The sequence below is a fragment of the Roseateles sp. genome, from assembly GCF_965262435.1.
Classification (GTDB): domain Bacteria; phylum Pseudomonadota; class Gammaproteobacteria; order Burkholderiales; family Burkholderiaceae_C; genus Paucibacter_A.
Genome location: NZ_OZ253537.1, coordinates 5,182,042 through 5,237,858 on the forward strand (window position 1 = coordinate 5,182,042; position 55,817 = coordinate 5,237,858).

Below are 55,817 nucleotides of genomic sequence, written 5' to 3' on the forward strand. Positions count from 1 at the left end.
AGCCAGCCACGCAGCACACGATAGAGGAACCAGATCGACACCAAGGCCCAGGCGATCCAGCCGGGGACCAGAAACAAAGTCCAGAGCGGTGCCGTCAGCAGATACAAAAAGCCGGCCCAGCCGACCGAGCGCAAGCGCCAGCTGAAGTGACTGGCCTGCCAGCTGCCGGCGGCATCGCCGCGCTTGAGCAGGTCGATCACCACAGCAATCAGCAGCAGCAAGACACTGGCCTGCACGCCCGGCAGCACCGCCCCGACCGCCACCACGGTGTGCAAGAGATAGCTGATCAGACCCACGGTGCGCAGGCTCTGCTCCTGCTGCGCGTCCAGCAACACGGTGTTCGTGCTATCAGTCATTGGGCTCCTCCTCGCCTTTGGCTTTCTGGCCACGGGCGGCGAATTCCTGCAAGCCGGACAAGCCTTCGCGGCGCGCCAGCTCGTTCAAAACATCGGCCGGCTTCAAGCCGAAAGCCGAGAGCGCAATGATGGAGTGGAACCAGAGATCGGCCACCTCATAGACGACCTTCTGCGGGTCGCCATCCTTGGCGGCCATGACGGTTTCGGTGGCTTCCTCGCCGACCTTCTTCAAGATCGCGTCCAGGCCCTTGTCGAAGAGCTTGGCCACATAGCTGGTGGCCGGGTCGCCGCCGTTGGCGGGCTTGCGCGACTCGATCACGGCGGCCAGTTTGGCCAGGGTGTCATTGCCTTGCGTGGAGGGGTTCATTTGTAAATCCGCTCCGGGTCCTTGAGCACAGCGTCCGCCGCCACCCAGGCTCCGTTGTCAAAACGTTGGAAGAAACAGCTGTGGCGTCCGGTGTGGCAAGCGATGCCGGGCTCGTGCCCGTTCTGCGTGATCTTGAGCAGCAGCACATCGTTGTCACAGTCCAGGCGCATCTCATGCACGGTCTGGGTGTGGCCGGATTCCTCGCCCTTGTGCCAGAACTTCTGGCGCGAACGGCTCCAGTACACCGCCTCGCCCTGGGCGGCCGTGCGGCGCAAGGCCTCGCGGTTCATCCAGGCGAACATCAGCACATCGCCGCTGTCGCGCTCCTGCGCGATCACGGGCAGCAGCCCGTCGGCATCCCATTTGATTTGATCCAGCCAGTCGTCATTCATGCGCAGCAGTGTAGTGGCGGGCCGGCTCAGACCTGGTGCGTGGGGCCGGTGTGCGAACGCTCGGCGGCAAACCAGTCCAGCACCGGAATCGTGCCCGGCAGCACCGGCCGCACCTCGACCGGCAGCGCCTGCCAGGCCATGGTCTGCTGCTCGCGCATCTGGAACTCGCCCTGCCAGTCGAAGACCTTGCAGAAATGCAGGCGCACGCGGGCATGGGGGTAGTCCATCACCAGCTCTTGCCAAGGATGAGCAGCACCGATGGTGATGCCCAATTCTTCTTGCAACTCGCGGCGCAGGGCTTGCTCCACCGTCTCGCCGGCCTCGAGCTTGCCGCCCGGGAATTCCCAGTAGCCGGCGTAGACCTTGCCCTCGGGGCGCGAGGTCAGCAGAAAGCGCCCTTCCCGACCCTGCGCATCGCGCTCGACCAACACGCCCACGGCCACCTCGACCGGCACGCGGTCGGTGGGCGCCATTCCGGTCAAGGACTCAGACATGATCGAGGCCCTCCGGTGCCTGGCCCGCAATCACGGCCGGCGCCTCCTGCACCGGCGCGCCGCGCCCGGCCAGATCGCGCGCAAACTGCGCCGCCACCCGGCCCGAGCGAGAGCCGCGCTCCAAGGCCCAGACCAAGGCCGGCTGGCGCGCCGCGGCGATCTGTGCCTCGTCCAGGCCGTGATAACGCAACCATTGCGCGGCAATCGCCAGGTACTCGTCCTGGCTGAAGGGGTAGAAGCTCAGCCACAGGCCGAAACGCTCGGACAGAGAAATCTTTTCCTCCACCGCTTCGCCCGGGTGGACCTCGCCGTCCTCGGTGTGGCGGTAGCCCAGGTTGTCACGCATCTGCTCGGGCAGCAGGTGGCGGCGGTTGCTGGTGGCATAGATCAGCACGTTATCGCTGGCCGCGGCGATGGAGCCGTCCAGCATGGACTTGAGCGCCTTGTAGCCCAGCTCGCCTTCGTCGAAGCTGAGGTCGTCGCAGAAGATCACAAAACGCTCGGGCCGCTCAGCGACCAGGTCGACGAGATCCGGCAGGTCGACGAGGTCGTTCTTGTCCACCTCGATCAGGCGCAAGCCCTGCGGCGCGTACTCGTTGAGCACGGCCTTGATCAGCGAACTTTTACCTGTGCCGCGCGCGCCAGTCAGCAGCACATTGTTGGCCGGGCGGCCTTGAACAAACTGTTCGGTGTTCTGACGCAGGCGGGCTTTTTGCGGCTCGACCTCCAGCAAATCATCGAGTCGGATGCTGGCCGCATGGCGAACCGCTTCCAGCACCGGCGCGCCGCGGCGACGGCGGTAGCGGAAGGCAGCGCCAGCCTGCCAGTCGGGGGCGACCAGGGCCTGGGGCAATACGGCCTCCAGTCGCCCCAGCAGCGCCTCGGCGCGGCTGAGAAAGCTGTTCAAAGGGCTGGCGGGGGAAAGCGAATCGAGCAGTGACATTCGGGCAGTTTAAAGGCGCGTAGCGACCGCCCATCGGGCAAGCGACTCAGCGTGCCAGCATGCGCAGGGCCGCTTCCATCTGCTCGATCGGGCTGCGCTTGAAGCCCGAGCGGGCATAGCGCTGCAGTCGGCCGATGACGAAGCTGACCAGCACCGAAGCTTGCGCATTGGCCTCCACCGTCGGCGTGCTGCTGCCGTTCGCCTCAGCGGCGGCGCGCAAGACCTGGCGCAGGGAGCTTTCGATGCGGTCAAAAAACTGGTTCATGCGCGCGACCAGGCGTTCGTTCTCGTAAACCAGGGCGTCACCCACCATCACCCGGGTCATGCCGGGGTTGCGTTCGCCGAACTGCAAGAGCACGGCGACGATCTTCTGCGCCTGCACCGTGCCTGAACCTTCGCGCTCGATGATCTGGTTGACCAGGGAAAAGACGCTGCCCTCGATGAACTCGATCAGGCCCTCGAACATCTGCGCCTTGCTGGCGAAATGGCGGTACAGCGCCGCTTCGCTGACCTCGAGCTTGGCCGCCAGAGCGGCGGTGGTGACGCGGTCGGCACCGGGCTGCTCCAGCATGCCGGCCAGGGTCTGCAGGATCTGCACGCGGCGCTCGCCCGGGCGGGGCCGCTTGCGCGCAGGTGGCGCAGTGCTGACAGTTTCGGCGGACTCAGCCGATGGCGCCTCGACGGGCACGGCAGTGGATTCGGGCACGGAGGCTGACATCGGTCGGTCGGTTGAAAAAGTGGCCGACCACGCGGGCCGGAAACGCGACTCAGCAGGCGAGGCTCAGCCCACTGCGCGGCCGATTCTGGCACAGCCGAACCCCGCTCCCGATGTCAATCGGACCTTCAGTCGCGCAACCAACCCAGACGACGTGCTTCGTAGATGGCCTCCACCTTGGAGCGCACATGGAGCTTGCGATACACCCGCTTCACATAGGTCATCACCGTGTGCGGGGAGACCTGCATGAACTTGGCGATCTCATCGAAGGTGAAGCCCTTGGCGGCCAGGTGCAGCACACGTGATTCCTGCTCGGACAGGGCCACGGCGTCTTCGTCCGTGGCCAAAGCATGCGCAACCGCCGCACCAGAGCCGGACGCCGCCGTATGTTGCGGCAGCGCCGGTGCCAGACGCAGCAACAGGCGGCGCGCAATCACCGGGCTGATCGGGCTGCCGCCGGCGCGCAAGCAGCGCAGTTGCTCGGGCAGATCAAGGGCCAGGCTGTCCTTCAGCAAATAGCCGGTAGCCCCGGCCTCGATGCTGGACAGCACATGCTGCTCATCGCCGAACACCGAGATCACCATGACCTCGCATTGCGGCCGCGTCTGCGCGGCATGACGGATCAGCTCGATGCCGCTGCCGCCCGGCAGATCAAGGTCGACCAGGAGCACGTCCGGGTTCAGGCGGTCAAACAGCTGCCGGCCTTGGGCCAGATCGGTGGCCATGCCGAGCAGGCGGATGTCGGTCACCGAGGCCAGGGAACGGCTGAAGGCGTCGCGGAAACTGAGCTGGTCTTCGACGATCAGAACGGAGAAAGCGGACATGGAGGCCCCGGGTTGAAGCGGCCGATTCTGCACGGCCGCTGCGGGCGCGGCAAACTCAAATCACTGACTGAGCCTTCTTTGACCCAAACACCACGCTCCGCAGCCCTCAGATCAGCAATTCAGCCACAAGAACCTGACGTCGGATCCCCACGGCACGCCGTCTCCGCCGACTTCAATTGGGCCAGGCTGCGCACCCGCTGATCGACATAGACCGGCCGACGGCGCAAACGCGCCCCCACCTCGGGGCCCATGGTGGCGCGCTGGAGCCAGCGCTGCATCCAGACCGTGGACATACCGACGCGGCGCGCCGACTTCTGGTGCACCAGGGTGTCCTCCACCAGCGTGCACTGGCCGGGCTGCAGGCGCAGGCGGGCCAGCAGATGGCGGAACATGCGCGCATCGGGCTTGGGTCGCAGCTGGCCGAACATGCGCATCTGTTCCATGGCGACCACGCCTTCGAAGTCACGCGACATGCCCAGCGCGGCCAGCACCCGCAAGGCATAGGCCAGCGGCGCATTGGTCAGCAGGAACTTGCGCCCAGGCAGGCGGCGCAAGGCCGCCAGATCATGGGCATGGCTGTGCAGATGGTCTTCCAGACCCGGCAAGGCATGGGTCTGCGCCAGGAAATGGGCGGCCGACACGCCATGGTGCCGCTCCAGCCCGAGCAAGGTGGCGCCGTAGCGATGCCAGTAGCGGGCGCGCAGCTCACTGGCCTCGTCACGCGGCAAGTCCAGATGCTCGGCGATGTAGTCGGTCATCGCCACATTGAGCGCCCCGAACACATGGCCGGAGGCCTTGTGCAGGGTGTTGTCGAGGTCGAAGAACCAGACCCGGGAACTGCGCCGATCAGCCATGGGGCGGTCTCAGTGAGACCGAATCATGGCAAGTCCTCACGGCGTTCAGACACGGAACAATGATCCGGTCTCAGTGCGACCGGATCATTGTTCCGTAAGCCTGATCCGACAGGATCTCCAGCAGCATCGCATGAGGCACGCGGCCGTCGATGATGTGGACCGCGTTGACGCCACTCTTGGCTGCGTCAATGGCGCCGGCGATCTTGGGGATCATGCCGCCGCTGATGGTGCCGTCTGCCACCAACTCGTCGATGCGGCGCGGAGTCAGTTCGGTCAGCAGCTGGCCTTCCTTGTCCAGCACGCCGCGGATGTTCGTGAGCATCAGCAGCTTCTCGGCCTTCAGCACCGTGGCCAGCTTGGCCGCCACCACATCGGCGTTGATGTTGTAGCTCTCGTTGTTCTCGCCAAAGCCGATCGGGCTGACCACGGGAATGAACTGGTCGTCCTGCAAGGCTTTGACCACGCTGGGGTCGATGGACACGATGTCGCCGACCTGGCCGATGTCGTGCTCCTTGCTCGGATCGTCCTTGTCTTGAATCATGAGCTTCTTGGCGCGGATCATGCCGCCGTCGCGGCCAGTCAGGCCCACGGCCTTGCCGCCGGCGGCATTGATCAGGCCCACCACATCCTGCTGCACCTCGCCGGCCAGCACCCACTCGACCACATCCATGGTCTCCTGGTCGGTGACGCGCATGCCCTGGATGAAATGTCCTTGCTTGCCCAGTTTGCTCAGCAGGCCTTCAATCTGAGGGCCGCCGCCGTGCACCACCACCGGGTTCAGGCCCACCAGTTTGAGCAGCACCACGTCCTCGGCGAAGTCTTTCTGCAGCTCCGGGTCGGTCATGGCATTGCCACCGTACTTGATGACGATGGTCTTGCCGTGGTACTTGCGGATGTAGGGCAGAGCCTGGGACAGGATCTCGGCCTTTTCACGCGGGCTGATGTGGCCGATGTCGGTGGCGTTGGTGGCGGGCTCGGATTTCATGGTGGACAGCGTCGCTCGGCTATGGGTTCAAGAGGGCAGGTTCTGACGCAGATTGTAGGGTGGCCCTGCATCTGATCCCGCCGCTGCGTCGGTCTGTCGCGGCGCGCCCAGGCCCAGGCGCGAGTCGGTACAGAATCGCGCCTCGCCCCCGAGAGGGCGACCCTGACATCGAAATCCGAGGAGCCTGAAACCATGTCCAAGCTGACCGCCTTTCTGAGCGGATGCACCACCACCGCGACCGCCATCATCGCCATCACCCTGCTGACCGGCGCCAAGGCGCCTCCGACCAAGTTCGAGGAGATCGACGTTGGCCGCATCAATGTGCGCGAACCGGACGGCACCTTGCGCCTGGTGATCTCCAATCGCACGCAGTTCCCTGGCGCGCCCTGGAAAGGCCAGGAGATCCCGCGCCCGGACCGGCGCAGCTTTGCCGGCATGCTCTTCGTCAACGACGAGGGAACGGAAAGCGGTGGCTTGATCCAGAAAGGCAGCGTCGGCGCCACCGGCAAGGCCGATGCCGGCCTGAGCCTGACCTTCGACCGTTTCCGCCAGGATCAGGTGCTGCAGTTGCTGCATGCCGAACAGGGCGGCCAGGCGATGACCCACCTCTTGATCAATGACGAGCCCTCGCATGAACTGATGGACGTCAAGCAGCGCATGGAGCGCTTTGACGAAATCGACAAGATGAAGGCGCCCGAGCGCCGCCAGGCCATGCAGGAGATGCGCGACAAGGGCGTGATGCCGGCCAACCGCGTGCGCCTGGGCACCACGCGGGACAAGGCCTCGGCCCTGTCCCTGTCGGATGCCCAGGGTCGCACCCGCATGCTGCTGATCGTCAGCGCCGATGGCAAGCCCAGCATCCAGATGCTCGACGAGCAAGGCAAGGTGGCCAAGACCATTGGCCTGGACACGCCCTAAGCATCTGAGGTGGAGGTGACAATGCCGCCATGCAAGTCGCCTCCTACCTGAAACTGTCCATCGCCGTCGCCCTGGTGACCATCGCCTTGAAAACCGGCGCCTGGTGGTGGACCGACTCGGTCAGCCTGGCCGCCGACGCGCTGGAATCCCTGGTCAACCTGGCCGGCGCCATCTTCGCCCTGGCCATGGTCACGGTAGCGGCCAAGCCGCCAGACGCCGAACACCCGTTTGGCCACCACAAGGCCGAATACTTCTCCAGCGGCTTCGAAGGCGTGCTCATCATCGCCGCGGGCCTGGGCATCATCTGGGCCTCGGTCCACCGCCTGCTGGACCCGCAGCCGGTCGAGGGCCTGGGCCTGGGCGTTGCCCTGGCCATCATCAGCTCGGCCCTGAACGGCGGCCTGGCCTGGGCCATGCTCAAGAAGGCGCGCGAGCACCGCTCCATGGCCCTGGAGGCCGATGCCCGCCACCTGTTCACCGATGTCTGGACCTCGGCCGGCGTGGTGCTGGGCTTGGTCGGGGTCATGCTGACCGGCTGGCAATGGCTGGACCCGCTGCTGGCCGCCGTCGTGGCCCTGAACATCTTGCGCGAGGGTGTGCACCTGGTCCGGAAGTCCAGCCACGGCCTGATGGATCAAGCCCTGGACCCCGAAGAACTGCAATCGGTGCAGCAGGTGCTGGACCGATTCGCCCAGGCCCAGCACATCCGCTTCGACCACATCGCCAGCCGCAGCGCCGGCCAGCGCCGCTATCTCGACCTGCACATGCACATGCCCGCCAGCTGGAGCCTGGGCCAGGCCGCGGCCGAGCGCAATGCGCTGGAACGTGCGCTGATGGACGCCGTGCCCGGCTTGCGTGCCAGCATCCAACTGCTGCCCAGCGATGTGGAGGCGCATTTCGATGACCCACAAGATGAACCGATCCTGGAGAAGCAAGCATGATCGCCGTGCTGCAACGGGTGCAACACGCCCAGGTTGAAGTAGATGGCCGCATCACCGGCGCCATCGGGCCAGGCCTCTTGATGCTGGTCTGCGCCGAGCCCGGCGACAGCGAGGCGCAGGCCGACAAGCTGATCGCCAAGGTGCTCAAGCTGCGCATCTTCAGCGACGCGGCTGGCAAGATGAACCTCAGCGTGCAAGACATCGCCGGCGGCTTGCTGATCGTCTCGCAGTTCACCCTGGCCGCCGACTGCAGCAGCGGGAATCGTCCCAGCTTCACCGGCGCGGCAGGAGCCGAGCAAGGCCGCCGCCTCTACGACTACTGCCTGGCCGCGGCAAGGCGCCAGCACCCCCAGGTGGAAGCCGGTGAGTTCGGCGCCGACATGAAGGTCAGCCTGCTGAACGACGGGCCGGTGACGATTCCGCTGCAGATTCGCTGAGGCGCAGGATGGGCCGAGGGGCCGTGGCAGCGGCGGGAGTCAACGGCGCTGCTGCCGCACGCGTCGTGTAGCGCTTGAGATCGGGTCGGGCGGCGCCACTGCTGATGCGATTTGCAGGCAACGACCCGCTTGCCATTCGGCATGCAGGTCTCGCATCAGCGACTCCAGTTCCAGCCTTTGGGCCGCCAAAACGGCCTGCATGGCATCGATCTCGGCCAGCCGGGCCTGCATGCTCTGCAAGATCTGATCATGCGGCAGCCCTTCCCCTTGGGCGGGAAAGAGGCTGCGCAAGGATTCCAGCGAAAAGCCCAGGCCTTGCGCGGTCTGAATCAACAAGAGGCGCTGAACGCTCGCCTCGTCATAGACCCGATAGCCATTGGGGCCGCGACTGGCCGGCGGCAGCAAGCCGCTCGACTCATAGAAACGAATGGCGGAAGCCGCCAAGCCGCTGCGCTTTGCCAAATCGCCGATCTTCATCCGCTCGCACCCACGCTTTGCCCTTGCGACCGAGAAAATTCAGCCGGGCACTTGACCTTAAAGCCAGCTTGAAGCTTAGCATCGGCGCCAAGCCAGCCCGGCCCCCACACTTTTTCTGATGAGCCCCGCATGAGCACACAGTTGACCGTCAATGGCCAAGGCCACAGCCTCGATGTCGAAGCCGACACCCCCTTGCTCTGGGTGCTGCGAGACGAACTGGGGCTGACCGGCACCAAGTTTGGCTGCGGTGTGGCCAGCTGCGGTGCCTGCACGGTAGACATCGACGGCACGGCCACCCGGTCCTGCGTGATGCCCGTCGGCGCCTTGCAGGGCAAGCACATCCGCACCATCGAGGCCGAGCCCGACCGCATCACCGCCGCCCTGCAGGCAGCCTGGATCCAGCTGCAAGTGCCGCAATGCGGCTACTGCCAGAGCGGCATGATCATGGCCGCGGCCGCGCTCTTGCGCAGCACGCCCAAGCCCAGCGACGCCGACATCGACGCAGGCATCAGCAACCTCTGCCGCTGCGGCACCTACCAGCGCATTCGCGCGGGCATCCATGCGGCCGCAGCACAAGTGGGCGGGAGCGCTGCATGAAGCGCCGCGGCTTTCTGATTGCCGGCGGCTTGCTGGGCGGCGGCGTGCTGCTGGGTGTGGGTTTGAGCACCCCGCCCTCGGCCAGATCCAGGCTGGGTGACAAGACCACGCTGCCGACCGAGGGCGGGCAGATTGCCCTGAACGGCTGGGTCAAGCTCATGCCGGACGGCCGCGTCATCGTCGCCACACCGCGGGCCGAGATGGGCCAGGGCGTGCACACGGCATTGGCCATGCTGGTGGCCGAAGAGCTCGATGCCGATTGGAGCCAGGTCAGCACCGAACAGGCGCCGCTGGCCCAGGTCTATGCCAACACCGCCCTGCTGCTCAATGTGCTGCCCTTCAGCTCGGACGATGACAGCCTGCTGGCGCGCCTGGCCCGGCGCTCGGTGCAGCGCGTCGGCTATCTGCTGAGTTTGCAAGTCACGGGCGGCTCCTCCAGCGTTCGTGACGCCTGGGAGCCCATGCGCCTGGCCGGCGCCACGGCCCGCGCCCTGCTGGTCGACGCTGCGGCTCAGCGCTGGAACGTGGCGCCCGAGAGCTGCCAGGTGCAGGCCGGCGTGGTGCGCCACCCGGCCAGCGGACGCCAGGCCGGCTTTGGCGAGCTGGCCGCCGATACCGTGAACATCGCCCCGCGCCGGGACGTCGCACTGAAAGACCCGAGCCAGTTCCGCCTGATCGGCAAACCCATGCCGCGCACAGACATTCCGGCCAAGGTCAACGGCCGCGCGCAGTTCGGCATCGACGTGCAGCCCGAAGGCCTGCTCTACGCCGCCATCCGCCATTGCCCGGTGCTGGGCGGCAAGGTGCGCCAGGTCGACAGCCCGGCCGCCAAGGCCCGCCGCGGCGTGGCCGATGTGCGGGTCTTGCAGGAGCGTTCGGTGGTGGTGCTGGCTGACCGCTACTGGCGCGCCAAGTCGGCACTTGACGCGCTCAACATCGATTGGGACGAAGGCCCCAATGCCCAGCTGGATTCCAGTCTGATCCGCGCCCAGCTGCAGGTCGCAGTGGATGGCGGCGCCAAAGGCAGTGGTTTTCGCCAGCAAGGCGATGCCGAAGCTGTCTTGAGCACAGCCGGCCGCAAACTGGAAGCGAGCTACTACGCCCCCTTTCTGGCCCATGCAGCCCTGGAGCCCATCAACTGCACGGCCCAATTCAAGGATGGCCATCTGACGGTCTGGTGCGGCACCCAGGCCGCCTCGCTGGCGCGCTGGAAAGCGGCGCAGGTGGCTGGCATCGATAGCGAGCAGGTGACGCTGCACGTGCCCCTGCTCGGTGGCGGCTTCGGCCGCCGCCTGGAGCTGGACATGATCGAGGAGGCGGTGCTGCTGGCCTTGCAAACCCAGGGTCGGCCGGTCAAGCTGCTCTGGTCGCGCGAGGAAGACATGCAGCACGATATGTACCGCCCCGCCGCCATGGCCCGCTTTGTCGCGGCGCTCGATGAGCAAGGGCGGCCGCAGGCCTGGCTGAACCGTGTGGCGGCGCCCTCCATCGGCCTGTCCACCACCGAACGCCTGCTGCCCTCGATGGCGGCAGACTCCCCCGACAAGAACCAGATCGAAGGCGCTTTCGACCTGCCCTATGCCATTCCCAACCTGAGCGTGCGCCAGCTGCGGGTCAAGACGCCCGTGCCGGTGGGCTCCTGGCGCAGCGTCGGCCATTCCTACAACGCCTTCTTCACCGAAGGCTTCATCGACGAGCTGGCCCATGCGGCCAGGCAAGACCCTTTCGAATACCGCCGCTCGCTGCTGGCCGACAAGCCGCGCCACCGCGCGGTGCTGGAACTGGCCGCCGCCAAGTCCGGATGGGCTCAGCCCTTGCCGGCCGGAAGGGCCCGCGGCATCGCCTTGCACGAGAGCTTCGGTTCCTGGTGCGCCCAGGTGGCCGAGGTCTCACTGCAGAACGGCCAAGTCCGGGTGCACCGTGTGGTCTGCGCCATTGACTGCGGTGTGGTGGTCAACCCCGACACGGTCGAGGCGCAGATGCAAAGCGCCATCGTCTACGGCCTGTCCGCCGCCTTGTACGGCGAGATCACGCTGAAAAACGGCCGCGTCGAGCAGAGCAATTTCCCCGACTACGAGGCCATCCGCCTGGCGCAGATGCCGCAGATCGACGTGCACATCATGCCCAGCAGCGCGGCACCCGGCGGCGTGGGTGAGCCGGGCACGCCGCCGATCGCGCCGGCCGTGGCGAACGCCTTGTTTGCGCTGACCGGCCGGCGGATTCGCGATCTGCCGCTGCGGGCCGAGATGTTCGCCTGAGGGCGCTTTCCCCTTCAGGCTGCGCTGGCCTGGGCTTCGAGTTCGGCCTTCAGGCCTTGGGGCAGTTGCAGCTGGCGCGCCAGCTCGTCGAGATAGGCGCGCTCCATGAAGCTGGTTTCGTCAGCCACCAGCAGGCTGGCCAAATACATCTCGGCGGCCAGCGCCGGGCTGCTGGCGGCTTGCGCCACCTGAGCCGGGTCCAAGGGGCGAGTCAGTTCGGCCTCCATCCACTGGCGCAGGGCCGGCTCGGCCTGCAGGCGCTGCAGCTCGGTCTCCAGCAGGCCGCGCTCGCGGGCGTCCAGGTGGCCATCGGCTTTCGCCGCCCCGATCATGGCCTGTAGCAAGGCGCGGCCATGCTGTTCAGCGGGCGGCGCGCTCAGCTGAGGAGCGGCAAGGGCCGCAGGCTGCGGAGCGTACGCTTGTTGCTGCTGTTGTTGCTGCTGCAGCTCTTGCCAGGACTGGTAGGCCTTGTAGGCCACCGCGCCCAGTGCAGCGAGGCTGCCGTACTTGAGCGCCTTGCCGCCGAAACTGCGACCGCGCTTGCTGCCCAGCAGCAGGCCCAGTGCACCGCCCGCCGCGGCGCCACCGCCGATCTGACCCCAATCCGGCGCACGCGCGCCGCCGCTCTTGCCGTCCAGCAGGCCCAGGCCCGACTTGAACAGCTGCTCCAACATATTCTGTGCACTCATGGAATAGGTCTCCTGATTCGTTCTTCAAGCGGTCTGCTGCAGACGTGCGATGCGCTCTTCCATCGGCGGGTGGCTGGAGAACAGCGCCATCATGCCGCCGGGGCGTGAGCTGATGCCCATGGACTGCATGGCCTTGGGCATTTCGCCCGGGTCCAGGCCGCCCAGACGTGCCAGGGCATTGACCATGGGCTGCTTGCGCCCCATCAGCTGGGCGGCGCCGGCATCGGCACGGAACTCGCGCTGGCGCGAGAACCAGGCCACGATCATGGCCGCGACCACACCGAGCAGCAGGTCCATGACGATGGTGGTCACGTAGTAGCCGATGCCAGGGCCGTCGTTCTGGTTGCGCAGCACGATCTTGTCGACGAAGTAGCCGACGATGCGCGAGAGGAAGACCACAAAGGTGTTCATGACGCCCTGGATCAGCGCCATGGTCACCATATCGCCATTGGCCACATGGGCCACCTCATGGCCGATCACCGCCTCCACCTCTTCGCGCGACATGGACTGCAGCAGGCCGGTGGAAACTGCCACCAGGGCCGAGTTCTTGAACGCACCGGTGGCAAAAGCATTGGGCGCACCTTCATAGATCCCGACCTCGGGCGTGGCAATGCCGGCCTTCTCGGCGAAGCGCTCCACCGTGGTCACCAGCCAGATGTGGGTGGTGTCGTTCGACTGGTTGATGATCTGCACGCCCGTGGTCCATTTGGCCATGGGCTTGCTGATCAAGAGCGAGATGAAGGCGCCGCCAAAGCCCATCACCAGGGCAAAGCCCAGCAGCGATGTCAGGTTCAGACCATTGGCCGTGAGGAAGCGATTCAGGCCGAGCAGATGGACCGCCAAGCCCAGCACCAGCATGACGCCGAGGTTGGTCATCAGGAACAGAAATATTCGTTTCATGGTGTCAGCACTCCAAGATTCAATAAAAGCTCAGCGCAGGCTTCAAGCCGAGGGCAGTGAGCGCGGCGGCACCAGCGTCGCCGCCTTGCTTTGCATCAGTTTGAGCAAGAGGCTCAGGCCAGCGCCCAAGAGCAAGAGCAGGAAGATGCCCAGCCCCCAAATCAGCCAGACCAAGGGCGAGAGCCAGTCGCCCAGCACCGGCATGGTCTCCAGCACACCCTTGAGCAGGGGCGCGAACAGGTCCACGAACTCGGCCAGGCCTTGCAGCAAGCCCTCGGGCACCCAAGGCGCCAGCCAGCTCGGCAGTTGCAGATCGGACAGGCGCGCGCCCAAGGTGGGCAGCCCTTCGGCTTGCGAGCCCAGGGCCGCCACGGTCCACAGGGCCAGGCTGTGGAAGGCCCAGCTCGCCAGCGACCACAGCGCCGCCAGCAATCCGAGCACCAGCCAGGTCAGCAGGTAATAGGCCATTGTCTTTCCCCTTTTTCAGAAATCGAGATGCCAACATTCTCTGCCTGTCGACACTTCCAAACAAGCAACGCTGGCTTACTATTAACTTCTGTTTTTAAGAAGTTAACGTCATGTGCTCGGAGCCTCCATGCTGAATTTCAGACATCTGCATTACTTCTGGGTTGTGGCCCAGGAAGGCGGTTTCGCACGCGCGGCGGAGCGGCTGGACATGGCCATCCAGACCATCAGCACCCAGGTGCGCGAGCTGGAAAAGTCACTCGGCCACCAATTGCTCAAGCCGGCCGGCCGCGGCGTGGCGCTGACTGAGGCAGGCCAGGCCGCATTTGCACGCGCCGAGGAGATTTTCCGCCTCGGCAGCCTGATCACAGAGGAAGTCCGGCAGGCTGCGCAAGGCCCGGCGGCGCGACTGGCGGTGGGCCTGACCGACGGCATTTCCAAGTTGGCCGCCCATGCCCTGCTGGCGCCGGTCTTGGGCACCGAGTCTCTGCGCCTGCTCTGCCACGAAGGCGAGGTGGACCCTCTGCTGGCCGAGCTGGCCATGCACAAGCTGGACCTGGTGCTGGCCGGGCGACCGGCGCCGCACAAACCCGGCCTGCGCCTGAGCAGCGAGCTGCTGGCGCAGGCACCGGTGGACTGGTACGGGCCAAAGATCCTGGTACACGCGGCTGAGTTGCGCGACTTCCCGCACAGCCTGAACCGCCTGCCTGTGCTCTTGCCCACCGCCCACTCGGCCTTGCGCGCCACGCTCGATCACTGGTTTGCCGAACAGGGGCTGCAGCCGCGCATCGTCGGTGAATTCGAGGACAGCGCCCTGTTGGCCGTCTTCGCCTCACGCGGCCTGGGCGTGTTCCCGGTCAGCCGTCTCGGTGCCGAGGACCTGGAGCGCATGCACGGCCTGCGCCTGCTGGGCCGCTGCGAAGACGTGAAGGAAGAGATCCATGCCATCCGTTCGCGGCGCGGCCAGCATCATCCGCTGGTGCTGCAGCTGCTGGCAGCGGCACGCGCGGACTCGTGAGCGTGCGCAGGCCGAGCCGGCTGTGGACAACACGAGCCTGGAGAGGGACTGACTGTGCTGGAATGGAGTCAGCAAGCGTGCGGATTCAGGCTGCCGCCTCCCGCATTCCATGTTCTGACGACTGTTGAATAACGATGAAGACCCCGGCGACTCTGCGCACCCTGGCATCGACCGATGCCGCCGCGCTGCTGCACTTCGAACTGCACAACCGTGATTGGTTCGAGCATCACGTAGAAGCCCGAGCGGCCGATTTCTACACGCTGGGCGGCGTGCAAGCGCATATGGCCGAACTGCTAGCCCTGCTCGATCGCGGCGAGGCGCATCCCCTACTGATCGTGAGCGCGCAGGGCGAGATCCTGGGCCGCGCCAATCTCAAGGCCATGGATGCCAAGCGCGGCAGCGGCGAACTGGGCTACCGCATCGCTCAAGCCCATGCCGGGCAAGGTCTGGCAAGCTTGGCCGTTCGTGAACTGATGCTTCTGGCGCATCAGCATTGGGGCCTGCATCACTTGGAAGCCTACGTTGCCGTGGACAACCCGGCCTCGGCGCGTGTCTTGCTGAAGAACGGCTTTGAGCGGGCCGAATGCCACCCCGGCATGGCCCGTGTGCAGGGAAGGCAGATCGACTGCCACCGCTACGAGTGCGCGCTGGGTGGCGCGGGGCCTCTGTAGGGCGAGAAAGCCCGAGCTTTGGGCTTTCTGTCCTCAGCCTGGCCGCTTGCAAGCGGCCAGTCCTTCGGCAGGCGTCAGGCAAGACGCAGGTCTTGCCCTCGGTCCTGCCTCAGTCAGCATACTGCCCTGCTGCCTTGATGACGGTGCCCCATTTGGCGATTTCGGCTTCGACGAACTTCTTGTGCTCGGCACCGTTGACCCGGGCATCGGTGACGATGACGGCACCCAGGGCTTCCTGGCGCTTGTGGAAGTCGGCGTCGGCCAAGGCGGCCTTCAGGGCGGCGGTCAGCTTGTCCAGCACCGGCTTGGGCGTGCCCTTGGGGGCGTAGACGCCGTGCCAGATGTTGACGCTGAAGCCTTTGAGGCCCATTTCATCCAGGGTCGGCAACTTGGCCAGAGCAGGCGACGTCAGGCGCTTGCTGCTGGTGACGGCATAGGCCTTGACCTTGCCGCCTTCGATCTGGCTGGTGGTGTTGGTGGTCTGGTCGCACATCAGGTCGATCTGGCCGCCGAGCAGGTCGGTCATGGCCGGGCCGGTGCCCTTGTAGGGCACGGTGGTCATGTCGATCTTGATGGTGCTCTGGTACAGCAGGCCGCACAGATGCGAAGCCGAGCCCAGGCCGGCATTGCCGAGGTTGACCTTGCCCTTGTTGGCCTCCAGCCACTTGGCCAGCTCGGCATAGCTGTTCGCCGGCATCGAGGGCTTGGCGATCAGGGTCATGGGCACTTCGTTGATCAGGCCCAGGTACTCAAAATCGTCCAGGGTCTTGTACTGCATATTGCGGTACAGCGAGGGCGAGGTGGCCATGCCGATGTGATGCAGCAGCAGGGTGTAACCATCGGGCGCAGCTTTGGCGACCTTGGTGGCCCCCAGCGTGCCACCGGCACCGCCGACGTTCTCGATCACGATGGTCGCGCCCAGTGGCTTGCGCAGGGCCTCGGCCAGATCACGGGCGACCTTGTCCGTGGGGCCGCCGGCCGAGAAGGGCACGACGATATTGACGGGCTTCTCCGGGTAGCTGGCGAGGGCGGCGCCCGAAGCCAGGGTCAGCAGACTCAGGGTCAGCAGGGGCAATGCGGTCTTGTTCATGTCAACAGTCCTCGAATGGCGAGTGGGAGGACTGTCATCCTAGGCGGCAGGTCGGGCCTCGCGACAGCGGGAACTACGTAATCCGCGAACGACCGCGCTCAATCGAGCCGGCGCGCGTCTTCAATCACCCGCCCGTCATTCGGCAAGCTACCCGGGGGCAGCAGCTGCACTTCGGCGCGCAGCTTGGTGATGTCACGCAGGGCTGCGGCCAGCTGCTCGGCCAGGCCTTCGCGGGGCTCACCCTCGGGCAGCTCGAGCTTCAAGGTCAGGCGGTCCTGCGCCATCTCGCCCTCGACCACCAGGCGCGCCCGGCCGGCCTGCGGAAAACGACGCTGCAGCTCGGCCAGCTGCGAGGCGTGGATGAACATGCCTCGCACCTTGGCCGACTGGTCGGCCCGGCCCAGCCAGCCGCGGATGCGCTGGTTGCTGCGGCCCGTCGGGCACGGGCCAGGCAAGATGGCGGAAAGGTCGCCGGTGCCGAAGCGGATCAGCGGGTAGTCGGGGTTGAGCGTGGTCACGACCAGCTCACCGACCTCGCCCTCGGCCACCGGCTCGCTGCCACCGGGCCGCACGATCTCGACGATGATGCCTTCGGCCAGCACCAGGCCTTCGCGCGCCGCCGTCTCGTAAGCAACCAGGCCCAGGTCGGCCGTGGCATAGCACTGGTAGCCGGCCACGCCGCGCTCGGCCAGCCAGTCGCGCAAGCTGTTGGGAAAGGCCTCACCGCTGAGCAAGGCGCGCTGCAGGGATTCGAGGCGCAGACCGCTCTCGGCCGCCTTGTCGAGCAGGATTTTCAGAAAGCTGGGCGTGCCGACGTAGGCCTGCGGGCGCAGGTCACGCATGGCCTGCAGCTGCAGCTCGGTGTTGCCGACGCCGCCGGGAAACACGGTACAGCCCAGGGCATGGGCGCCACCTTCCATCATGGCGCCAGCCGGGGTCAGGTGGTAGCTGAAGCTGTTGTGCACTAGGTCACCGGCACGCAGGCCGGCGGCGAACAGGGCGCGCGCCACGCGCCAGTAATCGGCGGCCCGGCCCTCGGGCTCGTAGATGCCGCCGGGTGACTGAAACACGCGAGCCGCGCCACCGCTGCGCACACAACCGCGCCAGCCGATGGCGGAGAACCCACCCAGCGCATCGTAGGGATCCGCCCCTTCAAGGCCTTGCCGTTCGCGCAAGGCCTGCTGGCGCGCCGCCAGTTCGGGCTTGCGGGTCACCGGCAGACGCGCCAGGGCGGCACGGTTGCACACATCGGCCGGGTCCACGCCGGCCAGCAAGCCGGCGTAAGCGGAGGTCTGCGCCTTGGCATGGCTGAGCTGCAGGCGCAGGGCCGCCATCAGCTGAGCCTCGCGCTCGGCCGGCTCGCGGGTTTCCAACGCGTCGAAAAACTCGCCGCGCTCGTGAGAGAGGGCCGTCAAACTCATGGCGTTTCGTCCGTCCAGCGGCTGAGCCGGCGTTTGATCTCGTCCAGCAGACTGCGCACCTCGGCGGCGCTCTTGCATTGGCGGGTTTCCCACTCAGGGCTGCGCCCCGGGCGCTTGACCAGCCGGGCCAGCAGCAGGCCGGTCTGGGCGCTCAGTTCCAGCACCGGCTGGCCTTGCAGGCTGAAGGCATCGCCGCGCGCCTCCAGCGAGCGCAGGTCACGCAGATTGCGCTTGAGCGTCAGCAAGGCCTCCTCGGCCTTGAAGGGCGGAAGGGCGAAGAAGGCGTCTTCATTCATGGCCGGACTTCTGAATTGAAAGGAAACAGGCGTGGCCATGGTTCAGGCCAGCCAGCGCTTGCGGCGCTTGTAGCTCTTGACATCCTTGAAGCTCTTGCGATCACCGCCACCGGTGCCGAGGTAGAACTCCTTGACGTCTTCGTTCTCGCGCAAGGCCTGCGCGGCGCCGTCCATGACCACGCGGCCACTTTCCAGGATGTAGCCGTAGTCGGCATAACGCAGCGCCATATTGGTGTTCTGCTCGGCCAGCAAAAAGGTCACGCCTTCCTTGCTGTTGAGGTCTTTGACGATTTCGAACACCTCTTCGACGATTTGCGGCGCCAAGCCCATAGAAGGCTCATCCAGCAGCACCATGCGCGGGTTGGCCATCAGGGCGCGGCCGATGGCGCACATCTGCTGCTCGCCGCCCGAGGTGTAGGCGGCCTGCGAGCTGCGCCGGGTCTTGAGGCGGGGGAAGTAGTTGTAGACCTTCTCCAGCGTCTCGGCCACGGCGGCGCGGCCGTCGCGCCGGGTGTAGGCGCCGGTCATCAGGTTGTCCTCGATGCTCAGGTGGGCGAAGCAGTGGCGCCCCTCCATCACCTGCACCACACCGCGGTTGACCATCTCGGCGGTGGACAGCTTTTCGATGCGCTCCCCGCGCAGCTCGATACTGCCCTTGCTGACCTCGCCGCGCTCGCCGGCCAGCAGATTGGACACCGCCCGCAGCGTGGTGGTCTTGCCCGCGCCATTGCCACCGAGCAAGGCCACGATGCGGCCTTCCTGAACCTGCAAGGACACGCCCTTGAGCACCAGGATCACGTGGTTGTAAATGACCTCGATGCCGTTGACGTTGAGGAATGGGGTGGACATGGTGGGTTGGGTGGGAGTGAACGGGTGAACGGGTGAACGGGTGAACGGGTGAAGGGGTGAAGGGGTGAGCGGGTGAAGCGACGGCGTTTTGACTCACCTGTTCACTTGTTCACCCGTTCACTCAGCGACTCACCCATTCACCTCACTCCGTCACGATTGGCAGTCCGCCGGAGTCCGCCGCTCCAGCTTCTTCTCCGCCGCGTACTTGTCGGCGGCCTGCTTGACCATGGGCTTCAAGATCTGCTCATCGGCCTGCATCCAGTCGGAGCTGAAGTTCCACTTGGTGCCGTCCCAGGTGTGCACGCGGGCCCAGGTGGAGCCCATGTGGTCGGCGCAGGAGGTGGACAGCGGACGCAGCACGCCGGCCAGGCCCAAGGCGTCGAGCTTCTTCTGGTCCAGGGCCAGATTCTCCAGACCCCAACGCACCTGTTCACCCGTCATGACCTTGCCCTTGCCGTAGCGCTCTTGGGCGCGGCGTACCGCCTCGATGCCCAGGGCCTGGATGATCACGCCCCGGGTGTAGAGCACCGAGCCGACTTCGTCCTTGGGGCCTGCGCCCTGACCCTTGTCATGGACATGCTTGAGGATGTCCTGGATGACTTTGGGTTGCGTGCCCGAGGTGTTCAGCGCCAGCGCGTTGTAGCCCTTGGCGCCCTCGCCCACGTCCTTGACATCGGGCTCGGCACCGGCCCACCAGACGCCGTACATCTTCTCGCGCGGGTAGCCGGTGGCCTGAGCTTCCTTGAGCGCGGTCGAGTTCATCACGCCCCAGCCCCACAGCAGCACATAGTCAGGCCGCTGCTGGCGCACTTGCAACCAAGCCGACTTCTGCTCGACACCGGGTGCTGTCACCGGGAACTTGAGCAGATCGAAGCCGTGCATCTTCTGGCGCTCTTCGAGCAAGGGAATGGGTTCCTTGCCGAAGGGCGAGTCGTGATAGACCAGGGCGATCTTCTTGCCCTTGAGCTTGTCGAAACCGCCCTCTTTCTTGGCCAGGTGCTGGATCAGCATGTCGGCCGCGGTCCAGTAGCTGCCCATCAGCGGGAAGTTCCACTTGAAGACATTGCCGTCCTGCGAGGCGGCCAGGCCGTAGCCCAGGGTGATCAGGGGGATCTTGTCCTTGATGACCTTGTCGGTCAGCGCGAAAGTGATGCCGGTGGCCTGCGGATCGAAAAGCGTGGCGCCCTTGCCTTTCAGGCGCTCGTAGCACTCGACACCCTTGTCGGTGGCGTAGCCGGTTTCGCATTCCTCAAACGTCAGCTTGACGCCGTTCACACCGCCGTCGCGGGCGTTGATCATCTTCAGATAGTCCTGCTTGCCATTGGCCCAGGGCGTGCCGTTGGGGGCATAAGGCCCGGTGCGGTAGACCAGCAAGGGGAAGAACTGCTCCTTGGCCTCAGGCGCGGCCTGGGCCGGGCTCAACAAGCCCGAAGCAGCGACAGCCAAAGCAAGAACGATGGACGGCTTCAGTTTCATGCGTGTCTCCAGTAGATGCGCACTCAAGCGGTGCGTTATGGGTTGAACAAAAAGCAGGCGCGAAAAATCAGTGCGGAAAGAATCAGTGCGGGAAGGATCAATGTGGGAAGGGCCAGAGCCGCAGCTTTTCCTTGCCCGTGGACCACAGCCGAGCCAGGCCATGCGGCTCCTTGATCAGGAAGAACACGATCAGGGCGCCGAACACCATCAGTTCCAGATGCGAGGCGGTCTCGGTGCCCATGGGGATGCCCAGCCAGTGCGGAATCTGGTTCAGCAGCAGCGGCAAAAAGATGATGAAGGCCGCGCCAAAGAAGCTGCCCATGATGGAACCCAGGCCGCCGAGGATGACCATAAAGAGCAGCTGGAAGCTGCGGTCGATGGAAAAGGCCGCCGGCTCCCAGGAACCCAGATGCACAAAGCCCCAGAGCGCGCCGGCCACACCGACGATGAAGCTGCTGACGGCAAAGGCGCTGAGCTTGGCGTAGACCGGGCGGATGCCGATGACGGCCGCAGCCACATCCATATCGCGCATGGCCATCCACTCACGGCCGATGGCGCCGCGCACCAGGTTCTTGGTCAGCAGGGCGAACACGCAGACAAAGCTCAGGCAGAACAGGTACTTCTGGGCCGGCGACTCGATGGCCAGGCCGAAGACGCTGAGATCCGACACCGAGACATTGCCCGAGGACGAGTTGTTGGTGAACCACTTGATGCGCAGAAAGGCCCAGTCGCAAAAGAACTGCGCCGCCAGCGTCGCCACCGCCAAATAGAGGCCCTTGATGCGCAGCGAGGGTATGCCGAACAGCACGCCCACCACCGTCGAACAGGCGCCGCCCAGCAGCAAGGAGAGGATCAGCGGCATGCCCTCGATGCGGACCTGGAAGTTGTAGGCCGCATAGGCGCCCACCGCCATGAAGGCCCCGGTGCCCAGCGAGATCTGGCCGCAGTAGCCGACCAGCACATTGAGGCCCAGCGCCGCCAGCGACAGGATCAAGAACGGAATCAGGATGGCCCGAAACAGGTACTCATTGCCCAAGAGGGGCAGGCCGACAAAAGCCAGGGCCAGCAGTGCCGCCATGGCCCAGCGGTCCTGGCGGATCGCCAGGATGGCGCTGTCGGCGCGGTAGCTGGTTTTGAATTGGCCGTTTTCGCGGTAAATCATGGGAGTCGATTGCCTTGTTGGGTCGAGGGGCGGATGAGTGAATCGTGATTCGCGATTCGTGAATCGTGGAGGGCCACCGTCATTCGCTCATCCATTCACCATTCACCATTCACCATTCACCATTCACCACTCACACCCGATCAATGATCTTTTCGCCGAACAGCCCCTGCGGCCTGAACAGCAGGAACAGCAGCGCCAGCACATAGGCGAACCAGATTTCAATGCCGCCGCCCAGGGCGGGGCCGAGGTAGACCTCGGAGACCTTTTCGCCCACGCCAATCAGCAGGCCGCCGATGATGGCGCCGGGCACCGAGGTGAGGCCACCCAGGATCACCACCGGCAGCGCCTTCAGCGCCACCAGCGAGAGCGAGAACTGCACACCCAGCTTGCTGCCCCAGATGATGCCGGCCACCAAGGCGACGAAGCCGGCCACGCTCCAGACGATGACCCAGATGGTGGACAGCGGAATGCCAATGGACTGGGCGGCCTGGTGGTCGTCCGCCACGGCGCGCAGGGCCCGGCCGGTGGCCGTCTTCTGGAAGAACAAGGCCAGCAAGGCGACCATGGCCGCGGCGATCAAGGCCGCGTAGAGGTCTTCCTTGTTGATCAGCACCCCGCCCTCGAAGCTCTTCTCGAACAGAAAGATCGGGTCCTTGGGCATGCCGACATCGATCTTGTAGATGTCCGAGCCGAAGATCATCTGGCCCAGGCCTTCGAGGAAGTAGGTGATGCCCAGCGTGGCCATCAGCAAGGTGATGCCCTCCTGGTTGACCAGATGCCGCAAGGCCAGGCGCTCCACGCCCCAGGCCACCGCCACCATGACGGCAAAGGCCGCGACAAAGGCCAGCAGATTGGCCAGCAGCGGGCTGCTGATGCCGGTCCAGAGCGGAATCCACTCGGCAAAGCGCGCCATCGCCAGGGCCGCAAACAGCACCATGGCGCCCTGCGCGAAATTGAACACGCCCGAGGCCTTGTAGATCAGCACAAAGCCCAGCGCGATCAGCGAATACAGCATGCCTGTCATCAGGCCGCCGAAGATTGTTTCGATGACGAATCCCATCACTGCCCCATCTCAATGTGAAGTGCCCAAATAGGCGCGGATCACGTCTTCGTTCTGGCGCACCTCGTCCGGCGCGCCATCGCCAATCTTCTTGCCGTAGTCCAGCACCACGACGCGGTCGCTGATGTCCATGACCACGCCCATATCGTGTTCGATCAGCACGATGGTGCTGCCGAACTCCTGGTTGACGTCGAGGATGAAGCGACACATGTCCTGCTTCTCCTCCACATTCATGCCGGCCATGGGCTCGTCGAGCAGCAAGACCTGCGGCTCCATGGCCAGGGCACGGCCCAGGTCCACGCGCTTTTGCAAACCGTAGGGCAGGCGGCCGACCGGGGTCTTGCGATAGGCCTGGATCTCCAGGAAATCGATGATGCGCTCGACCTTCTCGCGCTGCGCGATCTCCTCGCGCTCGGCCGCACCCCAGCCGAAGGGGTTGCGCAAGGCCTGCTGGAAGATGTTGCAGCGCATGTGCAGGGTGCGGCCGGTCATGATGTTGTCCAGCACGCTCATACCCTTGAACAAGGCCAGGTTCTGGAAGGTGCGGGCCACGCCCATCTCGGCCACCTGGCGCGAGCTCATGTGTTTGAAGGTCTGGCCGCGAAAGCTGATCTGCCCCTGCTGCGGCTGGTAGACACCGTTGATGCAGTTGAGCATGGAGCTTTTTCCCGCGCCGTTGGGGCCGATGATGGAGCGGATCTCATGCTCGCGCACATCGAAGCTGATGTCGGTCAGCGCCTTCACGCCACCGAAGCTCAGCGAGATATTGCGCACCTCCAAAATCACCTCGCCGGTCTTCTTGGCCAGGGTGTTGTTGTCGCTAGTGCTGCTGTCCATTGGATCCATCAGGCGGCACTCCTCACGGCCGGGTAGGTCTGGGCGTCTTTGATGCACAGATCGGCGGACACCTTGCCGCTGCGCCCGTCCTCGAACTTGACGGCGGTCTCGATGTACTGCGAGTTGCGGCCAGCGTACAGCGCCTCGATCAGCACGGCGTACTTCTCGGCGATGGCGCCGCGCCGCACCTTGCGGGTTCGGGTCAGCTCGCCGTCGTCGGCGTCGAGTTCCTTGTGCAGGATCAGGAAGCGGCTGATCTGGCTGCCGGCCAAGAGCTCGTCCTGGGCCAGGTCGGCATTGACCTGTTGGACGCAGTCGCGGATCAACTCGTAGACCTCGGGCTTCTGCGCCAGGTCGGTGTAGCCGGCATAGGGCAGGTTGCGGCGCTCGGCCCAGTTGCCCACGGCGTCGAAGTCGATGTTGATGAAGGCACAGACGCGGTCGCGGCCGTCACCAAAGGCCACCGCCTCCTTGATGTGGGCAAAGAACTTGAGCTTGTTCTCCACATACTTGGGCGCGAACATGGCCGCATCAAAGGCGCCGCCGGACAAGCGGCCGACATCTTTGGCCCGGTCGATGATCTTCAGGTGGCCATGGGCGTCGATGAAGCCGGCGTCGCCGGTGTGGTACCAGCCCTCGGGCGTCAGCACCTCGGCCGTCGCCGCCTCGTTCTTGTAATAGCCCTTGAGCAAGCCCGGCGACTTGACCAGGATTTCGCCGCTCTCGGCCAGCTTGATCTCGACCCCCTCGATGGGCACGCCCACAGTGTCGGCACGCGCCTCATGGTCAGGCTGCAGGCAGACGAAGACGGCGGTCTCGGTCGAGCCATAGAGCTGCTTGAGGTTGATGCCGATGCTGCGATAGAAGCTGAACAAATCAGGGCCGATCGCCTCGCCTGCCGTGTAGGCCACCCGAACGCGCGAGAGGCCCAGGCTGTTGCGCAAAGGCCCGTAGATCAGCAGATCGCCTAACTGGTATTTCAGCCGGTCCAGGGCGCCGACCGGCCGGCCGTCCATCAGGGCCGGGCCGACCCTCCGGGCCAGCGCCATGCAGCGGGCGAACAACCAGCGCTTGGGCCTTGATGCGTCTTCCATGCGGATCATCACGCTGGTCAGCAAGCCCTCAAACACCCGCGGCGGCGCGAAGTAATAGCTGGGGCCGATTTCCTTCAAATCGATGCTGACGGTGCTGGTCGATTCGGGGCAATTGACCACATAGCCGCAAGCCAGCCACTGGGCGTAGCTGAAGATGTTCTGGCCGATCCAGGCTGGCGGCAGGTAGGCCAACACCTCTTCGCGGCCCGTCAGGCGGTCGAAGCGGGCGCCGGCCTGGGCGCGGTCGATCAGGCTGGCATGGGTGTGAACCACGCCCTTGGGGTTGCCCGTGGTGCCCGAGGTGAAGAACATGGCCGCTTCATCGCTGCTGCGGCCCAGCGCCACCTCACGGGCGAAGAAGTCCGGGCGAGTCAAGATGTCCTGGCGGCCGCGTTCGAGCAGTTCGTCGAGCGAATGCAGGCCCGGCTCTTCATAGGCGCGCAGGCCGCGCGGGTCGTCGAACCAGATGTGGCGCAGCTGCGGGCAGTGCTCGCGCAGCTCCAGCATCTTGTCCACCTGTTCCTGGTCCTCGACCACGGCGAAGGCGACCTCGGCATTGTTGACAGGGAAGACGAACTCGGCCGCCACCGCGTCCTGGTAGAGCGGCACGGGGATCGCGCCCAGGGACTGGGCCGCCAGCATGGTCGCCGACAGACGCGGCCGGTTTTCGCCGACCACGATCAGGTGCTGGCCGCGCTGCAGGCCGGCGAGCGCCAGGCCATGGGCCAGCTCGCGCACCAGCAGTGCCAGCTGCGCCCAGCTCAGGGTCTGCCAGATCCCGTATTCCTTCTCGCGCAAAGCCGGCGCATCGGGGCGCTCGGCGGCGTGAGCCAGCAAGAGGCGAGGAAAGGTCGCATCCACGTTGTGTGTCTCCTGTGCCGTGCATGCGGCCCTGCAAGAAGCAGGGGCTGCCGACATCTCTTGACCGCATGGTAGGCCGTCACTTTGACGCCGTGTTGTCGTTGTAACGACAATCCAAGGGACTCCCCGAGCGGTACTTTCCCGGGGGTGCCGTGTAAGGCCTGCGTCATCTTGCAAGGTGGACACTGCCGCATGAATTCAGCGTCAGGCCCACGCACCGCCTCAGAAGCGGCCATGCCCAGCATCCCCTTGCGCCAGCGCGCCCGCCCGGCCAGCGCCGCCGAGCTGGCCGCCATTCCCTGGCTGGCCCTGCTAGATGAGCCGCAGCGCGAGCGCGCCGTGCAGCAGCTGCAAGTGGCCGAGGCCGATGTGGGCGAACGCGTCTGCCGCATCGGCCGGCCGGCCACCTTCTGGTTCGGCGTCGTCGACGGCCTGCTCAAGATGAGCAATGACGATTCCAGCGGCCAGGCCATCACCTTCACCGGCGTGCCGCCGGGCGGCTGGTTCGGCGAGGGCACCTTGCTCAAGCGCGAGAGCTACCGCTACAACATCCAGGCGCTGCGGCGCAGCGTGGTGGCCGGCTTGCCGATCGAGGCCTTTCACGAGCTGCTGGAAGGCAGCATCGCCTTCAACCGCTTCATGCTCAACCAGCTCAACGAGCGCCTGGGCCAGTTCATCGCCGCACGCGAGATCGACCGCATCTCCGACCCCGAGCTGCGCGTCGCCCGCAACCTCGCCGCCCTCTTCCACCCGCAGCTCTACCCCGGCGTCGGCAGCCTGCTGCGCATCACCCAGCAGGAGCTCGGCTATCTGGTCGGCCTGTCGCGCCAGCGCGTCAACCAGGCGCTCAACACCTTGGCCGAGCACGCCTTGATCCGTATCGAGTACGGCGGCCTGAGGGTGTTGGATCTGCAGGGCTTGCGGCGCTTTCCGCAACTGGGGCCCACACCGGGCTGAAGCGCCTGGCAATGGGCAGCCACCCGCCCGCAGCGCAGGCGGGGCGATCCTTCAGGCGCTCAGCGCGCCGAAGGTGGAGACCGTCGCGGACGGCGCGGGCTGCGCCTGCGAGCGACTTTGCGCCAAATGCGCCAAATGGGCCGGCGTCATTTCAAACAGCAAGCTGGGCGCCTGCCCCGGCAGATCGGCCAGAGCGCCCTTGAGACGCATGCCCAGGCGCTCGAGGGTGCGGCGGGTGGGCAGGTCGGTGGGGCGCACCAAGGCCAAAACGGCCGCTGCGTGCAGTTCCTGGAAGGCCTGCGTCAGGGCCTGTTGACCCATCTCGGTGGCATAGCCCAGACCCCAGGCCCTGGGATGGAGCCAGAGCTTGAGGCACAGGCTCTGACGGCCATCGACCGATTGCCACATCAGGCCGCCAAAGCCGAGCAATTCGTCGCCCGCCTCCGCTCCAAGGCTCATGGCCCAACAGCCGTAGCCCCAGCGCTGCCAATGCAATTGCCAGGACTGCAGCAACTCCAAACTGGCCTGACGCGAAACGGGGCCAGGCTTGACACGCTGAGTCAGGGGATCGGCCTGGATCTGATGCAACGCATCCAGGTCCGTGGCCGTGGGCGCGCGTAAAAACAGCCGCCCGCTCGCCATGGGACCCCACGCCTCGTTCAATGCCATGAATGCCTGCCCTTCAACGGTCAAAACCAGTGAAAACCCTAGGCCATACCTTAGCGGCAAAGACCGCCCAGCGAACACCCCCCGATCACAGGGGCGCGCTATCCGCACAAATCGGCGTAGGCGCGCCACAGGCCACTTCGCTTGGCGGCCGCCACACCGAGCTATACACTGTATAAAAAAACAGTCATGATCCACCCCTCGCTCTCGCCGCCCCTCATCTGTTCAGCCCCTCATGTTCGCCCCGCTCGTCAATGCCAGCCCCGCGTCCTGGCCGGCCCCGCTGTCCGCGGCGCCGGCCCTGGGCGAGCGCGAGGCGCGCCTGCTGGAACAGCAGGTCTGGCGGGCCAGCAGCCTGGGCGCCAGCAGCAGCCCCTGCCTGAGCAGCGGTTTTGCCGCCCTGGACGCCGAACTGCCCGGCGGCGGCTGGCCCACGCACAGCCTCAGTGAAATCCTCTGCCCGCCGGGCCTGCATCTGGAGTGGCGTTTGCTGCTGCCGGCGCTGCGCGGGCTGCTGGCCGAGCCGCTGACAGCAGCCCCCGCCCCGCGTGGCCGAGGCCGGGCGCGCAAGCCCAGCGCCCCGCGCGCGCAGCAACAACGGCCGCTGCTGCTGATCAACCCACCGCTGATTCCGCACCTGCCGGGTTTGCAAGCCGCCGGCCTGGCGCCGCAGCAGCTGATCTGGCTGGCGCCGGAAACGCCGCAACAGCAGCTCTGGGCGGCCGAGCAGGCGATCAAATCGAATGCCGCCGCCGCCCTGCTGCTCTGGCTGCCCAAACTGCGGCCCGAACAGCTGCGCCGGCTGCAGACCCAGGCCCTGGGCCTGGACGCGCCGCTGTTCCTGTTCCGGCCCGAGGCGGCAGCGCAGCAATCCTCGGCTGCGCCGCTGCGCCTGCATCTGGACCTGGCCCTGGGCGCGCGCAAGCCGCAGCAAGAGCTGGCCGATCTGCAGCTGCGCATCCTGAAACGGCGCGGCCCGGCTTTCGAGGGCCTGCTGCAGCTGCCCGCCCTGCCCTCGGGCCTGGAGCGGGTGCTGACGGCCACCATGCTGGCGCGCGGCCTGGGTCGCCCGAGCCTGGCACCGAAGACGCCCCCTGTCCTGCAGCCGCCCCGCCTCGCGGCGCCCTCGCCTCATGCACTGGCTCGCCCTGCTCAGCCCGCCCGCGCCGCCGGATGAGGCCGCCGCCCCCAGCAGCAGCCCCCGGCCTGAAGCCGCAGCCCCAGCCCTGGCCTGGTGGGCCCTGCAGTTCTCGCCGAGGGTGGCCGCGCTGGAGGAGGCCGTGGTGCTGGAGGTGGCCGCCAGCCTGCGCCTGTTCGGCGGGCCCGAGGCCTTGCACCAGCGAGTGGCGGAGCGCATCGGCGACGCCGGGCTGAGCCTGGCCGCACTGGCCTGGGCGCCCACCGCGTTGGCGGCCCTGGCGCTGGCGCGCGGGGCGCTGGCGCAGCCGGGGGCGACTGGAGAAACCTGCGTGCGGGCCGATGGCCTGTCCGCCCCCCTGGCCAGCCTGCTGGACCCGCTGCCGCTGTTCACCCTGAGCGCGGCCCAGGCGCAAGCACCCATGCTGGCACGCCTGGGCTGCCGCACGCTGGGCGATGTGCGCCGCCTGCCGCGGGCCGCCCTGAGCCGGCGTTTCGGCCCGGGGCTTCTTCGCGCCCTGGACCAGGCCTATGGCCAGGCACCCCAAGCCCATGCCTGGATCACTGCGCCCGAGCAGTTCCAGGCACGGCTGGAGCTGCCGCAGCGCCTGGACAACGCCCTGGCCTTGCTGCAGCACGCCCAGGAGCTGCTGCGCCAGCTCTGCGCCTGGCTGGCGGCGCGCCACGCCGGCATCGAAGCCTTCGAACTGGCCTGGGCCCATGACGCCATGCGGGCGCGCGACATCGGCCCGGGCGGCCGGCTGCTCGTGCACAGCGCCGCGCTGACGCGCGATTTCGGCCAGCTCTCGCGCCTGCTGCACGAGCACCTGCTGCGCCTGGAGCTGGCCGCGCCGGTGGCCGAGCTCAGCCTGCAGGCCGGCGAAGTGCGGGCCCTGGAGGAGCGCAGCGCCAGCCTGCTGCCGGCCGGGCCCGAGCAGGCCAAGGAACCGCTGGAGCAGTTGCTGATGCGCCTGAGCATCCGCCTGGGCGCACAGGCCGTGCGCTGCGGCCAGCTGCAGCAGGACCACCGGCTGGAACAGATGCAGCGCTGGGTGGCCTGGAACGAAAGCCCACCCAACACGGCGGCCACAGCCGCTGCGCCAGAGGCCCTGCCGCTCTGCCCACAGCCGACCTGGCTGCTGGCGCCGCCGCTGCGACTGAGCCTGCACCAGGACCAGCCGGTCTACGGCGGCGCGCCGCTGCAGCTGCTGGCCGGGCCGCAGCGCATCGAGGGCGGCTGGTGGCAACCGGCGGCCGACGGCCAGAGCTCGCTGCACCAGCAGCGCGATTACTTCCTGGCCAGCAGCCCGCAGGCCGGCCTGCTGTGGATCTTCCAGCAGCGCCTGAGCAGCGAAGAAGAAGGCTGGTTTCTGCACGGGCTGTTCGCATGAAAAAAACAAGCCTGCTGCCCGCCTATGCCGAGCTGCATGCGCTCAGCAACTACTCCTTTCTGCGCGGCGCCTCCACGCCGGGCGAGTTGGTGGAGCGCGCGCATGAGCAGGGTTATGCCGCCCTGGCCCTGACCGACGAATGCTCGCTGGCCGGCGTGGTGCGAGCCCATGTGGCGGCCCAGGCCCTGCCGCGCGACCCGGTGACCGGGGAGCCCGAGCTGAAGCTGCTGATCGGCGCCGAGTTCAGCGTACGCCGGCTGGCGCAGGCGCCGCCCGGGCCGCCTGAATCCACGCCCGACCCGGCGATGTTCAAGCTGGTGCTGCTGGCGCGCCATCTCGAGGGCTACGGCAACCTCTGCCAGTTCATCACCGGCCTGCGCCGCAGCGCTGCCAAGGGCAGCTACCGCCTGAGCTGGGCACGGCTGCAAGAGGCGGCGCAGCGCGGCGAGCTGGCCGACTGCCTGGCCCTGCTGCTGCCGCCGCGCGAGGCCAGCGACGAAGAGCTGCTGATCCCGGCGCGCTGGCTGCTGCGCCATTTCACCGGCCAGGCCTGGATCGGTGTCGAGCTGCTGCGCGAGCTGGGCGACGAGCTCTGGCTGCAGCGCCTGGGCCAGCTGTCCGAGCAGACCGCCCTGCCCCTGGTGGCGGCCGGCGATGTGCACATGCACCGGCGCTCGCGCAAGGCCTTGCAGGATGTGCTGACCGCCACCCGGCTGAACCGCCCCATCGCCGCCTGCGGCCACCAGCTGCAAGCCAATGCCGAGCGCCATCTGCGCAGCCGCCTGCGCCTGGGCCAGCTCTACCCGCCGGCCCTGCTGGCCGAGACCTTGCGGGTGGCGGCGCAATGCCAGTTCTCGCTCAAGGAAATCCGCTACCAATACCCGGCCGAAGTCGTGCCCGAGGGCGCCACGCCGAGCAGCCATCTGCGCGCCCTGACCGAGGCTGGCGCGGCGCGCCGCTGGCCGCATGGCATCAAGCCGGAGTTGCGCGCGCAGATCGAGCATGAGCTGGCCCTGATCCAGGAGCTGGGCTACGAGCATTACTTCCTGACCGTGGCCGACATCGTCGCCTTCGCGCGCAGCAAAAAGATCCTGTGCCAAGGCCGCGGCTCGGCGGCCAACAGCGTGGTCTGCTTTTGCCTCTTCATCACCGAGGTCGACCCGGCGCGCAGCAGCCTGCTGTTCGAGCGCTTCATCAGCCGCGAGCGCAACGAGCCGCCGGACATCGACGTCGATTTCGAGCACGAGCGGCGCGAGGAGGTGATCCAGTACCTCTACCGCAAATACGGCCGCGAGCGCGCCGCGCTGACCGCCGTGGTGATCAGCTACCGGCCACGCAGCGCCATCCGCGATGTCGGCCGCGCCTTGGGCCTGGACGAGGCCCTGGTCGAGAAGCTGGCCGGCGACCACCATGGCTGGAGCGAGGAATCCCTGCCCGACGCGCGCCTGGCCCAGCTGCAGCAGGAGCTGGGCTTTGACCCTCAGGACCTGCAGATCCGCCAGCTGGTGCGGCTCTCGCGCCAGCTGATGGGCATGCCGCGCCACCTGAGCCAGCACCCGGGCGGCTTTGTGCTGACGGCCGGCCCGCTCTCGCGCCTGGTGCCGATCGAGAACGCGGCCATGGCTGACCGCACCGTGATCGAGTGGGACAAGGACGACATCGACGCCCTGGGCCTGATGAAGGTCGATGTGCTGGCCCTGGGCATGCTCAGCGCCCTGCAACGCAGCTTCACCCTGATCAGCCGGCTGCGCGGCTACCCGGCAGCCCAGCCCTTCGGCATGAGCGATGTGCCAGCCGACGACAAGCCCACCTACGACATGATTTGCCGCGCCGATACGGTGGGGGTGTTCCAGATCGAGTCACGCGCGCAGATGTCCATGCTGCCGCGCCTGCGGCCGCGCTGCTTTTACGACCTGGTGATCGAGGTGGCCATCGTGCGGCCCGGGCCCATCGAAGGCGGCATGGTCCACCCCTATTTGCAGAACCGCGCCCTGCCGCCGGACCAGATCAAATATCCCAAAGACGATCTGCGCGCCGCGCTCGAGCGCACCTGCGGCATCCCCATCTTCCAGGAGCAGGTGATGCAGGTGGCCATGATCGCCGCCGGCTTCAGCCCCGGCGAGGCCGACCAGCTGCGCCGCGCCATGGCCGCCTGGAAGCGCCCCGGTGACCTGGCCCGCTTCCACGAGAAGATCCTCACGGGCATGCGCGAACGCGGCTACGAGGACGCGTTCGCCGAAGCCATCTTCCGCCAGATCAAGGGCTTCGCCTCCTACGGCTTCCCCGAGTCGCATGCGGCCAGCTTCGCCCTGCTGACTTACGTGTCCTGCTGGATCAAGCGCCACGAACCGGCGGCCTTTCTCTGCGCCCTGCTGAACTCGCAGCCGCTGGGTTTCTACACCCCCAGCCAGCTGGTGCAGGACGCCCGCCGCCACCGCATCGAGGTGCGGCCCAGCGATGTCAACCACGGCGGCTGGCTGAGCAGCCTGGAGCAGCCCGAGGTGCACGAAGAGCCCGAGCCCGCCGATCGCCTGGACGACGGCGTGCAGCCGGCCGTGCGCCTGGGCCTGCATCTGGTCCACGGCCTGAGCCGGGCGGCGGCCCTGCGCATCGAGGCCGCACGGGCCGCCGGCGGGCGCTTTGTGGACACGCAAGACCTGGCCCTGCGCGCCGCCCTGGACCAGCAGGAGCTGCAGCAGCTGGCCGCGGCCGATGCCTTGCAAAGCCTGGCCGGCCACCGCCGCCAGCAGGTCTGGCAGGCCTCGGCCCTGCGCGCCCAACCGCCGCTTTTGCGCCAGGCCTATGCCGCCGAGGAGGACCTGAACCTGCCGGCGGCCGCCGAGGGCGAGGAGGTGGTCTGGGACTACGCCGCCCTGGGCCTGAGCCTGCGCAGCCATCCGCTGGCCCTGCTGCGGCCCCGGCTGGCGCGCCTGGGCTACCGCAATGCGCAGGAGCTGCGCGCCTGGCGCAGCGGCCAGTCGGCCCAGGCCTGCGGCCTGGTCACCGTGCGCCAGCGCCCGCAGACGGCCAAGGGCGTGCTCTTCATCAGCCTGGAAGACGAGAGCGGCAGCGTGCAGGTGATCGTCTGGCCGGACGTCTACGCCGCCTTCCGCCGCACCATCCTGGTGGCGCGCTTGCTGGCGGTGCAGGGCCAGTGGCAGCACGAGAACGGCGTGCGCAATTTAATCGCCCGCCGCGTGCAAGACCTGACCCCGCTGCTCGGCCGCCTGGGCAAAGAAGCGGGCAAAGAAATGGGCAGCCGCGATTTCCATTGAAACGGGCGGCTGCAAGCATGAATTGGCAGCCCTGGCAATCCGGTGATGCCGCGCCCCGGCTTTGCAGGGTCAGCCAAGCGGCCCTGGTGCTTCCCCCCCTAGCCGTGACTTGCTTCACATGCGAGCCTACTGGTACGAGCACCCGCAAGGGTCCGCCCCATCCACTTGCCTGAGGGATTTTGAATGCAGACAGCTCACCGCCTCATCTCGGCTGCCGTGCTGGCCGTTCTGGCCGCACCGTCGTTCGCCGACACCACCACCTACACCGACTCGGCCGCCTTCCTGGCTGGTTTGAGCAGCCCCGGCTACACCGAGGCCTTCACCGGCATGGCCAGCCCGGACGGCGTCGCCGCCTTCAGCGGCTCTGGCTTTTCCTACACCGTGTCAGCCGCCAGTGGTCTCTACGCCACCGGCGACTTCCTCGGCACCAACCAGATCGATGAAGCGCTGACGATCAACTTCACCAGCGGCAATGTCACGGCGGTTGGCGGCAACTTCTTCGTCACCAACATCTCGAACGACTTTCAGTCGGTCTCGGTGAAGCTGACCCTGAACGACGGCACCATTGCCATGTTCACCCCCGGCAGCATCAACGACAGCTTCCGTGGCTTCAGCTCCACCCAGACCATCAGCTCGCTGACCTTCAGCGCCCCGGGTGTTTCTCTGTATGCCAATCTGGACAACCTGACGGTCGGCACCGTCACGGCCGTGCCGGAACCCGCCAGCTGGGCCCTGATGGGTCTGGGTCTGGTCGGCATGGGCGCCATCGCCCGCCGCCGCAAGGCCGCCTGATCGAGCCACCGCAAGCCGCGACCCTCGACCGTCCTCTCTCCAACCCATCTTGATGCGCTGCACGCAGCGCCTCCCGGAGTGCATATGATTCGAAATCAAATGAAGCTGTCCATGCTCGCCCTGTCCGTGGGCATGGCCCTGGCCAGCCAGGCCCAAGCGCAAGGCGCCCTGAATGGTCAGCGCGAAGCCGCCAACCGTCTGGCCAGCGCCACCGGCAGCAGTGCCGACGTGTCCTACCACGCAGCCACCGGCTCCGCCCGCTTCGTGCGGGTGCCGGTCGGCGCCAAGCTGGCCGCACGCGCCGGCGCCGTCAGCGACGCTGCCAAGCAAGCTGCCGCAGTGCAATTCATGAGCGACTATGCCGGCCTGTTCGGCATCTCCAATGCCGCCGCCGAACTGGCCCCGGCCACCATCGAGAAAGACCGCCAGGGTGGCACCCACCTGACGCACCGCCAGGTCTACCAAGGCCTGCCGGTCTTCGGCGCCGAGCTGAAGTCGCACTTTGATGCCGCAGGCAATCTGGTGGTCGTCAACGGCAACTTCATTCCCGACATCACCGTCAGCGCCAGCCCCAGCCGCAATGCAGCCCAGGCCAGCCAGATCGCCGTGGCGCGCGTCACCGCCGACCAAGGCCGTGCCGTCAAGCTGAGCGCCAGCACGCCGACCCTGATGATCTTCCGCGAAGGCCTGGCCAAGGGTGTGGCCGGTGCCAACCATCTGGCCTGGCAAGTCGAAGTCGGCAACCGCGCTGATGTGCGCGAGTTTGTCTATGTGGACGCCCACACCGGCAAGGTCATCGACACCATCAGCGGCATCCACGAAGACATGAACCGCCGTGCTTTTGACGGCCAGGGCAAGCTGCCGCCGGTGCCCAACTATCCGAACACACCGTTCTGGGTCGAAGGCCAAGCCTTCCCGACCGGCAACACCGAAGCCGACAACATGATCGCGGCGTCCTCGGACATCTACAACTTGTTCAAGAATGCCTTCGGCCGCGACTCGTTCGACGGCAAGGGCAAGGCCATGGACTCGATCTTCAACCGCGGCGATGCCTGCCCGAACGCGTCCTGGAACGGCACCTACATTTCCTTCTGCCCCGGCACGACCACCGACGACGTCACCGCGCACGAATGGGGTCATGCCTACACGGAATACACCCACGGTCTGATTTATCAATACCAGTCCGGCGCTCTGAACGAGGCTTACTCGGACATCTGGGGCGAAACCGTCGACCGCATCAACGGCCGGGGTGGTGACACGCCGGACACCATGCGTACGAATGGTTCCTGCACCGCGGCCACCAAGGTCGCCCAGGCCACCATCACCGCTCCTGCATCCATCGCCGGACCCAAAGGCACTGGCACCGCAGCCTTCGGCCCGCAGACCTTCCCGACCCTGAGTGGCTCGGTGGTCGGCGTTGACGTCGGCAGCACCTCAGCAGGCTGCACGGCACCTCTGGCTGCCAATGTTTCCGGCAAGATCGCCTTCATCGACCGCGGCACCTGCGGCTATGCAGTCAAGGTCAAGAACGCGCAGCTGGCTGGCGCCATCGGCGTCATCGTCGGCAACAACCAGGGCGGCACGGCCATCGTCAATATGGGCGGGGCGGATGCCAGCATCACCATCCCCGCACTGTCGGTGTCGCAGAGCGACGGCTCGGCGATCAAGGGGCAACTGGCTGCAGGCGTCACCGCCAGCCTGGTGCGCGGCCCTGGCCCTGACAACACGGTCCGCTGGCTGGTGGGCGAGGACTCCTCGGCCTTCGGCGGCGCGATCCGCGACATGTACACCCCGACTTGCTACGGCCACCCGGGCAAGGTCACGGACGCGCAGTATGTGTGCAGCGCCGGCGACAACGGCGGCGTGCACAGCAACTCGGGCGTGCCCAACCACGGCTACGCCCTGCTGGTCGACGGCGGCATGTACAACGGCCAGAACGTGCTGAGCATCGGTCTGACCAAGGCAGCCCACATCTACTACCGTGCCCAGAGCGTCTACCAAGGCCCGACCAGCAACTTCGTCGACCATGCCGACGCATTGCAGCAGTCTTGCGCTGACCTCACTGGCGTCAATCTGGCCAGCCTGACCACAGGCGCCGCATCGGGCGAAGTCATCAGCGCCTCCGACTGCGCTCAGGTCGGCAAGATGGCGACTGCGCTCGAACTGCGCACGCCGCCGACCCAGTGCAACTTCCAGCCGCTGCTGGCCAAGTCGCCCCCGGCACTGTGCGCTGTCGGTACGCCGACCGCCCTGCTGACGGACAGCTTCGACGGTGGCAAGCGTGCCGGCGTTCGCTGGTCGGTCAGCTATGCGGGCAACAACCCTGAGTTCACCCCCCGTACCTGGGGTGTGGTCAACGGTTTGCCTGGCGGCCGTGCGGGTTATGCCCTGTTCGCGGGCGACCCGAACATCGGCAGCTGCGCCGCTGGCTCCAACCAAGCCGGTCTGCAACGCGTGGAAAGCCCTGAGTTCACGATCCCGGCAGGCGTGACCGAACCCAAGCTGACCTTCGACCACTATGTGGCCACCGAAGCCAGCTATGACGGCGGCAACGTCAAGATCAGCGTCAACGGCGGTGCATGGCAGCTGGTTCCCGCCACGGCCTTCATCTACAACGCCTACAACGCCACCATGGCAGCGGCACCGGGCAATGACAGCCCGCTGGCCGGTCAGCCTGGCTTCACCGGCACTGACGGCGGCTCACTCCAGGGTTCCTGGGGCCGTTCCATCGTCAACCTGTCCTCGCTGGCCAAGCCCAATGACAAGGTCAAGCTGCGCTTCGAGGCCGGCAACGACGGCTGCGGTGGCGTCAAGGGCTGGTACCTGGACGACGTGACGGTTTATCGCTGCACACCTTGATGGCGAACTGAACCGGGCCCAGGCCCGGCGTGTACCCTCCAAAGGGCTTCCATCCGGAAGCCCTTTTTTTTGGGCTGGCCCATGGCACGTGCGCCGGGCGGTCAGAATCAAAGCCCTTCCCTGCGAGCCCCCCATGAGCCTCACGCCCGAACCTGCACGCCCCAGCCGAGCCGAGCTTGCCGATTTCCTCGCGGCCGAGTTTCCCCAGTGCAAATGCAGCATCGAGGCGCTGGCGCCGATGCGCGCGACCGTGCGCCACCCGGTCGGCGAGGCCGAGCTGCGCCCCGGCGGCACGGTCTCGGGGCCGGTGCTGATGACGGTGGCCGATGTGGCGCTCTACGTGGCCATCCTGGGTGAGATCGGCATCGTGCCGCTGACCGTGACCACCAGCCTCAACATCAACTTCCTGCGCAAGCCGGCCGGCGACCGCGACATCCTCGCCGTCTGCACGCTGATGAAGCTGGGCCGGACCCTGGCGGTCGGCGAGGTCAGCCTCTACTCCGAGGGCAGCGAAGACCCGGTCGCCCATGTGGTCGGCACCTACGCCATTCCACGCGCGACGCAGCGCTGACGTCCTGAAACTCTTGCCCGATTGACCCACAAGCCGCCAGAGTTGCACGGCAAGGCCGCCGAGCGTAGAGCCTCGCAGGCTCACAGCGCGCAAATTCGCCGCGGGCAGCCCAGCGCCTTGCAGTCGCATCATTGAAGCGCTTCCTGGTCAAGTTCTCCGCCCCAGCGCCGATATCCCGCCAAGCGCACCCAAGCGGCTCAATAGCCCCGCGCCCACCCCAAGAACGATTCGTTTGATGAAGTACGCCGCACCCACTCCCGGGCCGGCGAACAGTGGAGTACAGACGATGCGCAAGAACCTGCCGGTCACGCAGCGGGAATACGATTTCCCGTCCGACGCGACCCTGATGTCCACCACGGACGTCCAGTCCAAGGTCAGCTACGCCAACGGCGCCTTCGTCGCCGTCAGCGGCTTTGAGGAAAAGGACATCCTCGGCCAGCCTCACAATTTGGTGCGTCACCCTGACATGCCCGAGCAAGCCTTTGCCGATATGTGGGCGACGCTGAAAGAAGGTCAATCCTGGAGCGCGCTGGTGAAGAACCGGCGCAAGAACGGCGACCACTACTGGGTGCGCGCCAATGCCACGCCGGTGGAACGCAAAGGCAAGATCGTCGGCTATATGTCGGTGCGCACCAAACCCGGCCGGGCCGAAATCCAAGCCGCCGAAAAGCTCTACCAGGCCTTCCGCGAAGGCACGGCCGGCAGCCAGGCCTTCCACAAGGGCTTGATCATCCGCACCGGCCTGATGAACATCGTGTCGCGCAGCCTGCAAACCCTGTCGGTGCGCTGGCGCGTGCGCATCGGCCTGCTGCTGGCCCCGCTGCTGAGCCTGGCTGCTGCAGCCCTGCTGGGCCTGGCCCCTGGCTCGCTGCTGACCTTGGCGGCTGTGCTGACGGTCTCCACCGCCCTGAGCGCCTGGTGGCTGACGGCCCAGGTGACGGCGCCGCTCGAGAGGCTGGCCGCTCAAGCTCGCAGTGTCGCCGCCGGCGACACCCAGTCCAATGTGCAGATGAACCGGGTCGATGAGATCGGCATGACCCTGCGGGCCATCAACCAGTTAGGCCTGATGTTCCGCTGGATCGTGGACGATGTCAGCGAGCAGGTGCTGACCGTGCGCACCGCCAGCGGCGAGATCGCCCAGGGCAACAACGACCTCAGCGCCCGCACCGAACAGGCGGCGTCCAGCCTGGAGCAGACGGCCGCCTCCATGGAGCAGATGAGCGCCACCGTACGCAACAACTCCGACACCGCCCAGCAGGCCACCCTGGTCGCCCAGGAAGCCAGCGCAGTCGCCGCACAAGGCGGCGAGGTGGTGGGCCGGGTCAACCGCACCATGGAAGGCATCACCACCTCCAGCCGCAAGATCAGCGACATCATCAGCGTGATTGACGGCATCGCCTTTCAGACCAATATCCTGGCCCTCAATGCCGCGGTCGAAGCGGCGCGCGCTGGCGAACAGGGGCGCGGCTTTGCCGTGGTGGCCGCCGAGGTGCGCAGCCTCGCCCAGCGCAGCGCCGAGGCGGCCAAGGAGATCAAGACCCTGATCAGCGACAGCGTCGAGAAGGTCGAGCATGGCGCCCGCCAGGTCGGCGATGCCGAGCGCACCATGGGCGAGATCGTTCAGCAGGTCAGCCGGGTCAGCCAACTGATCACCAGCATCAGCGGCGCCAACCGCGAGCAAAGCACCGGCATCAGCCAGGTCAGCGAAGCCGTCACCCATCTGGACCAGGTCACGCAGCAGAATGCCGCGCTGGTCGAGCAGTCGACCGCGGCGACCGAAAGCCTGCGCAACCAGGCCGATCAGTTGGTGCGAGCCCTGGCCATCTTTCGCGACGAGAACGGCCGTCGCTGAGTTTGCCGCTCAGGCGCTTCCCTTGGGTATGGCCTGAGGTCCAGGCTGCACCCCTCAGAAGTGAATGCCCTTCATCATCTGTTGCAGGGCGATCGCCTCGGCCGAGAGCTGCGGCTTGGAGCCCGGCTTGGCGCCCTTGGCCGCGTCGCTGTCGGGGAACATGCGGAAGCTGGTGTTCATCACGATCTGCGCCACGCGCGGCATCAGCGAGTGCATCAGCTCCCCCGTGATGCCCAGGCGGGTGGCGATGCGCACCGGCTTGGCGATGCAGGCCTGCGCCACCATATCGGCCGCCTCCTCGGGCGCCAGCGTGGGCACGTTCTTGTAGATCTGCGTCGGCGCGATCATGGGCGTGCGCACCAGCGGCATATTGATGGTGGTGAAGGTCACGCCCAAATCGGCATATTCGCTGGAGGCGCAGCGCGTCCAGGCATCGAGCGCGGCCTTGCTGGCCACATAGGCCGAGAAGCGCGGCGCATTGGTCAGCACGCCGATGCTGGAGATGTTGACCACATGGCCTTTCTTCTTGGCCACCATGCCGGGCAGCAAGCCCATGGTCACGCGCAGGCAGCCGAAATAGTTCAGCTGCATGGTGCGCTCGAAGTCATGGAAGCGATCGTAGCTGCTCTCGATGGCGCGGCGGATCGAGCGGCCCGCGTTGTTGATCAGGAAATCAACGCCACCAAACTGCTCGCTGATGGCGGCAATCATGGCCGCACAGCTTTCCTCGTTGGCGATGTCGGCCGAGAAGGCGTGCACCTGGGCTTGCGCGCCAGCGGCTTCGCGGATCTCCTTCACCGCCTCGGCCAGCTTGATCTCGTCGCGGGCGCAGATCAAGGTGATGGCGCCGGCCTCGGCAAACTTCTTGGCCGCCGCCAGGCCGATGCCGGAGGAGCCGCCCGTCACCAGAACCACCTTGCCGGCGGTGGCGCCACGCAGGCTGCGATCGATGAAAAGGTCGGGGTCGAGATGGCGCTCCCAGTAATCCCAGAGGCGCCAGGCATAGTCATGCAGATTGGGGCAGGCAATGCCCGAGCCCTTGAGCGCGGCCTCGGTCTCGCGGCAGTCGAATCGGGTCGGGTAGTTGATGAAGGTGAACATATCGTCGGGCAGGCCGAGATCCTTCATCACCGCATTGCGGATGCGCCGCACCGGCGCCAGGGCCATCAAGCCCTTCTTGACGCTCTTGGGAATGAAACCGAGCAGGGCCGCATTGATGAACAGATTCATCTTGGGCGCATGCGCAGCCTTGGAGAAGATGTCCAGCACATCGCCGACGCGGTAGCCCACCGGGTCCACCAGGTGGAAGCAGGCGCCGCTCTTGCGCTCGCGGTGGGCGATGTGGTCGAGCGCGTTGACGACGAAGTCCACCGGCACGATGTTGACGCGCCCGCCCTCCAGGCCGATCGAAGGCATCCAGGGCGGCAGGATCTGGCGCAAGCGCTGGATGGGCTTGAAGAAGTAGTACGGCCCGTCGACCTTGTCCATCTCGCCGGTACTGGAGTCGCCCACTACCATGGCCGGGCGGTAGACCGTCCAGGGCCGCTTGCACTCCTTGCGCACGATCTTCTCGCTCTCGTGCTTGGTCATGAAGTAGGGGTGATCGAGGCCTTCGGCCTCGTCGAACATGTCCTCGCGGAACACACCCTCGTACAGGCCGGCGGCGGCGATGGACGAGACATGGTGAACATGGCCGGCCTCAATGGCCTGAGCAAACTCGACCAGGCTGCGCGTGCCGTCGACATTCACCGCGACTTGCGAGGCCTCGTCAGCCTTGAGGTCGTAGACCGCGGCCAGATGAAAGACATGATCGATCTGACCCTTGAGTCGCTTGATGTCGTCGATCGCCACACCGAGCTTCTTGCCCGTTAGGTCACCGAACACCGGCAGCGCGCGGGTGCTGTTCTTGGCCAGGCCCCAGAAGGCCAGCAGCTCGGGCAATTTATCTCGGCTCTCCTCGCGCAGCAGGAAATGAACCGTGCTGCCGCGGCGGGCCAGCAACTTCTTGACCAAGCGCTTGCCAATGAAGCCCGTAGCCCCCGTGACGAAATACTGCATGTGCATGTCTCCTGCTGATGGAATCGCAAAATTCTTTGAAACGGATTCTTGACCAAGTGAAAGCCGCCGCCGCTGCGCGCTTTCCCGCACACGTCGCCTGGCGAGCACTCTTAGCTTAGGTAGAGGGTACTGCCTAGCTTTCCCCGGTGCCAAATGCCAGCAGCGCGATCTATAGTGAAGTTGTCGCTGGCGAAGGCTGGCGAAAATCCAACCAACGCCCCCAAGGACTGACAACATGGTCAAGAAGCTTCAGAAAATGGCAGCCAAGAAGAACTCCGCTTCCAATGGAGCCTTCGGCGGCGCCCTGCCCGCCGGCCTGCTGGACAGCCAGCTGGCACAAAGCGTGCGCGACTCCGCACAACAAATCTGGGCCGCCGGCCTGGGCGCTTTCTCCAAGGCTCAGGGCGAAGGCGGCAAGGTGTTTGAAGCCCTGGTCAAGGAGGGTCTGAACTTGCAGAAGAAGACACAATCCGCGGCCGAGGAAAAGATCGGCGCCATGGCCAGCAAGGTCAGCGGCATGGCCGGCGACGTCGGCAGCAAGGCCGGCCAACACTGGGACAAGCTGGAATCCATCTTCGAAGAACGTGTCGCCCGTGCGCTCAAGCGCCTGGGTGTGCCGGCTGCCAAGGACATCGACGACCTGATCGAGCGCATCGACGCCCTCAGCGACGCGCTGGGCCTGAAGGTCCCGGCCAAGAAGGCTGACAAGTCCGCCAAGGCCGCACCCAAGGCCAAGGCAGCTGCCAAGCCGGCCGCCAAACCTGTGGCCACCAAAGCCCCGGCGAAGGTCGCAGCAAAGGCCCCGGTGAAGGCTGCCGCCAAGAAGGTGGCCGTCAAGGCTCCGGCCCAGCCCTTTGCCAAGGCAGCACCGAAGGCAGCCGCACCCAAGTCAGCAGCCAAGCCGGCAGCCAAGGCTGCAGCCAAGCCCGCCGCCGCTGCGCCCAAGGCTGCCCCCACAGCGGCAGCAGCGAAGCCCCGCGCCAAGAAGGCCGCCGCCCCGGTGAGCGCCACAGCACCCGCCGCCCCGGCCGCTGGCAGCACCGAGACCGGCACCCAGGCCTGATCTCGAACCCGCTTCGCTGACCCCAGCCCCGCATGCCCAATCGCCGCCCGACCTCGCCCGCCAAGGCTGCCAAGCTGACGCGCCGTTCCGGCCGTCCCCGCATCGGCCTCGCTCTGGCAGGCGGCGGGCCCTTGGGCGCGATCTATGAAATCGGTGCGCTCTGCGCGCTGGAGGAGTCGATCGAGGGCCTGGACTTCTGCAATTGCGACTCCTACATCGGCATCAGTGCAGGCGGCTTCATTGCCGCCGGCCTGGCCAATGGCATGAGCCCGCGCATGCTCAGCGCGGCCTTCATCGAAAACAGCGTCACCGCGCCCGACAGCTTCGACCCTGCCGAGCTCATGCACCCGGCCTGGGGTGAGTTCGGCGATCGCCTGCGTCTGCTGCCCGGTCTGCTGAAATCAGCCGTTTGGGACCACTGGATGGAAGGCCGCTCCTTGCTCGGCGCCTTCGAACGCCTGGGCCGCGCCCTGCCAACTGGCCTGCTTTCGGGCGACGCGCTGGAAGCCCAGGTGCGCCGCCAGTTCGCCCTGCCCGGGCGCAGCAATGATTTCCGCGAGCTCGGCAAGCGCCTGGTGCTGGTGGCCACCGACCTGGACAGCGGCGAGGCCGTGCCCTTCGGCCTGCCGGGCTGGGACGATGTGCCGATCTCGCGCGCCGTGCAGGCCAGCGCGGCCCTGCCGGGCTTGTTCCCACCAGTCAAAATTGCCGGCCGTCACTATGTGGACGGCGCCCTCAAGAAGACCCTGCATGCCTCCTTGCTGCTGCAAGAAGGCGTGGACCTGCTGATCTGCCTGAACCCGCTCGTGCCTTACGAATCTGACCGCGATGGCGTGCCGCCGTCCGGCGCCGAGGCTGGCGGGCAGATTCCGCACCTGGTCGACGGTGGCCTGCCCCTGGTCATGAGCCAGACCTTCCGCTCTCTGATCCACTCGCGGTTGGAGCTGGGCATGAAACGCTACGAGCACACCCACCCGGCCACCGACATCCTCTTGTTCGAGCCCGACCACCGCGATGCCGAGATGTTCCTGGCCAACACCTTCAGCTACTCGCAGCGCCGCCATCTGGCCGAACATGCTTACCAGACCACGCGTGCGCGCCTGCGCCGCCGTGCACCCAAGCTACAGGCAGCCTTGCAGCGTCATGGTCTCAGCCTCAAGCTGGACGTGCTGCAGGAACCGGGCCGGCGCCTGCTGAGCGAGGCCGCTGCCACCCGCACCGAAACCGCCTTGCGCCGGCTGCGCGCCGCCCTGAGCCTGCTGGAAGCCCGGCACGCCTGAGCGTCCGGCGTGACCGGTTTCACGACCGAGCCTCGCAGCCCCTGCATGCAGGGGTATTCCCGCAGGCGCCGCTCCGCAAGAATGACTTCCAAGGCCTCCGCACCGGCGGCCAACAGCCAAGGAAGTCACCTCATGCACAAGAAGCTCATCTCCGCCCTCCTGCTCGCCACGCCGCTGCTGAGCCTGGCCGATGGCAGCAATCTGGTGCTCAACGGCAGCTTCGAGTCGGTGCTGATCAAGTCCAGCAATCGCTGGGAGATCTTCAGCAACATCAGCGGCTGGACCGGCGGAGCCGCCGGCATTGAGGTGCGCAACAACGTGGTCGGCCTGGCCCGTGACGGCGTCAATTTCGTGGAACTGGACACCACGGCCAACAGCAGCATGTTCCAGACCGTCGCCACTCAAGCGAATGAGCGCTACACCCTGAGCTTCTTCTATGCCGACCGGGTGAGCAATGGCCAGGCCAGCAACGGCCTGGACTGGAGCCTGAACGGCACGCAGTGGACCACGGTCAGCGGCGGCAATGGCGGCGCCAGCCACGACTGGAAGCAGGTGCAATTTGACTTCACCGCCAGCGGCGCCACCACCCTCTACTTCCGAGCCAGCGGCCGCAGCGATCAGTTGGGCAGCTCGCTCGACCAAGTCAGCATCACCAGCGCCGTGCCGGAGCCGCAAAGCTACGCACTGATGCTGGCCGGCATCGCCGCCATCGGATTCATGGCCCGCCGTCGCCAGCGGCAAGCCTGAGTGGCAGCCACGCCTCGTGCGTGGTCATGCAAGAGAAAGAACGAACAAGAAGAAGGACGACGTTGGAACTGGGCGAGCGGAGGCCGGTACAGGCCGCCGCGCGTCGCACACATGGAAAGAACGCATGCTTTGGGGCGCTCCGGCAAGGAGCGCCCCTTTTTTCTGCCCGCCGGCCCTCAGGCCAGATAGCGGGCTTGCAAATGCGCCTTGAAATGCGCCGGGTTCAGGGTCTCACCGCTGGCACGGCGCACCAACTCGGGCGTCTCGAAGCGGCTGCCTTGCAGCCAGATGTTCTCGCGCAGCCAGTCGAACACGGGGGCCAGGTCACCGGCGGCGATGCGGGCGTCCAGATCCGGCATGGCGCGGCGCATGGTGGCAAACCACTGCGCGGCATACATGGCGCCCAGGGTGTAGCAGGGGAAATAGCCGATCAGGCCGCAACCCCAGTGCACATCCTGCATGCAGCCGTCCTTGTAATTGCCGCGGGTGTCCAAGCCCAGCAGCTCCATCATCTTGGCGTCCCACAGGGCAGGGATGTCATCGACCTCGATCTCGCCTTCCACCAGCGGCCGCTCGATCTCGTAGCGCAGGATCACATGGGCCGGGTAGGTCACCTCGTCGGCGTCCACGCGGATCAAGCCCGGGTTCACGCGGGTCAATAGGCGGTTCAAATTGCCGGGCTCAAAGGCCGGCTGCTCGCCCAGATGACGGCTGACCAGAGGACTGAGCAAGCGCGCAAAAGCCGGGTGACTGCCCAGCTGCATCTCGAAGGACAGGCTCTGGCTCTCATGCAAGCCCATGGAGCGGGCCTGGCCCAGAGGCTGACCCAGCCACTCGCGCGGCAGGTTCTGCTCGTAGCGGCCATGGCCGGTTTCGTGGATGGTGCCCATCAAGCTGGGCAGGAAATCGTCCTCGCGGTAGCGCGTGGTCATGCGCACATCCTCGGGCACGCCGCCGCAGAAGGGGTGACTGCTCTCGTCCAGACGGCCGGCCTCGAAATCGAAGCCCATCAAGCGCATGGCATCCAGGCCCAGAGCCTTCTGCGAGGCTTGGGTGAAGAGGCCGACCGGCTTGGTCGTGTGCTCCTGCGCCTGCTTCTCACGCACCTGGCGGATCAGGCCAGGCAGCCAGCTGCGCAGGTCGCCAAACACACGGTCCACCTCGGCGCTGCGCATGCCGGGCTCGTACAGATCGAGCAGCGCGTCATAACGCGACAAGCCCGCGCCATCGGCCAGCAGGGTGGCTTCCTCGCGGGTCAGACGCACCACCTCGCGCAGGTTCTCGACATAGCCGGCCCAGTCATTGGCCTGGCGCTGCGCGCGCCAGGCATGTTCGCAACGCGAGTTGGCCAAGGACTTCGCCTCGACCAGGCTTTGCGGCAAGGCGTTCGACGCACGCCAGGCGCGGCCCATCTCGCGCAGATTGGCGCGCTGATCGGCCTCGAGGTTTTCGGCCGCGGCTTGTTCCAGCAGACCTTTCAGCTGCGGCTCGGTGGCCAGCTGATGCAGCAGCCCGCCCATCTCGGCCAAGGCCAGCGAGCGCGCCTCATTGCCCTTGGGCGGCATATTGGCCGACTGGTCCCATTGCGCGATCGATTGCAGATGGCCCAGGCGATGCAGACGCTGGTGACGCTGGAACAGTTCGGTGTAGGCAGGCGTGCTCATGAGGCGGTTCACGAAGAGTTGGAACTGGGGAGCATTGTCCACGTTCGACCGGGCCATGCCCCAAGTCAGGGCGCGGCAACGGGAAAGACCCAGATCAGGGCCGCCGTCATCAGCACATAGCGGAAGAACTTACCCACAGCCATGTAAGCCACGCAGGGCCAGAAGGGCAAACGCAGCCAGCCGGCCACTGCGCACAGCGGGTCACCGACCGCCGGCAGCCAGCTCAGGAGGCAAGCCTTGGCACCGAACTGCTGCAGCCAGGCCAGGGCACGCGGGTTGGGCGGCGCATGCTTGAGGCTGCGCTCGTAGGCCAGCTCGGCGCCGCGGCCCATCCACCAGCTGATCGCACCGCCTATTGTGTTGCCCAGGGTGGCCACCAGCACCGCCGGCCAGAACATGGCCGGGTCGGCCTTGACGAGCAGGAACACCGCCGGCTCCGAACCCAGAGGCAGCAAGGTGGCCGAGACCAGGGCGATCAGGAACACCGCCGGCAGGCCCACCGCCGGCAGCGCAGCCAGTGCCAGCAGGCCGTGAATCATGTTTTCCAAATGGGCTTCCATCAAAAGCATTATCCTGACGGCCGCATGCACGCCTTAGCCACCCCCTCCAGCAGCCTGAGCCAGTCCGGTACGCGGCGCAGGCTCATGGGCCGGCTGTGGCTGAGCGTCGGGCTCTGGGCGGGACTGAGCTTGCTGAGCAGCAGCGAGGCTTTCGCAGCGCCGGCCGAGGCCCGCTGCAGCGCGCTGGTGGCCTCGGGCAACCCGCAGTACCCGCCCTACCTCTGGCGTGACCCGGCCGACGAGAACCGGCTGATCGGCGCCAATGCCGACTTGATGCAGCTGCTGGCCCAGGAACTGGGCATCGCCATCGAGCTGCGCTATGTCGGCCCCTGGGGTCGGGTGCAAGAGGAAGCCAAGGCAGGCCGTATCGACCTGATCGCCGGGGCTTTCTGGACGCAGGCCCGCACCGAATACATGGACTACTTCATCCCGGCCTTTCACCAGACCCGCTCGGTGATCTGGGTCGATGCCAAGTCGCAACTGAGCTACTCACGCTGGAGCGATCTGGTCGGCCAGCAAGGCGTGACCGTGATCAACAACAGCTTCGGCGAGGCCTTTGACCGCTATGCCAAGCAGTCGCTCAAGATCAGCCGGGTGGCCAGCCTGGAGCAGGCCATCCAGATGCTGCAGCGTGGGCGCGCCGACTACCTGATCTACGAGGACAGCCCGGGCCAGGCCTTCCTCGCCAAGCTCGACATCAGCAATGTCAAGATGCTTGCACCGGCCGTGGCCAATGAGGCCTTGCACCTGACGCTGTCGCACAAATCACCCTGCAACACCGGTGATCTGCGCGGGCGAATTGCCCGTGCCTTGCACAAGCTGGGCGGCGCCAGTCTGCTGCCCGAGCTGCTGGAGAAGAACATCCAGCGCTGGCGGCAACAGAACCAGGCAGCGAAATAGCGAACGGTCGTCAGTTCCGGAAAAGCAGGCGGCGGTTATAATCCTGCCTCATTTTTGGGCAGATGGATCGCCCCAAAAACCGCTCACCCCCGCTGCTGTTCCGCCACCTGCCCCGCCTCCATGCCTGCCGCCCTGCCGACGCTACGCCTCGGCGCCCATTCCCTGCCCAACCGACTGTTCGTGGCGCCCATGGCCGGCGTCACCGACCGGCCGTTCCGCCAGCTGTGCCGGCGCCTGGGTGCGGGCTATGCGGTCAGCGAGATGGTGACCTCGCGCAAGGACTTGTGGAACAGCCTCAAAACCTCGCGCCGCGCCAACCACGACGGTGAAGCCGGCCCCATCGCCGTGCAGATCGCCGGCACCGACGCGCCCATGATGGCCGAGGCCGCCCGCTACAACATCGAGCGGGGCGCCCAAATCATCGACATCAATATGGGCTGCCCGGCCAAAAAGGTCTGCACCAAATGGGCCGGCTCGGCCCTGATGCAGGACGAGCCCCTGGCCACCGAAATCATGGCTGCCGTGGTCGAGGCGGCCGCGCCCTACGGTGTGCCGGTCACCCTGAAAATGCGCACGGGATGGTGCGAGACCGAGAAGAACGCCCAGCGCCTGGCCCTGGCCGCGCAGGACGCCGGCATCGCCATGGTCACCGTGCATGGCCGCACCCGCGAGCAGGGCTACAAAGGCCTGGCCGAGTACGACACGGTGGCGGCGGTCAAGGCCGCGCTGCAAATCCCGGTGGTGGCCAATGGCGACATCGATTCGCCGCAAAAAGCCAAGGCCGTGCTCGAGCGCACCGGCGCCGATGCCCTGATGATCGGCCGCGCCGCCCAAGGCCGGCCCTGGATCTTTGCCGAGATCGATCACTTCCTGCGCACGGGCGAAGAGCTGCCGCCGCCGCGCGTGCAGGACGCCAGCGACTGGCTGATTGAGCACCTGCACGACCACTACAGCCTCTACGGCGCCCTGGCCGGCATGCGCAGCGCGCGCAAGCACATCGGCTGGGCCGTGCGCGGCCTGCCCGGCGGCGAAGAGTTCCGCCAGTGCATGAACCTGCTGGAGAGCTGCGAGGCCCAGGTCAGCGCTCTGCGCCAATGGTTCGCCGAGCTGGGCGACCAATATGAACGCCTGCCGCCCTCGCGCCCCGACGCCTGCAACAGCGACGCCCCCGACACAGAAGAACAAGCCCCGAGACACTCCGCATGAGCACCACGCCCACCCCGATCGACCAATGCGTTCGCGAGAACCTGCAAGCCTATTTCAGCGACCTGGAAGGCGAGGAGCCGCATTCCATGCACGAGATGCTGATCAAGCTGGTGGAAAAGCCGCTGCTCGAGGTGGTGATGCAAAAAGCCCTGGGCAACCAGAGCAAGGCGGCCGAATGGCTGGGCATCAACCGCAACACCTTGCGCCGCAAGCTGACCGAACACCAGATGCTGTGAAGGCGGCCCGCGCCGCACACAGCACACGCCACGAATCCACACTCCCCGACGAGCACCTGCCATGACGCAACTGACAGCCCTGATCTCCGTGTCCGACAAGACCGGCATCCTCGAATTCGCCAAGGAGCTGCACGCCCTGAACGTGCGCCTGCTGTCCACCGGTGGCACGGCCAAGCTGCTGGCCGACGCCGGCCTGCCCGTCACCGAGGTGGCCGACCACACCGGCTTCCCCGAGATGCTGGACGGCCGCGTCAAGACCCTGCACCCCAAGGTGCACGGCGGCCTGCTGGCACGCCGCGACTTCCCCGAGCACATGGCCGCCGCGGCTCAGCACGGCATCACCATGATCGACATCCTGGCCGTCAACCTCTACCCCTTTGAAGCCACCGTGGCCAAGCCCGGTTGCACGCTGGAAGACGCGATCGAGAACATCGACATCGGCGGCCCGGCCATGGTGCGCAGCGCAGCCAAGAACTGGAAGGACGTCACCGTGCTGACCGACGCCGGCCAGTACGCCCAAGTCTTGGCCGAGCTGAAGGCTGAGGGCAAGACCAGCGACAAGACCCGCTTTGCCGCCTCCGTTGCCGCCTTCAACCGCATCGCTCAATATGACGCTGCGATCAGCAATTACCTGAGCGCACGCACCGAGGAAGGCACTCTGTCCGAGTACCCCGGCCAGATGAACAGCAGCTTCATCAAGGTGCAAGACCTGCGCTACGGCGAGAACAGCCACCAGACCGCCGCGCTCTATCGCGACCTCTACCCCGCCCCTGGCTCCCTGGTCACCGCCAAGCAGCTGCAAGGCAAGGAACTCAGCTACAACAACATCGCCGACTCCGACGCCGCCTGGGAATGCGTCAAGAGCTTCGATGTGCCCGCTTGCGTGATCGTCAAGCACGCCAACCCCTGCGGCGTGGCCGTGGCCGCCAACGCGGCCGAAGCCTATGCCAAGGCCCTGAAGACCGACCCGACCAGCGCTTTCGGCGGCATCATCGCCTTCAACCGCGAGGTGGACGGCGCGGCCGCCGCTCACGTATCCAAGCAATTCGTCGAAGTGCTGATGGCCCCGAGCTTCAGCGCCGAAGCGCTGGAGATCTTCAAGGCCAAGGTCAATGTGCGCCTGCTGCAGATCGACCTGCCCCCAGGCGGTGCCACCCCGTGGCTGCAAGGCCGCAATCTGGGCGACAGCAAGCGCATCGGCTCCGGCATCCTGCTGCAAAGCGCCGACAACCACTTCCTCAAGAAGGAAGACCTGAAGATCGTCACCACCCTGCAGCCCAGCGCCCAGCAGCTCGATGACCTGATGTTCGCCTGGACCGTGGCCCAGTATGTGAAGAGCAATGCCATCGTCTTCTGCGGCGGCGGCATGACCCTGGGCGTGGGCGCCGGCCAGATGAGCCGTGTCGACTCGACCAAGATCGCCGCCATCAAGGCCGCCAACGCCGGCCTGGAACTGAAGGGCTCGGTGGTCGCCAGCGACGCCTTCTTCCCCTTCCGCGACGGCGTGGACGTGCTGGCCGATGCCGGCGCCACCTGCGTCATCCAGCCGGGTGGCTCGATGCGCGACGACGAGGTGATCGCCGCCGCCAACGAGCGTGGCCTGGCCATGGTCTTCACGGGCGTGCGCCACTTCCGCCACTGATCCTCCAGCACTCTGCACCCGGTCAGCTCGCATGCGGCCGGCCCTGTCCCTCATGAGGCCGGGCCGGCCGTTTTGCTTTTGCAGCCGCCACTCTTCCAGGCGACTAGACGCCATCCTCTAGCCAAGGGCTGATTCGCTAGGCAGGTCCTGCTCTTGCGGTTAGCCTTGGTGGCAAACACCACAAGACCGTCTGGAGACCATTCAATGGATCAAACGCTGCAAGAGCGTCTGCATCTCGTACTGGAACAGCAGCGCGCCGCATTCAGGGCGGAGATGGCGCCCAGCCGCGAGGTCCGCCTGGACCGGCTGGAGCGCGTGCGCCGCATGACGGCCAAACACAGCGAAGCTCTGGTGAAGGCGATCTCGGCCGATTTCGGCCACCGCGCCCGCCAGGAAACCCTGCTGGCCGACATCTTCACGGTCGAATCGGGTGCCCGCCATGCGCAAAAGCATCTGCGCGACTGGATGCGCCCGCGCCGCCAGCCGACCGCCCTGCACTTCCTGCCGGCCAGCAATCGGCTGATGCGCCAGTCCCTGGGCGTGGTCGGCGTGGTCGCGCCCTGGAACTACCCCTACTACCTGGCCCTGGGCCCGGCCGTGGGCGCCCTGGCCGCGGGCAACCGGGTGATGATCAAGCCCTCGGAGCTGACCCCGCGCACGGCCGAACTGATGGCCGCCATGGTGGCCGAGTTCTTCGCGCCCGAGGAAATGGCGGTGCTCAACGGCGACGCCGAACTGGCGCGCGCCTTCACCGCCCTGCCCTTTGATCACCTGTGCTTCACGGGCTCCACGCCGGTCGGCCGCATGGTCGCCCAGGCGGCCGCGCAAAACCTGACCCCGGTGACGCTGGAGCTGGGCGGCAAATCGCCGGCCCTGGTGGATCGCAGCTGCGACCTCAAGCTCACCGCCAGCCGCATCGCCCACGGCAAGCTCTTCAATGCCGGCCAGACCTGCGTGGCGCCCGACTACCTGCTGGTGCCCAAGGACCTGGTCGAGCCCCTGGTCCATGAGATCAAGCTGGCGATGCGCCGGCTCTACCCCAAGCTGGGCGGCAACCCGGACTACACCCACATCGCCACGCCGCGCCACCTGGCCCGCCTGCGCGGCCTGCTCGACGATGCGCGCGCCAAGGGCGCCAAGCTGATCCCCAGCCATGAGGAAAAGCCCGGCGGCCGCGCCCTCGTACCCCATCTGCTGCTCGGCGTGAACGAACAGATGACGGTGATGCAGGAGGAGATCTTCGGCCCCCTGCTGCCCATCGTGCCCTACGTCGAGGTGGACCATGCCCTGGCCTATATCAACCGCCACGACAAGCCCCTGGCCCTGTACTGGTTCGGACGTGATGCCGCGATGCGCGAGCATGTGCTGAGCCAGACGCAAGCCGGCGGCGTCACCGTCAACGACTGCATCTGGCATCTCGGCCAGGAGGAGCAGCCCTTCGGCGGCGTCGGCGCCAGCGGCATGGGGGCTTACCACGGCGAGTTCGGCTTCCGCAGCTTCAGCAAAGAGAAGCCGGTCTTCCACCAATCCCGCTGGGCCGGCACGCGCTTGTTTTTCCCGCCCTACGGCAAGACCTTTGATCGCCTGCTGGGCCTGCTGAAGAGAATTGCATGAGTTCAACACCGGCTTCCTCCCCCGCCCTGCCGCAACGCCGCCGCTTTTTGAAGTTAGGCCTGGGTGCCACCGTGTTGCTCGCCGTGGCCGGCGCCGGCACTGCCTTGCTGAGCAAGCCCGGCCTGGTCGAGGGCCGCTTGAGCGCGCCGGCACGCCAGCTGATGCGGGCCATCACCCTGGCCGTCTGCGGCGATCTCTTGCCCCCCGAGGGCCCGGCCCGCGAAGCGCGCCTGACCAGCCATCTGGAACAAGTCGACCGCCAAATCGCCGGCTTCCCGCCGGCTCTGCGTGCGGAGCTGGGCCAGCTGCTGACCCTATTGGGCACAGCGCCCGGCCGCATCGGCCTGATGGGTTTGCGCAGCCCCTGGGCCGAAGCCTCGCCCGCCGAGGTCCAGGCCCGGCTGCAATCCATGGGCCGCTCCGGCCTGGGCTTGCGCCAGCAGGTCTTCCATGCCCTGCGCGACCTGAACTGCCTGGTTTTCTTCAATGACCCGGCCAGCTGGCCCCTGGTCGGCTACCCCGGTCCGAGAACGAGTTGAACATGAGCAGCAACAGCAACACCGGCGCGATTGCCAGCATTCCCGATCCGATCGCCGAGGGACTCGCGCGTGGCTGGAAGGTGCTGGGCGGCCCGCACGGCGCCTTGCCCGCCAGCCTGGACTGCGATGTCGCCATCGTCGGCAGCGGTGCCGGCGCCGGCATCACGGCCGAAATGCTGGCGCGCGCCGGCCTCAAGGTCTTGATCATTGAAGAAGGCCCACTCAAGTCCAGCCGCGACTTCCGCCAGCGCGAGTCCGACGCCTACACCCAGCTCTACCAAGAGGGCGGCGGCCGCAAGACAGCCGACCAGGCCATTCCTGTGCTGCAAGGCCGCTGCGTGGGCGGCAGCACCACGGTCAACTGGGCCGGCTCCTTCCGCACCCCGGCCGAAACCCTGGCCTTCTGGGGCGAGCGCTTCGGCCTGAGCACGCTGAGTTTCGACGCCATGACGCCCTGGTTCGAGCAGGTCGAGAAGCGCCTGAACATCTCGCCCTGGCTGGCGGAACCGAACGCCAACAACCAGGTGCTGCGCCGCGGCCTGGAAAAGATCGGTATTCCTGCGCCCACCATCAATCGCAATGTCAAAGGCTGCTGGAACCTCGGCTCCTGCGGCCTGGGCTGCCCGACCAATGCCAAGCAGTCCATGCTGGTCACCACCATCCCGGCCGCACTGGACCTGGGCGCCACCTTGCTGGTGCAGACCCGGGCCGAGCGCTTTGAGCTGCAAAGCAAGCTGGGCAATAGCGACGAGCGCGAGGCCGAGGCCCTGATCTGCCAGCCCATCCAGACCGACGGCAGCCCGGCCGGCGCGCCACTGCGCGTGCGCGCCAAGCATTTCGTCGTGGCCGGCGGCGCCATCAACTCGCCCGCCCTGCTGCTGCGCTCGGACGCACCCGACCCCTTCAATCTGCTGGGCCGGCGCACCTTCTTGCACCCCACGGTCGCCAGCAGCAGCGTCATGCCCGAGGCGGTGAACGGCTGGGCCGGCGCGCCCTTGGCGCTCTACTCCGACCATTTCCTCAGCACCCAACCCATGGACGGCGTGATCGGCTACAAGCTCGAAACCGCGCCGGTACACCCGGGCCTGGTGCTGACCAATCTGGGCGGCATCGGCAGCGCGCTGGCCGAGCGCGCTCGCGCCCTGCCGCAAACCGCTGTGTTGATCGGCCTGCTGCGCGATGGCTTCCACCCCGACTCCATCGGCGGCAGCGTCAAGCTGCGTCGCGATGGCAGCCCGGCCCTGGACTACCCGGTCAACAGCTATCTGCTGGAAGGTGCCCGCCGCGCCCACCTGACCATGGCCGAGGTGCAGTTCGCCGCCGGTGCAAAAAGCGTGCACCCGGTCCATGAGCTGGCGCAGGACTACCGCAGCTGGGCCGAGGCCAAGGCGGCGATCCAGGCCCTGCCCTACAAGCCCTACATCACCGGCTTTGCCAGCGCCCATGTGATGGGCGGCTGCGGCATGGCGGCCGATGCCGCACGCGGCGTGGTTCGGCCCGACGGCCAGCACTGGCAGCTGCGCAATGTCTCGGTGCACGACGGCTCGACCTTCCCGACCAGCATCGGCGCCAACCCGCAAATGACGGTCTACAGCCAGGCGGCGCGCATGACGGCGGGGCTGGCCAAGCGGCTGGGCGTGCGCGAGAACGGGCTGCTGGAGGCGCCCGGCGCCTGATCTCAGCCGGCGGCCTGTGCGCAGGCCGTGCCGCGCAAGTCAGGCGCTAGGGGCTTGCCCGCTGGGACGGGTCGGAGGCCAGGGGTTTAATGCGTGCACAACCCGCACGCTCCCCTGCCCTCGCTATGCAACTTCCTGCCCTGACCCTTTCGCTCCTGCTCAGCCTGGCCTGCGCCCTGCCCGCCAAGGCGCAAACCGCCAGCGTCGATGAAAGCGCCCTGCGCGCCCACCTGGCCCTGCTGTCTTCCGACCTGTTCGAAGGCCGCGGCACCGGCCAGCGCGGCGGCGAGCTGACCGTGGCGTATCTGGAGACGCAAGCCAAAGTGCTGGGTCTGCAGCCGGCCGCGCCGGGCGGCGGCTACCGACAGGCTGTGCGCCTGCTGGGCGCACGCACGCTGCAGGCGCAAAGCCACATGCAGATTGAGGGCGGCAAGACGACAGCGCCAGTGCTGAAATTCGGCGCCGACTGGGTCTACGGCAGCGGCAATGGCCAAGCACTCAATGCCTTGGCCGACGAGCTGGTCTTCGCCGGCTACGGCATCAGCGCGCCCGAAGAACGCTGGGACGATTTCAAGGGCCTAGACCTGCGCGGCAAGGTGCTGATCGTGCTGGCCAACGACCCTTATCCCACCGAGGCGGAACCCGGCCGCTTTGCCGGCAAGGCCATGACGATCTACGGCCGCCGCGGCTACAAGTACGAAGAAGCCCTGCGCCGCGGCGCCAAGGGCGTGCTGATGCTGCACACCGAGGCCTCGACGCTGAGCAGTTGGAGCGTGGTCAGCCAGGGCGCTTTCAGCGAGCAGTTCCAGCTCGACGGCGCCAGCCCGGGCCTGCCGCTGCAGGGTTGGATCAGTGCGCCGGCGGCCGAACAGCTATTCCAGGCCGCCGGCCTGGACCTGGATGCGCTGCGCGCCCAGGCCGAGACCCGCGAGTTCAAACCCGTGCCCCTGGGCCTGCGCCTGCGCGGCGAGCTTCATGCCGCCGTGCGGCGCCTGGAGCAGTTCAATGTGGCCGGCCTGGTGCCGGGCAGCGACCCCAAGCTCAAGGACGAACTCGTCATCTACACCGCCCACTGGGACCACCTCGGCAAGATCCGCGGCACCGATGGCCAGGAGCAGATCTTCAACGGCGCGGTGGACAACGCCTCGGGCACCGCCGCCCTGCTGGCGATGGCGCAAGCTGCGGTACGCCAGCCGGCGCGGCGCAGCCAGATGTTCCTCTGGGTGGCCGCCGAAGAGCAGGGCCTGCTGGGCAGCGCCTGGTACACGCAGCAGCCGCTCTGGCCCCTGGCGCGCACGGCGGCCAACCTCAACCTCGACACCCTCAACTTCGTCGGCCGCACGCGTGACATCGGTGCCCATGGCGCCGAGCGCAGCGATCTGGGCGCGGTGGCGGCCCAGGTGGCCGGGCAGATGGGCTTGAGCCTCGCACCGCCGCGCGTCGACGTGGGCGGTTATTACTTCCGCAGCGACCACTTCAGCTTCGCCAAGGCCGGCGTGCCGGCGTTTTCGGTCAGCAGCGGCGGCCAGTACCTCGATGAATCGCCGGCCGTGGCCGAGAAGCGCCGCGCCTACGGCAAGCGCTACCACCAGCCCAGCGACCAGTACGACCCGAGCTGGGACCTCGCCGGCATGCGCGAACAGGCGCAGTACACCTTGCGTCTGGGCCGCGCGGTCGCCGACGCG

General features: G+C 66.7%; 52 protein-coding genes (2 of these 52 only partly in view). 26 read left to right on the plus strand and 26 right to left on the minus strand.

The window, feature by feature from the left end:
- The 9 genes from ACQY39_RS22245 to argB all read right to left on the minus strand — a co-directional run.
- Positions 1-356, minus strand: partial view of a DUF4870 family protein gene (locus ACQY39_RS22245; protein ID WP_428509985.1) — the 5' portion only. The gene continues 31 nt to the left of window position 1, outside the view; 356 of the gene's 387 nt are visible here — the first part of the coding sequence; its start codon is at positions 354-356; its stop codon lies off the left edge, out of view.
- Complete coding sequence (locus ACQY39_RS22250; RefSeq protein ID WP_428509987.1) at positions 349-723, minus strand: phosphoribosyl-ATP diphosphatase; 375 nt, start codon at positions 721-723, stop codon at positions 349-351. Before ACQY39_RS22250 ends, ACQY39_RS22245 begins: the two co-directional genes overlap by 8 nt.
- The gene (hisI, locus tag ACQY39_RS22255) at positions 720-1,115 is read right to left on the minus strand and encodes a phosphoribosyl-AMP cyclohydrolase (protein WP_428509989.1); all 396 of its coding nucleotides are present in this window, start codon (positions 1,113-1,115) and stop codon (positions 720-722) included. The genes ACQY39_RS22250 and hisI overlap by 4 nt, the downstream gene beginning before the upstream one ends.
- 26 nt (positions 1,116-1,141) lie before the next feature.
- On the minus strand, positions 1,142-1,609 hold the full coding sequence (locus ACQY39_RS22260; RefSeq protein ID WP_263562339.1) for an NUDIX domain-containing protein: 468 nt from the start codon (positions 1,607-1,609) through the stop codon (positions 1,142-1,144).
- Positions 1,602-2,552, minus strand: a complete 951-nt coding sequence (locus tag ACQY39_RS22265) for an ATP-binding protein (RefSeq protein ID WP_428509991.1) — start codon at positions 2,550-2,552, stop codon at positions 1,602-1,604. Before ACQY39_RS22265 ends, ACQY39_RS22260 begins: the two co-directional genes overlap by 8 nt.
- A 46-nt stretch (positions 2,553-2,598) precedes the next feature.
- On the minus strand, positions 2,599-3,270 hold the full coding sequence (gene slmA, locus ACQY39_RS22270) for a nucleoid occlusion factor SlmA (protein WP_428509993.1): 672 nt from the start codon (positions 3,268-3,270) through the stop codon (positions 2,599-2,601).
- A gap of 125 nt (positions 3,271-3,395) precedes the next feature.
- Positions 3,396-4,091 (minus strand): response regulator transcription factor, encoded by a 696-nt coding sequence (locus tag ACQY39_RS22275; RefSeq protein WP_263518673.1) that lies wholly within the window; start codon positions 4,089-4,091, stop codon positions 3,396-3,398.
- 119 nt (positions 4,092-4,210) lie between these two features.
- A complete protein-coding gene (locus tag ACQY39_RS22280) occupies positions 4,211-4,945 on the minus strand; it encodes a pyrimidine 5'-nucleotidase (protein ID WP_428509995.1) in 735 nt (244 codons plus the stop codon).
- A gap of 70 nt (positions 4,946-5,015) precedes the next feature.
- Positions 5,016-5,930 carry an acetylglutamate kinase gene (argB, locus tag ACQY39_RS22285; RefSeq protein ID WP_428509997.1) on the minus strand — a complete coding sequence of 305 codons (915 nt, stop codon included), beginning with the start codon at positions 5,928-5,930 and terminating at the stop codon, positions 5,016-5,018.
- 192 nt (positions 5,931-6,122) lie between these two features.
- Here argB and ACQY39_RS22290 point away from each other — a divergent pair, with 192 nt between their 5' ends.
- The 3 genes from ACQY39_RS22290 to dtd are packed head-to-tail and all read left to right on the plus strand — an operon-like array spanning position 6,123 to position 8,226.
- Positions 6,123-6,848, plus strand: coding sequence for a hypothetical protein (locus tag ACQY39_RS22290; protein WP_428509999.1), 726 nt, complete (start codon positions 6,123-6,125; stop codon positions 6,846-6,848).
- 29 nt (positions 6,849-6,877) lie between these two features.
- Positions 6,878-7,789: a cation diffusion facilitator family transporter gene (locus ACQY39_RS22295; RefSeq protein WP_428510001.1), complete on the plus strand. Its 912-nt coding sequence runs from the start codon at positions 6,878-6,880 to the stop codon at positions 7,787-7,789.
- On the plus strand, positions 7,786-8,226 hold the full coding sequence (dtd, locus tag ACQY39_RS22300; RefSeq protein ID WP_428510003.1) for a D-aminoacyl-tRNA deacylase: 441 nt from the start codon (positions 7,786-7,788) through the stop codon (positions 8,224-8,226). Before ACQY39_RS22295 ends, dtd begins: the two co-directional genes overlap by 4 nt.
- Positions 8,227-8,265: 39 nt before the next feature.
- On the opposite strand, the gene ACQY39_RS22305 is transcribed toward dtd, so the two are convergent.
- Entirely contained in the window at positions 8,266-8,703 is a 438-nt protein-coding gene (locus tag ACQY39_RS22305; RefSeq protein ID WP_428510005.1) for a MerR family transcriptional regulator, read from the minus strand.
- A 129-nt stretch (positions 8,704-8,832) separates the two neighbouring features.
- On the opposite strand from ACQY39_RS22305, the gene ACQY39_RS22310 reads away from it, so the two are divergent.
- Both ACQY39_RS22310 and ACQY39_RS22315 read left to right on the plus strand, forming a co-directional pair.
- Positions 8,833-9,300, plus strand: coding sequence for a (2Fe-2S)-binding protein (locus ACQY39_RS22310; protein ID WP_428510007.1), 468 nt, complete (start codon positions 8,833-8,835; stop codon positions 9,298-9,300).
- Complete coding sequence (locus ACQY39_RS22315; protein WP_428510009.1) at positions 9,297-11,558, plus strand: molybdopterin cofactor-binding domain-containing protein; 2,262 nt, start codon at positions 9,297-9,299, stop codon at positions 11,556-11,558. The genes ACQY39_RS22310 and ACQY39_RS22315 overlap by 4 nt, the downstream gene beginning before the upstream one ends.
- A gap of 14 nt (positions 11,559-11,572) precedes the next feature.
- Here the strand turns inward: ACQY39_RS22315 and ACQY39_RS22320 are convergent, their stop codons facing one another.
- The 3 genes from ACQY39_RS22320 to ACQY39_RS22330 are packed head-to-tail and all read right to left on the minus strand — an operon-like array spanning position 11,573 to position 13,615.
- The gene (locus tag ACQY39_RS22320; protein WP_428510011.1) at positions 11,573-12,247 is read right to left on the minus strand and encodes a tellurite resistance TerB family protein; all 675 of its coding nucleotides are present in this window, start codon (positions 12,245-12,247) and stop codon (positions 11,573-11,575) included.
- 24 nt (positions 12,248-12,271) lie between these two features.
- Positions 12,272-13,147 (minus strand): protease HtpX, encoded by an 876-nt coding sequence (htpX, locus tag ACQY39_RS22325; protein WP_263562328.1) that lies wholly within the window; start codon positions 13,145-13,147, stop codon positions 12,272-12,274.
- A gap of 42 nt (positions 13,148-13,189) precedes the next feature.
- Entirely contained in the window at positions 13,190-13,615 is a 426-nt protein-coding gene (locus ACQY39_RS22330) for a hypothetical protein (protein WP_428510013.1), read from the minus strand.
- A gap of 127 nt (positions 13,616-13,742) precedes the next feature.
- Between ACQY39_RS22330 and ACQY39_RS22335 the strand changes: the two genes are divergently transcribed.
- Both ACQY39_RS22335 and ACQY39_RS22340 read left to right on the plus strand, forming a co-directional pair.
- Complete coding sequence (locus ACQY39_RS22335) at positions 13,743-14,630, plus strand: LysR family transcriptional regulator (protein ID WP_428510015.1); 888 nt, start codon at positions 13,743-13,745, stop codon at positions 14,628-14,630.
- Positions 14,631-14,764: 134 nt separating this feature from the next.
- The gene (locus ACQY39_RS22340; RefSeq protein ID WP_428510017.1) at positions 14,765-15,301 is read left to right on the plus strand and encodes a GNAT family N-acetyltransferase; all 537 of its coding nucleotides are present in this window, start codon (positions 14,765-14,767) and stop codon (positions 15,299-15,301) included.
- Between the two features lie 109 nt (positions 15,302-15,410).
- Here the strand turns inward: ACQY39_RS22340 and ACQY39_RS22345 are convergent, their stop codons facing one another.
- From ACQY39_RS22345 to ACQY39_RS22385, 9 genes are all read right to left on the minus strand, one after another.
- Entirely contained in the window at positions 15,411-16,391 is a 981-nt protein-coding gene (locus ACQY39_RS22345) for a tripartite tricarboxylate transporter substrate-binding protein (RefSeq protein ID WP_428510019.1), read from the minus strand.
- Between the two features lie 98 nt (positions 16,392-16,489).
- Positions 16,490-17,812: a phenylacetate--CoA ligase family protein gene (locus tag ACQY39_RS22350; protein ID WP_428510021.1), complete on the minus strand. Its 1,323-nt coding sequence runs from the start codon at positions 17,810-17,812 to the stop codon at positions 16,490-16,492.
- Positions 17,809-18,108, minus strand: a complete 300-nt coding sequence (locus tag ACQY39_RS22355; RefSeq protein WP_263518696.1) for a hypothetical protein — start codon at positions 18,106-18,108, stop codon at positions 17,809-17,811. The genes ACQY39_RS22350 and ACQY39_RS22355 overlap by 4 nt, the downstream gene beginning before the upstream one ends.
- A gap of 42 nt (positions 18,109-18,150) precedes the next feature.
- On the minus strand, positions 18,151-18,957 hold the full coding sequence (locus ACQY39_RS22360) for an ABC transporter ATP-binding protein (RefSeq protein WP_102767781.1): 807 nt from the start codon (positions 18,955-18,957) through the stop codon (positions 18,151-18,153).
- A gap of 150 nt (positions 18,958-19,107) precedes the next feature.
- Positions 19,108-20,433 (minus strand): ABC transporter substrate-binding protein, encoded by a 1,326-nt coding sequence (locus ACQY39_RS22365; protein WP_428510024.1) that lies wholly within the window; start codon positions 20,431-20,433, stop codon positions 19,108-19,110.
- Positions 20,434-20,530: 97 nt separating this feature from the next.
- Positions 20,531-21,595 (minus strand): branched-chain amino acid ABC transporter permease, encoded by a 1,065-nt coding sequence (locus tag ACQY39_RS22370; protein WP_263518700.1) that lies wholly within the window; start codon positions 21,593-21,595, stop codon positions 20,531-20,533.
- A 130-nt stretch (positions 21,596-21,725) separates the two neighbouring features.
- Positions 21,726-22,655, minus strand: a complete 930-nt coding sequence (locus ACQY39_RS22375; protein ID WP_263518702.1) for a branched-chain amino acid ABC transporter permease — start codon at positions 22,653-22,655, stop codon at positions 21,726-21,728.
- Between the two features lie 12 nt (positions 22,656-22,667).
- Positions 22,668-23,492, minus strand: a complete 825-nt coding sequence (locus ACQY39_RS22380) for an ABC transporter ATP-binding protein (protein ID WP_428510027.1) — start codon at positions 23,490-23,492, stop codon at positions 22,668-22,670.
- Positions 23,493-23,500: 8 nt separating this feature from the next.
- Positions 23,501-25,447 (minus strand): AMP-dependent synthetase/ligase, encoded by a 1,947-nt coding sequence (locus ACQY39_RS22385; protein WP_428510029.1) that lies wholly within the window; start codon positions 25,445-25,447, stop codon positions 23,501-23,503.
- Between the two features lie 192 nt (positions 25,448-25,639).
- On the opposite strand from ACQY39_RS22385, the gene ACQY39_RS22390 reads away from it, so the two are divergent.
- Positions 25,640-26,404: a Crp/Fnr family transcriptional regulator gene (locus ACQY39_RS22390; RefSeq protein WP_428510031.1), complete on the plus strand. Its 765-nt coding sequence runs from the start codon at positions 25,640-25,642 to the stop codon at positions 26,402-26,404.
- 51 nt (positions 26,405-26,455) lie between these two features.
- Here ACQY39_RS22390 and ACQY39_RS22395 read toward each other — a convergent pair whose 3' ends face one another.
- The gene (locus ACQY39_RS22395; RefSeq protein WP_428510033.1) at positions 26,456-27,073 is read right to left on the minus strand and encodes a GNAT family N-acetyltransferase; all 618 of its coding nucleotides are present in this window, start codon (positions 27,071-27,073) and stop codon (positions 26,456-26,458) included.
- 232 nt (positions 27,074-27,305) lie between these two features.
- On the opposite strand from ACQY39_RS22395, the gene ACQY39_RS22400 reads away from it, so the two are divergent.
- The 7 genes from ACQY39_RS22400 to ACQY39_RS22430 all read left to right on the plus strand — a co-directional run bounded on the left by ACQY39_RS22400 (position 27,306) and on the right by ACQY39_RS22430 (position 38,947).
- Positions 27,306-28,247: a translesion DNA synthesis-associated protein ImuA gene (locus ACQY39_RS22400; protein ID WP_428510035.1), complete on the plus strand. Its 942-nt coding sequence runs from the start codon at positions 27,306-27,308 to the stop codon at positions 28,245-28,247.
- Complete coding sequence (locus ACQY39_RS22405) at positions 28,204-29,598, plus strand: DNA polymerase Y family protein (RefSeq protein ID WP_428510037.1); 1,395 nt, start codon at positions 28,204-28,206, stop codon at positions 29,596-29,598. Before ACQY39_RS22400 ends, ACQY39_RS22405 begins: the two co-directional genes overlap by 44 nt.
- Positions 29,595-32,873 carry an error-prone DNA polymerase gene (locus ACQY39_RS22410; RefSeq protein ID WP_428510039.1) on the plus strand — a complete coding sequence of 1,093 codons (3,279 nt, stop codon included), beginning with the start codon at positions 29,595-29,597 and terminating at the stop codon, positions 32,871-32,873. The genes ACQY39_RS22405 and ACQY39_RS22410 overlap by 4 nt, the downstream gene beginning before the upstream one ends.
- A 183-nt stretch (positions 32,874-33,056) precedes the next feature.
- A complete protein-coding gene (locus tag ACQY39_RS22415; protein ID WP_428510041.1) occupies positions 33,057-33,665 on the plus strand; it encodes a PEP-CTERM sorting domain-containing protein in 609 nt (202 codons plus the stop codon).
- A gap of 84 nt (positions 33,666-33,749) precedes the next feature.
- Positions 33,750-36,524 carry a M4 family metallopeptidase gene (locus ACQY39_RS22420; protein WP_428510043.1) on the plus strand — a complete coding sequence of 925 codons (2,775 nt, stop codon included), beginning with the start codon at positions 33,750-33,752 and terminating at the stop codon, positions 36,522-36,524.
- Between the two features lie 133 nt (positions 36,525-36,657).
- Complete coding sequence (locus tag ACQY39_RS22425; RefSeq protein ID WP_428510045.1) at positions 36,658-37,095, plus strand: PaaI family thioesterase; 438 nt, start codon at positions 36,658-36,660, stop codon at positions 37,093-37,095.
- Between the two features lie 286 nt (positions 37,096-37,381).
- The gene (locus ACQY39_RS22430) at positions 37,382-38,947 is read left to right on the plus strand and encodes a methyl-accepting chemotaxis protein (protein WP_428510047.1); all 1,566 of its coding nucleotides are present in this window, start codon (positions 37,382-37,384) and stop codon (positions 38,945-38,947) included.
- 54 nt (positions 38,948-39,001) lie between these two features.
- Here the strand turns inward: ACQY39_RS22430 and ACQY39_RS22435 are convergent, their stop codons facing one another.
- The gene (locus ACQY39_RS22435; protein ID WP_428510049.1) at positions 39,002-41,005 is read right to left on the minus strand and encodes an SDR family oxidoreductase; all 2,004 of its coding nucleotides are present in this window, start codon (positions 41,003-41,005) and stop codon (positions 39,002-39,004) included.
- A 235-nt stretch (positions 41,006-41,240) separates the two neighbouring features.
- On the opposite strand from ACQY39_RS22435, the gene ACQY39_RS22440 reads away from it, so the two are divergent.
- The 3 genes from ACQY39_RS22440 (at position 41,241) to ACQY39_RS22450 (ending at position 44,095) form a co-directional block, all read left to right on the plus strand.
- Complete coding sequence (locus tag ACQY39_RS22440) at positions 41,241-42,068, plus strand: phasin family protein (RefSeq protein WP_428510051.1); 828 nt, start codon at positions 41,241-41,243, stop codon at positions 42,066-42,068.
- A gap of 32 nt (positions 42,069-42,100) precedes the next feature.
- Positions 42,101-43,348, plus strand: a complete 1,248-nt coding sequence (locus ACQY39_RS22445; RefSeq protein ID WP_428510053.1) for a patatin-like phospholipase family protein — start codon at positions 42,101-42,103, stop codon at positions 43,346-43,348.
- Positions 43,349-43,480: 132 nt separating this feature from the next.
- Positions 43,481-44,095 (plus strand): PEP-CTERM sorting domain-containing protein, encoded by a 615-nt coding sequence (locus tag ACQY39_RS22450; RefSeq protein WP_428510055.1) that lies wholly within the window; start codon positions 43,481-43,483, stop codon positions 44,093-44,095.
- A gap of 176 nt (positions 44,096-44,271) precedes the next feature.
- On the opposite strand, the gene ACQY39_RS22455 is transcribed toward ACQY39_RS22450, so the two are convergent.
- Positions 44,272-45,759: a carboxypeptidase M32 gene (locus ACQY39_RS22455; RefSeq protein ID WP_428510057.1), complete on the minus strand. Its 1,488-nt coding sequence runs from the start codon at positions 45,757-45,759 to the stop codon at positions 44,272-44,274.
- Between the two features lie 65 nt (positions 45,760-45,824).
- Positions 45,825-46,319: a YqaA family protein gene (locus ACQY39_RS22460; RefSeq protein WP_428510059.1), complete on the minus strand. Its 495-nt coding sequence runs from the start codon at positions 46,317-46,319 to the stop codon at positions 45,825-45,827.
- 24 nt (positions 46,320-46,343) lie between these two features.
- On the opposite strand from ACQY39_RS22460, the gene ACQY39_RS22465 reads away from it, so the two are divergent.
- The 8 genes from ACQY39_RS22465 to ACQY39_RS22500 all read left to right on the plus strand — a co-directional run.
- Entirely contained in the window at positions 46,344-47,219 is an 876-nt protein-coding gene (locus tag ACQY39_RS22465) for a substrate-binding periplasmic protein (protein WP_428510061.1), read from the plus strand.
- 120 nt (positions 47,220-47,339) lie between these two features.
- On the plus strand, positions 47,340-48,425 hold the full coding sequence (dusB, locus tag ACQY39_RS22470; protein ID WP_428510063.1) for a tRNA dihydrouridine synthase DusB: 1,086 nt from the start codon (positions 47,340-47,342) through the stop codon (positions 48,423-48,425).
- The gene (locus tag ACQY39_RS22475) at positions 48,422-48,661 is read left to right on the plus strand and encodes a helix-turn-helix domain-containing protein (protein ID WP_263518744.1); all 240 of its coding nucleotides are present in this window, start codon (positions 48,422-48,424) and stop codon (positions 48,659-48,661) included. The genes dusB and ACQY39_RS22475 overlap by 4 nt, the downstream gene beginning before the upstream one ends.
- A gap of 61 nt (positions 48,662-48,722) precedes the next feature.
- Complete coding sequence (gene purH / locus ACQY39_RS22480) at positions 48,723-50,303, plus strand: bifunctional phosphoribosylaminoimidazolecarboxamide formyltransferase/IMP cyclohydrolase (RefSeq protein ID WP_428510065.1); 1,581 nt, start codon at positions 48,723-48,725, stop codon at positions 50,301-50,303.
- A 204-nt stretch (positions 50,304-50,507) separates the two neighbouring features.
- Positions 50,508-51,917, plus strand: a complete 1,410-nt coding sequence (locus ACQY39_RS22485; RefSeq protein ID WP_428510067.1) for a coniferyl aldehyde dehydrogenase — start codon at positions 50,508-50,510, stop codon at positions 51,915-51,917.
- On the plus strand, positions 51,914-52,456 hold the full coding sequence (locus ACQY39_RS22490) for a hypothetical protein (protein ID WP_428510069.1): 543 nt from the start codon (positions 51,914-51,916) through the stop codon (positions 52,454-52,456). The genes ACQY39_RS22485 and ACQY39_RS22490 overlap by 4 nt, the downstream gene beginning before the upstream one ends.
- A 2-nt stretch (positions 52,457-52,458) precedes the next feature.
- Positions 52,459-54,132 carry a GMC family oxidoreductase N-terminal domain-containing protein gene (locus tag ACQY39_RS22495; RefSeq protein ID WP_428510071.1) on the plus strand — a complete coding sequence of 558 codons (1,674 nt, stop codon included), beginning with the start codon at positions 52,459-52,461 and terminating at the stop codon, positions 54,130-54,132.
- A 125-nt stretch (positions 54,133-54,257) separates the two neighbouring features.
- Positions 54,258-55,817, plus strand: the 5' portion of a protein-coding gene (locus tag ACQY39_RS22500; protein WP_428510073.1) for a M28 family peptidase. 54 nt of this gene lie beyond the right edge of the window; 1,560 of the gene's 1,614 nt are visible here — the first part of the coding sequence; it begins with the start codon at positions 54,258-54,260; its stop codon lies off the right edge, out of view.

Bases quoted from the DNA above. Each gene is read 5' to 3' on its own strand.
- ACQY39_RS22380 (WP_428510027.1), bottom strand. From the start codon at position 23,492: ATGGACAGCAGCACTAGCGACAACAACACCCTGGCCAAGAAGACCGGC.
- purH (WP_428510065.1), top strand. From the start codon at position 48,723: ATGACGCAACTGACAGCCCTGATCTCCGTGTCCGACAAGACCGGCATC.
- ACQY39_RS22405 (WP_428510037.1), top strand. From the start codon at position 28,204: ATGCACTGGCTCGCCCTGCTCAGCCCGCCCGCGCCGCCGGATGAGGCC.
- ACQY39_RS22485 (WP_428510067.1), top strand. From the start codon at position 50,508: ATGGATCAAACGCTGCAAGAGCGTCTGCATCTCGTACTGGAACAGCAG.
- ACQY39_RS22460 (WP_428510059.1), bottom strand. From the start codon at position 46,319: ATGGAAGCCCATTTGGAAAACATGATTCACGGCCTGCTGGCACTGGCT.
- ACQY39_RS22310 (WP_428510007.1), top strand. From the start codon at position 8,833: ATGAGCACACAGTTGACCGTCAATGGCCAAGGCCACAGCCTCGATGTC.
- ACQY39_RS22330 (WP_428510013.1), bottom strand. From the start codon at position 13,615: ATGGCCTATTACCTGCTGACCTGGCTGGTGCTCGGATTGCTGGCGGCG.
- hisI (WP_428509989.1), bottom strand. From the start codon at position 1,115: ATGAATGACGACTGGCTGGATCAAATCAAATGGGATGCCGACGGGCTG.
- ACQY39_RS22315 (WP_428510009.1), top strand. From the start codon at position 9,297: ATGAAGCGCCGCGGCTTTCTGATTGCCGGCGGCTTGCTGGGCGGCGGC.
- ACQY39_RS22250 (WP_428509987.1), bottom strand. From the start codon at position 723: ATGAACCCCTCCACGCAAGGCAATGACACCCTGGCCAAACTGGCCGCC.
- ACQY39_RS22275 (WP_263518673.1), bottom strand. From the start codon at position 4,091: ATGTCCGCTTTCTCCGTTCTGATCGTCGAAGACCAGCTCAGTTTCCGC.
- ACQY39_RS22465 (WP_428510061.1), top strand. From the start codon at position 46,344: ATGCACGCCTTAGCCACCCCCTCCAGCAGCCTGAGCCAGTCCGGTACG.
- ACQY39_RS22490 (WP_428510069.1), top strand. From the start codon at position 51,914: ATGAGTTCAACACCGGCTTCCTCCCCCGCCCTGCCGCAACGCCGCCGC.
- ACQY39_RS22340 (WP_428510017.1), top strand. From the start codon at position 14,765: ATGAAGACCCCGGCGACTCTGCGCACCCTGGCATCGACCGATGCCGCC.
- ACQY39_RS22440 (WP_428510051.1), top strand. From the start codon at position 41,241: ATGGTCAAGAAGCTTCAGAAAATGGCAGCCAAGAAGAACTCCGCTTCC.
- ACQY39_RS22425 (WP_428510045.1), top strand. From the start codon at position 36,658: ATGAGCCTCACGCCCGAACCTGCACGCCCCAGCCGAGCCGAGCTTGCC.
- ACQY39_RS22350 (WP_428510021.1), bottom strand. From the start codon at position 17,812: ATGAGTTTGACGGCCCTCTCTCACGAGCGCGGCGAGTTTTTCGACGCG.
- ACQY39_RS22430 (WP_428510047.1), top strand. From the start codon at position 37,382: ATGCGCAAGAACCTGCCGGTCACGCAGCGGGAATACGATTTCCCGTCC.
- ACQY39_RS22435 (WP_428510049.1), bottom strand. From the start codon at position 41,005: ATGCAGTATTTCGTCACGGGGGCTACGGGCTTCATTGGCAAGCGCTTG.
- htpX (WP_263562328.1), bottom strand. From the start codon at position 13,147: ATGAAACGAATATTTCTGTTCCTGATGACCAACCTCGGCGTCATGCTG.
- ACQY39_RS22375 (WP_263518702.1), bottom strand. From the start codon at position 22,655: ATGGGATTCGTCATCGAAACAATCTTCGGCGGCCTGATGACAGGCATG.
- ACQY39_RS22410 (WP_428510039.1), top strand. From the start codon at position 29,595: ATGAAAAAAACAAGCCTGCTGCCCGCCTATGCCGAGCTGCATGCGCTC.
- argB (WP_428509997.1), bottom strand. From the start codon at position 5,930: ATGAAATCCGAGCCCGCCACCAACGCCACCGACATCGGCCACATCAGC.
- ACQY39_RS22320 (WP_428510011.1), bottom strand. From the start codon at position 12,247: ATGAGTGCACAGAATATGTTGGAGCAGCTGTTCAAGTCGGGCCTGGGC.
- ACQY39_RS22445 (WP_428510053.1), top strand. From the start codon at position 42,101: ATGCCCAATCGCCGCCCGACCTCGCCCGCCAAGGCTGCCAAGCTGACG.
- ACQY39_RS22415 (WP_428510041.1), top strand. From the start codon at position 33,057: ATGCAGACAGCTCACCGCCTCATCTCGGCTGCCGTGCTGGCCGTTCTG.
- ACQY39_RS22260 (WP_263562339.1), bottom strand. From the start codon at position 1,609: ATGTCTGAGTCCTTGACCGGAATGGCGCCCACCGACCGCGTGCCGGTC.
- slmA (WP_428509993.1), bottom strand. From the start codon at position 3,270: ATGTCAGCCTCCGTGCCCGAATCCACTGCCGTGCCCGTCGAGGCGCCA.
- ACQY39_RS22265 (WP_428509991.1), bottom strand. From the start codon at position 2,552: ATGTCACTGCTCGATTCGCTTTCCCCCGCCAGCCCTTTGAACAGCTTT.
- ACQY39_RS22360 (WP_102767781.1), bottom strand. From the start codon at position 18,957: ATGTCCACCCCATTCCTCAACGTCAACGGCATCGAGGTCATTTACAAC.
- ACQY39_RS22305 (WP_428510005.1), bottom strand. From the start codon at position 8,703: ATGAAGATCGGCGATTTGGCAAAGCGCAGCGGCTTGGCGGCTTCCGCC.
- ACQY39_RS22370 (WP_263518700.1), bottom strand. From the start codon at position 21,595: ATGATTTACCGCGAAAACGGCCAATTCAAAACCAGCTACCGCGCCGAC.
- ACQY39_RS22395 (WP_428510033.1), bottom strand. From the start codon at position 27,073: ATGGCATTGAACGAGGCGTGGGGTCCCATGGCGAGCGGGCGGCTGTTT.
- ACQY39_RS22455 (WP_428510057.1), bottom strand. From the start codon at position 45,759: ATGAGCACGCCTGCCTACACCGAACTGTTCCAGCGTCACCAGCGTCTG.
- ACQY39_RS22365 (WP_428510024.1), bottom strand. From the start codon at position 20,433: ATGAAACTGAAGCCGTCCATCGTTCTTGCTTTGGCTGTCGCTGCTTCG.
- ACQY39_RS22400 (WP_428510035.1), top strand. From the start codon at position 27,306: ATGTTCGCCCCGCTCGTCAATGCCAGCCCCGCGTCCTGGCCGGCCCCG.
- ACQY39_RS22495 (WP_428510071.1), top strand. From the start codon at position 52,459: ATGAGCAGCAACAGCAACACCGGCGCGATTGCCAGCATTCCCGATCCG.
- ACQY39_RS22390 (WP_428510031.1), top strand. From the start codon at position 25,640: ATGAATTCAGCGTCAGGCCCACGCACCGCCTCAGAAGCGGCCATGCCC.
- ACQY39_RS22295 (WP_428510001.1), top strand. From the start codon at position 6,878: ATGCAAGTCGCCTCCTACCTGAAACTGTCCATCGCCGTCGCCCTGGTG.
- ACQY39_RS22345 (WP_428510019.1), bottom strand. From the start codon at position 16,391: ATGAACAAGACCGCATTGCCCCTGCTGACCCTGAGTCTGCTGACCCTG.
- ACQY39_RS22420 (WP_428510043.1), top strand. From the start codon at position 33,750: ATGATTCGAAATCAAATGAAGCTGTCCATGCTCGCCCTGTCCGTGGGC.
- ACQY39_RS22450 (WP_428510055.1), top strand. From the start codon at position 43,481: ATGCACAAGAAGCTCATCTCCGCCCTCCTGCTCGCCACGCCGCTGCTG.
- ACQY39_RS22475 (WP_263518744.1), top strand. From the start codon at position 48,422: ATGAGCACCACGCCCACCCCGATCGACCAATGCGTTCGCGAGAACCTG.
- dusB (WP_428510063.1), top strand. From the start codon at position 47,340: ATGCCTGCCGCCCTGCCGACGCTACGCCTCGGCGCCCATTCCCTGCCC.
- ACQY39_RS22335 (WP_428510015.1), top strand. From the start codon at position 13,743: ATGCTGAATTTCAGACATCTGCATTACTTCTGGGTTGTGGCCCAGGAA.
- dtd (WP_428510003.1), top strand. From the start codon at position 7,786: ATGATCGCCGTGCTGCAACGGGTGCAACACGCCCAGGTTGAAGTAGAT.
- ACQY39_RS22290 (WP_428509999.1), top strand. From the start codon at position 6,123: ATGTCCAAGCTGACCGCCTTTCTGAGCGGATGCACCACCACCGCGACC.
- ACQY39_RS22280 (WP_428509995.1), bottom strand. From the start codon at position 4,945: ATGGCTGATCGGCGCAGTTCCCGGGTCTGGTTCTTCGACCTCGACAAC.
- ACQY39_RS22355 (WP_263518696.1), bottom strand. From the start codon at position 18,108: ATGAATGAAGACGCCTTCTTCGCCCTTCCGCCCTTCAAGGCCGAGGAG.